We start from the raw sequence: 55,014 nt of genomic DNA, 5'->3' as shown, positions 1-55,014 counted from the left end.
CCCGGCGTAGACCTCGTCGCGGTATGCGAATATAACGACGAGCGCCGCGCGGAAGCGGAAAAGGAGTACGGCTGCCAGACCTATAAGAACTATAAGGACCTGCTCGAAAATCCGGAGATCGACGCGGTTTCGATCGTCCTGCCCGACAACATGCACCGCGAGGCGGTCGAGATTGCGGTCGCCAACAAAAAGCACATCCTGCTCGAAAAGCCGCTCGCCAAGGAGCTGGCCGACGGCGAGGCGATGTACGAGATCCTCAAGGATTACGACAAGGTGTTCTCGCTGGGCTTCCTGCTCCGCTTTGACCCGCGCTTCAACATGATTAAGCAGCGCCTGGACGCCGGCGAGCTGGGCGACATCATCCATATGTACTGCCGTCGCAACAGCCCGATCGTCGGCCCCCGCCGCTACATCGGCGCGTCCGACCTGTCCATGCACGTCATGATCCACGATATCGACTATGTCAACTGGTTCATGGGCTGCAAGCCGGTCAAGGTGTTCGCCAAGGCCCGCAGCGTGCTGCTCAAGGAATACGGCATGGACGACGTGATCTATGCGCTCGTCACCTATGAAAACGGCGCGGTCGCGTGCCTTGAGGCATGCTGGGTGCTGCCGGAGAATTCGCCCACGATCATCGACGACAAGGTCGAGCTGGTCGGCACCAAGGGCGTGGCCTATGTCGACGCGTGTGACAACGGCGTGCGCTTCGTGACCGGCAGCGGCGTCCTGTATCCGGATTCCCGCCACTGGTACAACTGCAATGGCGCACCGTCCGGCGACCTGTCCGAGGAGATCATGGCCTTTATCGGCAACATCCTGAGCGGCACCAAGTCCATCATCACGCCGGAGGACGCCCTGAACACGCTCCGCGTGGTCGACGCGATCGAGCGCTCGATCGCGGAGGGCAAGGAGGTTTCCCTGTAAGCATTTCCCCGCGCTTTTCCACATAAAGAGAAACGGTAGAGACTCACTTCACGGATTTTAAGGAGGGCAAAAGAATGTCAGTACGAGTAAAGGTGCAGAAATTTGGTAGCAAGCTCAGCAGCATGGTCATCCCGAACCTGGGCGCGTTCATTGCTTGGGGCCTTCTGACCGCGGTCGGCATCGCCATCGACAACGACATGCTCCGCGGCTTCATCACCCCGATGCTCAACTACCTGCTCCCGCTCCTGATCGCGTTTGCGGGCGGCAAGATGGTCTATGACTACCGCGGCGGCGTGATCGGCACGGTCGCCACCATCGGCGTCATCATCGGCTCCAGCGTGACCATGTTCATCGGCGCAATGATCCTCGGCCCGCTTTCCGCCTGGATTCTCAAGCAGTTTGACAAGCTGATCGACGGCAAGATTCCGATGGGCTTCGAGCTGATCGTCAACAACTATTCGGTCGGCATCATCGGCGCGATCATCGCCGTGATCGGCTGCGTATGGCTCGGGCCGGCGATCGCCTCCCTGACCGGCGTGTTCGCCGCGGGCGTGGATTTCCTGGTGCAGAACAACCTGCTGCCGCTGACCGCTATCCTGATTGAGCCGGCCAAGCCGCTCTTCCTCAACAACGCCATCGGCCAGGGCATCCTGACCCCGATGGGTACGCTGCAGCTGGAAAGCCTGGGCAAATCCGTCCTGTTCCTGCTGGAATCCAACCCCGGCCCCGGCCTGGGCGTGCTGCTCGCTTACATGTTCTTCGGCAAGGGTTCTTCCAAGTCCTCCGCGTGGGGCGCTTCCATCATCCACCTGTTCGGCGGCATCCATGAGATATACTTCCCGTTCGTGCTGATGAACCCGATCCTCATCCTCCCGCTGATCGTCGGCGGCGCGTGCGGCACCCTGGTATTCACCATGCTGAACGTCGGCCTGGTCGGCGTTGCCTCCCCCGGCAGCATCATCTCCATCATGCTGATGTCCTCGCCCGGCGACCAGCTCAAGATCTGCCTGGGCATCCTGGTGGCGTGCGCAATCACGTTCGTGCTGTCCATCCCGCTGATTAAGCGCGCGGGCGGCGGCGACGACGCTTCGCTCAAGGAAGCGGCGCAGACCATGAACGAGCTGAAGGGCAAGAAGAGCCGCATTTCCTCCGTATTCGAGAGCATCGAAGACTTTGACTTCTCCAAGGTTACCCGCATCGCCTACGCCTGCGACGCCGGCATCGGTTCCTCCGCCATGGGCGCGACCGTGCTGCAGAAAAAGTGCAAGGCCGCCGGTCTGGACGACGTTACGGTATTCCACATCGCAATCGAAAACCTGCCGACCGAATGCCAGGTCGTCGTCACCCAGGAGCTGCTGCTCGACCGTGTCAAGGACGTGCAGAAGGACGCCTACTGCATCGCAGTGACCGACTTCATCAACGCGCCCCAGTATGACGAGCTGATCGAAAAGATCAAGCAGGCCCGCGAAAACAAGCAGTAACAGCCTGTAAGGGCGGCGCCGCCGCTGGTCCAGCGGCGGCGCTTCCTTTACCCGTTTATCGAAAAGAGAGTCAGTATGCTGAAAACGATTATCATGGATTTCGACGGCCTGATCGTCGATACCGAGGTCGTATGGTACCAGATCTATGTCGAATGGTTCCGTGTACACAAGCAGTACGACCTGTCCGTGCAGGAATTCCTGACCTGTGTCGGCTCCAACGCGGAGGACCTGTTCCGCAAGATGGACGCCAAGGGCATCCATGTGGACCGAGACGCGTTTGCGCAGGACACGCTGGCGCGCTTCATTGAGGAGAGCGGCCGCCTGCCGGCAAAGCCCGGCGTGGAGGACTTCCTGAAAAGCGCCAGGGAAAACGGCCTGTCGGTCGCGCTGGCGACCTCCTCCGGCCGCAAAAAGCCGACCGTACACCTCGAACGCCTGCACCTGATGCAGTATTTCGACCTGTTGGTCACGGCCGAGGACGTCGAACGCATCAAGCCCAACCCCGACCTGTTCCTCAAGGCGGCCGAAAAGCTCGGCTGCACACCGGCCGAGTGCCTGGTGGTTGAGGATTCGCTCAACGGTCTGCTGGCCGGCCGCAACGCGGACATGCGCGTGCTGGTCGTACCCAACGACGTGACCAAGTATTGTACCTTTGAGGGGCAGTACCGCCTGTGCGACTCGCTCGCGGAAGTGGACGTACCCTCGCTGATCGCAGAGTTTTAGGAGGAATCATTACCATGCTGTTAGAAAAGATCACGGCAAAGGATGTGCAGATCGGCCTTGCGGCCGCGGACTGGGAGGATGCGATCCGCCAGGCGGCGGCCCCCCTGCGGGACGCGGGCGATATCGAGCAAAGCTATATCGAGGGCATGATCGAATCCGTACACAAGAACGGCCCGTATTTCGTGCTGGCGAAGGGCCTGGCGCTGGCGCATGCGCGTCCGGAATGCGGCGCCAACCGTCTGGCGCTCGCTTTTTCCACGCTCAACCCGCCGGTATCGTTCGGCGCGGGCGACAACGATCCGGTCCGCCTGATTATCACCCTGGCCGCGACCGACCCTGACAGCCACATCGACCTGCTCGGCGAGCTGGCCGAAGTCCTGATGGACGACGGCCGCATGGAGCAGCTTTTCTCGGCCAAAACGCCGGAGGAGTTCTGCGCCCTGCTCGCCTGAACCGGCCGCCGGAAGGATGGATACGCAATGGTTCTATGCTTTGATATTGGCGGCACCTCGATCAAATACGGCGCCGCGCACGACCCCGGCGGGGAGATCGTTTTCTCCTCGCGCTGGGAAACGCCGACCGACGCCAAAACCCTGGGCGGCGCGGGCGTGGAGCGCAAGCTGCTCGACCTGATCGGCGGGCTGGCGGGAAAGTACAACCCGTCCGGCATCGCGGTCTCGACCGCCGGCATGGTGGACCACCGGACGGGTGCGATCCTGTACGCCAATGAAAATATCCCCGGTTATACAGGGCGCAACCTCAAAACCGCGGTCGAGCAGGCGTTCCGCCTGCCCTGCGCGGTCGAAAACGACGTCAACTGCGCCGCGCTCGGAGAGGCCGCCTACGGCGCGGGGCGGGGCGCGGACAGCGTGCTCTGCCTGACCGTCGGCACGGGCATCGGCGGCGCGGTCGTGCTGGACGGAAAGGTTTGGCACGGGCATGCGGGCAGCGCGGGCGAGATCGGCTACATGCCGGTAAACGGCCGTGCGTTCGAGCAGCAGGCCTCGACCACCGCGCTCATCCGGCGCGTGGCAGAGCAGACCGGCGAAACGCTGGACGGGCGGCAGATCTTCGCCCGCGCGCAGGCGGGCGACACGGTCTGCGCGCAGGCGATCGACGCGCTGTGCGAGACGCTCGCGCAGGGCATCGCCGCGTGCATGTGCGTGGTGGACCCCGCGGCGGTCGTGCTCGGCGGCGGCATCATGGGGCAGAGCGCCTATCTGCGCCCGCTGCTCGAAGGCCATCTGCAGCGCTTCGCCAACCCGTTCATGCTGGCGCACACCCGTCTCGCCTTTGCCGAGCTGGGCAACAGCGCGGGCATGGCGGGCGCGTACCGCTGGCTGCAGCAGCAAGCCCTGTAACGCATCCGCCGTCCCCCCCGAGGGACGGCGATCCCCCCTCCTTGCCGCCCCGTACTGCGGCGCGGCAAAAAAGGCTCCTATCCTTTCGGGATAGGAGCCTTTCCTTTTTTCAGCGGAACCAGTCCGGCTCCACCTGTTCGCGCAGCGGCAAATCGCGGAACACCGCCGCCGCTGCCGCGAGGAAATCGTCCGGCCCTGCCGCCTTGCGCAGCCGCTTGCCGTATTTTTCGCTGTCCGCAAACAGGTTCAGGTGGTAAAACCAGACCTCTTTCATGCGCAGCATCGCAATCCGGCGGTCGCCGAACGCGGCGCAGTAGCGCTCGTACAGGGTATTGTGGAACGCCTCCAGCACGGTCTTATCCGCGCGCGGGCCGCCGCGCAGCCGTGTGACCAGCGAGGGGTCACCGACCAGGCCGCGGCCGATCATCACCGCCCGCACCGCGGGGTACCGCGCGCCGACCGCGGCGGCATCCGCTTCACTGACAACGTCTCCGTTATAGCAGACCGGCATGCGGCACTGCGGCAGGGCTGCGGCAAACGCCGCCTCGCGCACGCCGCCCCGATAAAAATCCTCCCGCACGCGCGGGTGGATGGTCAGCTCGGCAATCGGATAGCGGTTGTAAACCGCGAGCAGGCGGTCAAATTCCGCGGGGTCACGCACGCCCAGGCGCGTTTTGACCGACACCGCCACTCTGCACACGGAGAATACCGCGTCAAAAAACCGGTCCAGCTCGTCCGGATGGGCGAGGAAGCCCGCGCCCTTGCCCTTGGCCGTTACCGTACCCGAGGGGCATCCGAGGTTCAGGTTGACTTCCGGATAGCCCATCTCCGCCAGGGCGTTCGCCGCCCAGATGAAATCCGGAGCGGATCTGGTCAACAGCTGCGGCACCGCAGGCACGCCCGCGTTGACCTCGGCCGCGACGTCGCGCTTCTGGCGCGGGGTCAGACGGCCGTTCGCGGTCGGCGTGATAAACGGCATAAAATACTTGTCTATCCCCGGGAAATACGCATGATGCGCGCGGCGGTAGACCGCGCCGGTCACGCCCTCCATGGGGGCAAAATAATACTGCATGGGAAAACCCCTTTTTGTCGGTTGATTGTGTTTGTTCTATTATAACGGGATTTTCCCTTGCCTGCAAGCGGCTCAGCTTTTGGATTTCGGCTTTGCCAGCAGGGCGAACAGACAGCCGAACACGATCGCCGCCGCGATGCCGCCCGCCGCGCCGGTCACGCCGCCGGTGAACACGCCCAGCAGGCCGCTTTCCGCGACCGCCTTCGCCACACCCTTGGCCAGCGAATAGCCGAAGCCGAGCAGCGGCACGGTCGCGCCCGCGCCCGCGTAATCCACGAGCGGCTGATACACCCCGATCGCCTGCAGGAACACGCCGATCACCACCAGGCTGACCAGGATGCGCGCGGGCGTCAGCTTTGTTTTGTCAATGAACACCTGGCAGACCGCGCAGATCGCGCCGCCCACCCAAAAGGCATTGACATATTCCATCCAGTTCATGCGCCGCTCCTTTCGATCACAACCGCGTGGCAGATGCCCGCGATGGGCTGTCCCTGCTGCACCGAGGTCGGGCTCATCATTGCGCCCGTGCCGGCGAACACCAGACGCCGGAGCCGGCCGCCCTCCATATCCCGCAGCAGCGGGCCGCACAGCACCGCGGCCGAGCAGCCGCAGCCCGAGCCGCCCGCGTGCGCGTCCTGTTCGTCCCCGAACAGCAGGCTGCCGCAGTCCGAGTACACGGGCGACAGGTCGATCTTATCCTCCCGCAGCAGGGTGAGCAGGATATCCGCCCCCACATGGCCGAGGTCGCCGGTCACGATGCAGTCGAAATCGGCCGGCTGCGCGCCAAGGTCGGACAAAAGCGTGGAAAGCGTGTCGTAAGCGGCGGGCGCCATCGCCGCCCCCATGTTGTTCGCGTCCTTGACGCCCAGCTCCACCATCCTGCCGAACAGCGCATGCGTGACACGGATGCCAGAGGAGCCGCCCTGCGGGTCCGCGGCGGACAGCACGGCCGCGCCGGCCGCCGTGGCCGTCCATTGGGCGGTCGGCGTGCGCTGGCCGCCGTAGGCCAGCGGGAACCGGTACTGCCGCTCGGCCGAGCAGAAATGCGAGGACGCGGAGGCAAGCAGGCGCCGCGCGGCGCCCCCCTCCACCAGACACCCGCCGAGCGCCAGCCCCTGCGCCATGGTCGAGCAGGCGCCGTATTGCCCGAGATACGGCACATCCGACCCCACCGAGGCCAAAAACGAGCCGATGCACTGGTTGAGCAGGTCGCCCGCGAGGATCACATCCAGATCGCTCTTCTGCAGGCCCGCCTTTTTTACCGCGAGGTCGATCGCGGTCTTTTGCAGCTCGCTTTCCGCCAGCTCCCACGATTTCTGCCCCATGCGGTCGTCCTCGGTCACAAAGTCGAACTGCGCGCCCAGCGGGCCGTCACCCTCCTTTTTCCCGACCGCCGCCGCGTGCGACAGCAGGAACGGCCGCTCCGCAAACTGCAGCGTGCGCTTCCCTATCCTCCGGATCATCCTGCGCCGCCTCCCCCCATCAGCAGCAGCGCCAGCCCATAGAGCACGCTGGCCGAAATACCGTATACCAGCACAGGGCCGGCGATCACAAACAGCTTCGCCCCCACGCCCAGCACCAGCCCCTCGCTTTTGAATTCCATGGCCGGCGACACGATCGCGTTGGCAAAGCCCGTGATCGGCACGATCGTTCCCGCGCCCGCGTGTTTGGCCAGCTTTTCATACAGATGCAGGCAGGTCAGCAGCGCGCCGAGGAACACCATGGTGATGGCCGTCGCCGCCGCCGCGTCCGCTGTCTCCAGGCCGCGCGACTGCCAGAAATTGCTCACGCCCTCGCCGACCGTGCAGATCGCCCCGCCGAACAGGAACGCCTTCAAACAGTCCTTCCAAAGCGGCGAATTCGGGCTTTTCTGTTCCAGCATCTGCTGGTATTTCTGCTTATCCAGTTTCATGCGCATCTCTCCTCTTCGGGAGGCTACTCCCATGTTTCTGCTATTTTGCGCGGGTTTTTGCCGTTTATCCATCTGACCTTATAAAATAATCAAAATTTGGCTATTCAAAACAGGTCAAATATGCCGTATCCTATCCGAGGAAAGAAAAAGGGGGAAACCGTTATGGAAAACAACAAACGAAAGATCACGCTGTACGATATTGTGGCCGTGGGGCTGCTCGCGGCCTTTGTATTCATCGCCACATTCTTTTTCAAAATCAAGATCCCGACGCCCGGCGGCTCGACCATGGTCAAGCTGGGCAACGGCATCTGTCTGCTGGCAGGCACGCTGCTGGGCGGCTGGCGCGGCGGCCTGGCCGCCGGCATAGGCTGTGCGCTGTTCGACCTGACCGATCCGGAATACGCGCCCACCGCCTATGTCACGTTCCTCCGGTACTTTATCATGGCCGGTTTGTGCGGGCTGATCTCGCACTGGGGCGGGGCAAACGGACGCCGGACGGGCCGCAACCTTGTTGCGGCCATCGCGGGCGCGCTGACCTATTCGGCCCTGTATATCGGGAGCAAGATCATGGGCATGATGCTCGCCGGCTCGGCCTTTGTCCCTGCGGTGGCCGGCTGCGCGGCCAGCATCGCCTCCAGCCTGACCAACGCCGTGGTCGGCGTGATCGTCGCGATGCTGCTCACGCCCGCGCTGCAAAAAGCCCTCCAGTCCACCTCGTTCGCGCGCCATCTGGCGCACAGCTCGCAAAAACAGTAAAAAAAGCCGCCCGCCGGAAAGAATTCCGGCGGGCGGCCGCGTTTTTCCATCAGGGCCGCTCGTCACGGGAGCCTGCGTGCGCTTCGCCCCGCTCGCGCACGACCAGCAGCAGCGCCGAGCTGACAAACATGCCCGCGACCGCAAACGTAATGCTCATCATCCCCGCGTGGATGCCCCAGGCGGATGCGACCAGGCCCGTGATATACGGCATCAGGATCGCCCCGACGCCTGCCGCGGGCAGCATCACGCCCACGCCCGCGCTCGACAGCGATTTGCCCGCGCTCGCAACCGCGGTCGGGTTGACGCCCGCGATCGAGACGCCGAACACGAACAGCAGCGCCAGCGCGGAGACCGCCGTTTCCGCCTGCAGCAGAAGCAGGTACGCGCCGATGCAGCAGGCGGTCATCAGGGTCAGCGCGCGGAAGCCGTTGCGGATATGCAGCACCAGCGCGATCACCAGCCGCGCGGCCAGCATCGCGCCCCAGATGACCGTGACTGTGAGCTGGCCGGCCGTGCCGGACAGGATACCCGTATCCTTGAAATAAGTAACCATCCAGCCGGTGACCGCGATCTCGGTGCAGTTTTGGAAAAACAGCACCGCGGTCAGCAGCCAGAAGCGGCGGGAGTGGAAAAAGTCCCACTGTCCCCCGCCGTCCGCCGTCCGGCTCGCCCGACGCGGCAGGCGGCCGGCGTAATAGCTCAGCCACAGCAGGCAGCCGCACAGGCCCAGCCCGATCATCGGCGCGCGCCAGTGCAGCAGGCCGAGCGCCGCGATCAGCAGCGGGCATACCAGCGAGCCGAGCGCAAAGCGCGAATGCGCCAGGTTCATTCCCTGGGTGCGGTCCTCCGCCGATATCGCAACCAGCACGCTGTCCGTATTCAGCACGCAGCCCTTTGCCGCGCCGACCAGCCCGAACGCCAGCACCAGCAGCCAGGGGTTCCCTGTCAGCGCCATGGCGAAATAACCGGCCGCGCCGCCGGTCGACAGCAGCAGCGTCGTGTTGCGCATGCCGCGCCGCACGGTCAGCATACCCGTTGTAAAGCCGGACAGCAGATTGCCCACGCTCAACGCCGCGAGCAGCACGCCGCCCCATTCGTACCCCAGCGCGTAGCGGTCCTGCAGCAGGCTCATCACCACGCCGCTGCTCGACCCAAGCAGGCCGCCGAGCAGCATCGTCCGGTAAGCGCAGCGCATGAAGCGGCGCCGCATCAATGCTTGCATCCTGTTCTCCCCCATTTCCCATTGTCGCTCTTTCAGTTTACACCCGAAACCGCTCCCGCGCAAGAGCGAACAAGCCAAAGGCGCCGCTTTTTCAGCGGCGCCTTTTCGCTCCCCATCAGCCGAGGCGCTCCTTGCGTTCACGGCCGTCGCGCAGAAGCGCAGTCAGGGTTTCCCTGTCGTGCGCGCGGATGGCGCGGCGGTATTCGTCCAGATGGCCGATGATCTCGTCGATCTCGCGCGCAAGCGGCTCGGCGTTGCACAGGAACAGCTCGCTCCACATGGTTTCGTTCAGCTTGGCCACGCGCGTCAGGTCCTTATAGCTGCCCGCGGAATAGCCGTTATGCTTATCCGCCTCCGGACTTTTGATGTAGGCCGAGGACACGACATGCGCCAGCTGCGAGGTGAAGGCAATCATCCGGTCGTGCTGTTCGGCCGTGCAGCGCACGGTCTGCCCAAAGCCGAGCGCCATAAAATACGCTTCGAGCTGTTCCAGCACCCGCTCGGTGCTGCTTCTGGTGGGGACGAAGATCATGCTCGCCCCGTCGAACAGGGTCGGAAGCGCAAAATCCAGGCCGGAGAACTCCCGCCCCGCCATCGGATGCCCGCCGACGAAATGCACGCCCGCGTCGAGCGCGGCCTGCTCCAGCCGCTCGACCATGAACTGCTTGACGCCGACCATATCGACCACCACGCAGCCCTTTTTCATTTTCGGCATGTTTTCCAGCAGCCAGTCCACCGTCGCCTGCGGATACAGGCCGATGATGACCAGGTCGGCCTCCTTATACAGCGCCTCGGTTGCGACCGCGTCGATCGTGCCGTCCGCGCGCGCCTGCTCGGCGGTGGCGCGGGTGCGGTTCCAGCCCAGTACGCGGCTGAGCGTGCGCGCCTTGATGGTTTTCGCCATCGAGCCGCCCATCAGGCCGAGGCCGGCAATGAGTACGGTGTCAAACATGATAAAATACTGCCCCTTTCCTAAAAATACAGCGTCGGGACGACGCAGGCCGGCGCTTCGGATGCATCCAGCACAAATTCGTTGAGCCATTTGACAAAAGCCTCCGCCCCGTCATAGCGCAGCGCCGGTGTGCCGTCCGGCCCGATGTGCCGGTAGTTGTGACCGGCCTGCGGCGCGGTCAGCCATTTGTCAAATTGCATCTGGTACGCCTTGGCGTCCCGCGCAATATGGGCCGGCACGGAGAGCAGGCGGTATCCCCCTGTCCCCTGGTCAATCAGGATGAAGGCCGTGTCGTTTGGCATGCTGCGCTCTCCCTTCCGTCAATCCCTTGGGTTGACCCGACAGATATGCTTCCAGAGCGGCGTGATCCGGCAGAGGACGAACACGATCAGCGCGCCCGCGAGGTTCAGGATCAGATCGTCCACATCGCACGAGCCGGCGCCGGTATACACCTGCGCCACCTCGACCGCCGTGACGCCGAGCGTCAGCGTGGCGGTAAAGAAGAAAATGCTCCTCTGCCAGCGGAACAGCGCGGGCAGGAACACGCCCATAGGCGCGAACGCCGCCAGGTTTCCCAGCAGGTTGAGCACCACCAGCCGCAGCGAGATATTGCCGTAGCCGTAGGCGATCAGATAATTTTTAATCGTGCGCAGCGGTTCCAGGTTGACCGCGCCGAGGTCCGCGCCCGTGTGGAAGCCGCGGCCGAACGCATTGTCAAAAAACAGCACGTTCGCCAGCACCCACAGATAGTACCAGAACAGCAGCAGCATATAGTCGTGCCGCCGTTTGGCGCGCGCGCCGGCCGGCACACCGTAAAACAGCGCCGCGCCGAGCAGCAGCGCGAACGCCGCCGCGACCGCGAGCTTTTGCTCCGGCCCCACGATATAGCCGGGCGCCAGCTCATAATACAGGTTGAAGCAGAGCAGCACGGCGGCCAGGACCGCCGCCAGCCTGCGGACAAGGGTTTTCAAAGGGGGTTGCTCCTTTGTGTGGGGATTCGCGCGCCAGCGGCGCGGCGTTGATAGCGGGAGGCCTGCCGGCGCCCCGCGCCTGTTTACAGGCGCTCCGCCTCAGCCAGCCACAGCGCCGCGCATGCGTCCGAGGGCATGCGCCAGTCGCCGCGCGGGGAGAGCGTGACCGTGCCGACCTTGGGGCCGTCCGGCAGGCAGGAGCGCTTGAACTGTTGGGTGAAAAAGCGCCGGACAAAGGTCACGAGCCACTTTTTGACCGTCGCGTCGTCATACCGGCCCGCAAAGGTCTTGCGCGCGATGCGGTAGATCTTGCGCGGCGGGTAGCCAAAGCGCAGCATATAATACAGGAAAAAGTCGTGCAGCTCATACGGGCCGACCAGGTCCTCGGTTTTCTGGCTGATCTCCCCGTCCTTGGGCGGGAGCAGCTCGGGCGATACCGGCGTATCCAGCACATCCTGCAGCACGTCGGACAGCTCGCCGAGCGCGCGGTCGGCCTCATAAGCGACCAGATACCGCACCAGCGTTTTGGGGATGGAGGCGTTGACGCCGTACATCGACATATGATCGCCGTTATAGGTCGCCCAGCCGAGCGCCAGCTCGGACAGGTCGCCCGTGCCGACCACCATGCCGCCCAGCTTGTTGGCCAGGTTCATCAGCACCAGCGTGCGCATACGCGCCTGCGCATTCTCGAACGTGACCGAAAGGTCGTCCATGCTCTGGCCGATATCGCGGAAATGCTGGTCCACCGCGGCCTTGATATCCACGGTCTGCAGCGTCACGCCATAGGCGTCGGCCAGCTTTTCCGCGTTGCCGCGCGTGCGGGCGGTCGTGCCGAAGCAGGGCATGGTCACCGCCAGGATACCCTTGCGGTCCAGCCCGAGCAGGTCGAACGCATGCACCAGCACGATCAGCGCGAGCGTGGAATCCAGCCCGCCGGACAGCCCCACAACCGCGGCCCTGGCATGTGTGTGGCGCAGGCGGGTGGCAAGGCCGGTCGCCTGCAGCGTGAGGATCTCCTCGCAGCGCTCGTCGCGCAGCGCCTTATTGGCGGGAACGAACGGCGTGCGCGGGAACCGGCGGTCCGCGAGGTCGTTTTCGCCGGGCGTTATCTCCAGCGCGGCCGCAAAGCCGCCGCCCGATACCGTGAACGTGTTCATGCGGCGGCGCTCATGCACGAGCCGCTGCACGTCGATATCCGCGTAGATCACGCCGCTCTCGAACGGGCGGCTCTCGGCCAGCAGCGCGCCGTTTTCCGCAATCAGGTCGTGGCCGGAGAACACCAGGTCCTGCGTGGATTCCCCGAAGCCCGCGTCCGCATAGGCGTAGGCGCACAGCAGCCGCGCGGACTGCTGCCGCACCAGGTCGCGGCGATAGGCGGCCTTGCCGATGATCTCATCCGACGCGGACAGGTTGACGATCACGGTCGCGCCCGCCTGCGCCAGCCGCGTAGAGGGCGGTTCGGGTACCCACAGGTCCTCGCAGATCTCCACGCCGAACGCGAAATCCGACATCGCCGCGCTGGAGAACACCTGCACGCCGCCGAACATGGCGGTCTGGCCCAGCAGCTCGACCGGCTCCATATCCAGCCCCGCGCCCGACGTAAAGTGGCGCTGCTCGTAAAACTCGGAATAATTCGGGATGCTGTGCTTCGGCACCAGCCCTTCCACCACGCCGCGGCACAGCACCGCCGCCACGTTATACAGCTTGCACTGATGCACCAGGGGCAGGCCGACCACCACGGCGGCGTTCAGCGCCGCGGTCGCGTCCCGCACGGTGCGGAGCGCTTCCAGCGCCCCATCCAGCAGCGTTTGCTGCAAAAACAGGTCGCCGCAGGTATAGCCGGTCAGGCAAAGCTCCGGAAACACGATCAGGCGCGCGCCCTTATCCGCGGCCTGCTTCGCCAGCCTGACGATCTCGGAAGCGTTATAGGCGCAGTCCGCGACCCGCAGCGCGGGCGTCGCGGCGGCAATTTTGACAAATCCATCCTGCATTCCAGTATTCCTCCAGACAGTTCAGATATGGTTAGTATACCCTTTTTCCGGCGCGGGCGCAAGTTTTTTGCGCCCGCGCGCGGGACATCCGCTCGGAAAAAGGAGGAAGACCGCGGTCTTCCTCCCTTGTGCCGTATTGCGCCGTTATTTTTCCCTGACCGCGCCGTCCTTGATCAGGTCCCAGTTTTTGCGCAGGTAGTCGATGCCGGCGTACAGCGTGACCAGCGTGACCACCCAGGCGACAATCTCTGGCAGCGCCATGCCGCCGGAGAACGTAATGGTGGTCGGACCGTCCGCGCCGCCGATAACGCCGATGACGGCCGTCATGCTGCCGCTGGTCGTACCCACGCAGATGAGGAACAGGAAGTCGAGGATGATACCCGCAATCTGCACGCAGGTCTTGACCTTGCCCGTCCAGGTGGCGGCCAGCACGCGGCCTTTCGCAGCCGCGACATTGCGCAGCGAGGTAATGATGAATTCGCGCGCAAGCACAATGAACACCATCCACGCCGGAAAAATGCCCTTTTCAATAAAAATCAGCAGCGCTGCGGTAACGAGCAGCTTATCCGCCAGCGGATCGACAAATTTGCCGAAGTCGGTCACCTGGTTATACTTGCGGGCGACATAGCCGTCCAGAAAGTCCGTAAAGCTCGCCACGCAGAACAGAACAAGCGCCGCAATCAGGCTGGCCGCATCGTTTTGCAGCGCAAACCAGATAAAAAACGGGATCATCGCAATACGGGTCAGCGTGATCTTGTTTGCTGTGGTCATTTTTATTCCCCCTTTTGCCGGACGCCGAGCAGGTCGGGTCCCAGGCTGTCTGTGATGCGGACGGGGACAAACCCGCCTACCGCGGGCGCGTCCTCCGCCTCAAAGTACACATGGCCGTCCACCTCGACCGAGTCCGCGTAGGTGCGGCCGTACCAAAGCTGCTGCTCCTCGTCAAAGCCCTCGCACAGCACCTCCATCACCTCACCGTGGCGGGAGGTGTTGTAATCGTCCAGTACGCCCGACTGCAGCTCCTCCACGATCAGGCGGCGGTTGGCCTTGACCGCCGCGTCGATCTGGTCGGGTAGTTCCGCAGCCTCGGTACCCTCCTCGGGCGAAAACTCGAACACGCCCACGCGCTCGATCTGTACGTCCTGCAAAAACGCGCACAGCGCGGCAAATTCGTCCTCAGTCTCGCCCGGCAGGCCGACGATCAGGCTGGTGCGCAGCACAAGGCCCGGGATGCGGCCGCGCAGGCTTTGGATCAGCGCGGCAAATTCCTCCCCATCGCCCGGGCGGTGCATCGCGCGCAGGATGCGCCTTGATACATGCTGGAGCGGGATGTCCAGGTACTTGACGATCTTGGGTTCGGACGCGATGACCTCCACCAGCTCGTCCGTGATCTGGTCGGGGTACAGGTAGTGCAGGCGCACCCAATGGAAATCCATTTCGCACAGGCGGCGCAGCAGCTCGGGCAGCAGGCGCTGATGCCCGGGCAGGTCCATGCCGTATTTGGTGATGTCCTGCGCAATGACGATCAGCTCCTTCACCCCGGCGTCGGCCAGCGCTCGCGCTTCGGCGAGCAGCGCGTCCATCCCGCGCGAGCGGTACGGCCCGCGAAGCTTGGGGATGATGCAGTAGCCGCAGCGGTTGGAGCAGCCCTCCGCAATCTTGAAATAGGCCGTATACGGCGGGGTCAGGCGGTCGCGGCCGCCCTCGAGCGCGGCGCTGGCCATATCCGCCAGATACGCGGCCTTATGCCCGCCGAACGCGGCGTTGGCCGCGTCCACGATGCTCTCATAGCTGCCCGTGCCGCAGATTGCGTCGATCTCGGGCAGCTCCGCGCGCATCTCCTCCGCGTAGCGCTGCACCAGGCAGCCGGTCACGACCAGGCCTTTCATTTTGCCGTTCTGCTTGTACTGCGCGGTTTCGAGAATGGTTTCGATCGCCTCGGTCTTGGCGGCTTCAATAAACCCGCAGGTGTTGACCACGCCCACGTCCGCCTCGGCCATATCCGCGGCGACCTCCCAGCCCGCCGCGCGCAGCAGGGCGAGCATATGCTCGCTGTCCACCAGGTTTTTGGCGCAGCCGAGCGAAATCAGTCCTATTTTCGGCATGGAATCCTCCTTTTTTGTCCCACTATTGTCCAATGATATTATACATCACAAACCCGCCTTTGTCATCTGTTGTGTTGCGTCCGCGCGCGCAAAAAAAGAGGGAAGCCGGACGGCTTCCCTCTTCCCCGCCGCTTTACAGCAGCCGCTCCATTTCCGTAATCAGCTCGTCGAACAGGCGGGTCGCGTCCTCGATGGGCGCGGGGCTTGCCATATCCACGCCCGCGCCGCGCAGCAGCGTGATCGGGTCGGCCGAGCAGCCGCCGGACAGGAAGCCCAGGTAATCCCTGACCGCGCCTTCACCCTCGCGCAGGATGCGGCGCGACAGCGCGATCGCCGCCGCGTAGCCGGTGGCGTACTGGTACACATAGTAATCATAATAGAAATGCGGGATGCGCGCCCATTCGAGCGCGATCTCCTCGTCCACGACCATATCGGGGCCGAAATACTGCTCGTTGAGCCGCCGGTACAGCGCGCAGAGCGCTTCGGCGGTCGTACCCTCGCCGCGCTGGGTCATCTCGTTCACCGCCAGCTCGAATTCCGCGAACATGGTCTGGCGGTACAGCGTGCCGCGGAACTGTTCGAGGAAATGGTTGATGAGATACGCGCGCTGCTTCCGGTCCTCCGTGACCGACAGCAGGTATTCCATCAGCAGCGCTTCGTTGCAGGTGGAGGCGACCTCGGCCACGAAAATCACATAATCCTGATACGCGGTGGGCTGGGTGCGGTTGGACAGGTAGGAATGGATGGCGTGGCCCATTTCGTGTACAAGCGTGAACACATCGTCCAGCGTCCCCTTGAAATTGAGCAGCACATACGGATGCACGCGCGCGCCCGCGGAATACGCGCCCGAACGCTTGCCCTCGTTCTCATATACGTCGATCCAGCCGCCCGCGAAGCCCTGGCGCAGCAGGTCCAGGTATGCCTCGCCCAGAGGGGCGAGCGCCTTGAGCGCGGTTTCCTTGGCCTGCTCAAAGGTGAACTTCATCTCCACCCCCTCGACCACCGGAACATAGAGGTCGTACATATGCAGCTCTTCCAGCCCGAGCAGGCGGCGGCGCAGGCCGATATACCGGTGCATGGGCGCCAGCGAGCGGCGCACCGCGTCGATCAGGTTGTGGTAAATGGCGGTCGGCACCTCGGTCCCGTCGAGCGCCGCGTCCAGCGTGGAGGGATATTTGCGCGCGTTGGCAAAGAACAGCAGCTGCTTCATCTGCGCGGACAGCGTCGCCGCCGCGGTATTGCGGAACTGGCCGTACACCGAATACAGCGAATCGAACGCGGACCGGCGCAGCGTGCGGTCATAGGACTGCATCAGCGGGATAAAGGTGCCGTGCGTGACCGGATGCCTGTTCCCGTCCTGACCGGCCGCGTCCGGAAAGCGGAGGTCGGCGTCATTGAGCATGGAGTAGATATCGTCCGGACCGGCCGCCATCTCGCCCGCGGCCGCGAGCAGCGCCTCCTCCTTATCCGAAAGCACATGATCGCGGCGGCGGCGCACGCGGTCCATCGCCAGCCGGTAGTTTTCAAGCGCGGGCGTTTCGCGGTAAAAGCGGGCGAGCGTCTGATCGTCGATGGCGAGCAGCTCGGGCGTTTCAAATGCCGCCGCTGCCTGCAGCTCCACCGCGAGCCGCGTCGCCTGGCTCACCATCTCCTGATACGCGGCGACGCGGGTATCCTCATCGCTGCGGCGCTGGGCATAATGGACGAGCGCGTCGAACGCCAGGCTGATCTCGTCGTCCAGACGGAAAAATTCCAGCAGCGTCTCCCCGCTTTCGGACAGGCGGCCGCGGTACGCCGCGACGCGCGGAACAAACGCCTTGGCCGCGTGATAGGCGGCGCGCCAGTCCGCGTCGCTCGCGAACAGATCTCGGACCGCCCACTTGTCACTGTCCGGCACCTCCGCGCGTGCCGGTATCCTGGTCATTTCCATGGAAATCCTTCCTTTCCGGTATGGTTTACTGTATGTTATTATGATACCGCAACCGGACAGAACATGCAAGAAAAAGCCCTCTGTTTACCAACAGAGGGCGAAAAACCGGTTCATTGCCTGACAGAACGGTGTATGCGGACCATAATGAGATTGATTAGGACGGTCAGCGCCAAAAGGAAAACGCTTGCCATCTCCGCCAGACCCTCCGTATCGGCAAGGCCGGCCCAGTCGCCAATGGAAACCTGATGCATACGGTAAAGCGCCTGCAGGCCGATGGCGGCCGCGCACGCCGCCGCGCTGACCGCGAGACGCGGCTTCCATTTCTTCTCGGCTGCAATGCCGCGGAACGACACCGCCAGCGCGATGATTCCCAGCAGAATGCTGCCTAAGTTAAGCCATCCATAACCCATATTCATGCTCCTCCTTTTATTTGCTTGTCTGTTTGATTGCAAAAATACCTGTTTACTCCTGTTCCTGCGCCTTATTTTCCAGAAAGCGCATGCCGGCGGAAACCAGATTGAGGAAGATCACAACACCGACCAGGCCCGCGGAATAATACGCGACGCCCCATGTGGTATCCAGCAGCGCGCCCCAATCCTCGATCTCGATCAGATGGTTGGTGTAGAACGGCTGCAGGCACAGCGCAACCATGCAGCACATCAGGCTGCCCACCGTCCAGACAGGCCATCTGCGCCGTATCGCGTCGCCGCGGCCCGCCAGATAAACCAGCGGCAAGGCGATCGCCGTCAGTCCCAGCACAATGCTTCCCAGATTCAGCAAACCATAATCCATATCGTCCTCCTCCTTTTATTGTCGGTTATTGGGGAAACCGCGCGCGGCTTCTCTTTAGGGAAAGGATAGCACGGAAAAACCTGATTGTCAAGAAAGGGGCGGAAAAATCTGCTTTCCCGCCCCCTTTTTTGCTCTTTTATGCACTTTTAGAAGGTGTCGGGCAGGTCCTGTCCGTACTCGGCCAGCGCCGCCCGAATATCCGGCCAGGAAAACCCCCGGCGCTGCAGCGCCGCGACCGCCTTTTCGACCTCCCGCCGGTCGGACACATCGCCGTGCAGCCGCTTGTCAAGCAGCGCGCGCAGCTTCGCCCTGTCCGGAGAAAACGGCTGCAGCGCCGCTTCCGCCGTCTCGCGCGCCACGCCCCGACGGGCCAGCTCCTGCCGGATGCGCAGCTCGCCGTACCCCTTGCGCGCGCAGGAACGCACCACGCTTTCCGCGTAGGCCGCGTCGTCCAGCAGGCCGCGTTCCAGCAGCCACGCGACCGCGTACTCCGCCGCCTGTTCGTCGTGGCCCTTGTCGAGCAGCTTGTCCCGCAGCATACTGACGCTCAGCGCGCGGCAGGAGAGCAGCCGCGCCGCCGCGTCCAGCGCCGCGCGGTATTTATCCCCGTTCATTCTTCATCCAGGTCGTCAAAATCGTCCGCGTCGATGGACAAGGCCCGCGAAGCGCCGGCCTTGGGCGCGGCGGGCTTGGCCGCAGGCGCCGCTACGGACGCCGGACGGGCCGCCGCGGTCTGGTGCGCCTTCTGCCGCTCCTCCTCGACCTTTTCCATGATCTGCTTCTGCACATCGTCCGCAAGCTCGGGATGGTCCTTGAAATACTGCTTGGCCGCGTCGCGCCCCTGTCCCAGACGCATGTCGCCCAGCGAGAACCACGCGCCCGACTTGCCCACAATGCCGTATTTGACGCCCAGATCGACCAGCTCGCTCGTGCGCGAGATGCCCTCGCCGTACATGATGTCGAACTCGGCCTCCTTGAACGGCGGCGCGACCTTGTTCTTGACCACCTTGCAGCGGGTGTGGCTGCCGATATTCTCCGCGCCGGACTTGATATGCTCGGTACGGCGCACGTCGATGCGCACGGAGGCGTAGAATTTGAGCGCGCGGCCGCCGGTCGTGACCTCCGGACTGCCGTAGATCACGCCCACCTTTTCACGAAGCTGGTTGATGAAAATGGCCACGCACTGGCTCTTGGCGATCGAGCCGGCCAGCTTGCGCATGGCCTGGCTCATCATGCGGGCGTGCAGGCCGACGAACGAATCGCCCATTTCGCCCTCGATCTCGGCGCGCGGGGTGAGCGCGGCGACCGAGTCGATGACCACAATATCAATCGCGCCCGAACGCACGAGCGCTTCCGCAATATCAAGCCCCTGCTCGCCGGTATCCGGCTGGGAGACCAGCAGGCTGTCGATATCCACGCCCAGCGCCTTGGCGTATACAGGGTCGAGCGCATGCTCCGCGTCGATGAACGCGGCGGTGCCGCCCAGCTTCTGCGCCTCGGCCACGCAGTGCAGCGCAACCGTGGTCTTGCCGGAGGATTCCGGCCCGTAGATCTCCACAATGCGGCCGCGCGGCAGGCCGCCGATGCCCAGCGCGAGGTCCAGCCCGATCGAGCCGGTCGGGATATGGTCTACCTGCATGCCGGCGTTCTCGCCGAGACGCATGACCGAGCCCTTGCCGAACTGCTTTTCGATCTGACCGAGCGCCGCGGCGAGCGCTTTCTTTTTATCGGCCGCGGGCGCGACCGGTTCAAGCTGTTTTTTGGTAGCCATAAAGAGCCTCCTGCATGTTTGTTGATTCCTGCATCCATTATACCAGTGGCAAAAAATAAAAGCAAGAAAAATCGAAAATTTGTTCGATATTTTCCTGCTTTTTATTTTTCACTTTTCGTCTGCGGACGGCGCGGCGGCCTGCGCGCCGCGTTCGATCTGTTCGCTGAGCGGGATATATTCCGGAGGCTTTTCCCCGCGTATTTCACGGCGCAACGCGTCGATCTCCTGCATAACCAGCGTGGTGCAGGCCACACATACGCCGACCGGCAGGAATACAAACACAAAAATAACCGCTTCCTGCAGCAGTGCTGCCAAAAGAAAGGTCACTACAAAACAGGCAAACATGGCGATCAGGGCATTGCGGATCATGCGCTTTCCCTCCTTATGCTTCCAGCAGGGTGTTGTACCCATACACAATGCGCGGCACGCCGGAAAGGTCCTCCGTGATGCCGATGCCGGCAAAACGGTTATCCTCCAGGATGGCGGCGACCTGCGTCGCCTGCCGGTAGCCGCACTCAAACAGGATGACGCCGCCCGGCACGAGCAGCTCCCCCCATTTGGCGCAGATCGAACGGTAAAAATCCAGCCCGTCCTCCCCGCCGAACAGCGCTTCGTGCGGCTCGTAATCCGCGACGCTCGGCTCGAGCGCGCGCATCTCCGCGCGGGTGACGTAGGGCGGATTGGAAACCAGGATGTCAAACTGCCCCATATTGTTCGGCGGGCGGAAGCGCACGTCCGCCTTGAGCGCGACATACCGGCTCTGCACCCCCAGCCGGCGGGCGTTTTCCCGTGTAACGCGCAGCGCGCCCTCGGAAATATCCACGCCCGCGACGCGCGCGTCCTCCACCTCATGCGCGGCGGCGATGCCGATGCAGCCCGAACCGCAGCACAGGTCGAGGATGCGCGGCGAAACCCGCTGCCGCGCCTGTCCGATGACCAGCTCGCACAGGCGCTCGGTATCCGAGCGCGGGATCAGCACCGAGCGGTCGATCTGGAACGTCAGCCCGTAAAAATCCCATTCGCCGAGTATGTATGCAAGCGGTTCGCCGTCCAGGCAGCGGTCGCAAAGCAGGTGCGCATAGTCCACCGTCGCGTCGTCCAGATAGACATGGCCCCAGTCGGCTGTTTTGTTTTTATCCGCCTTGCAGGCGTATGCCGTTATCTCGCGCGCGGAAAGAGAAGGCTGCGGGTCGTCCGCCTCCTTCAAGCGCTTGAACAGCTCCATATATACGTCGTTGATGGTCTTGGTCAAGGCTTGGCCCACCCCCTAAATGTGTTTTACGCATGCCGCAGGGCGCGCGGCGGCTTTCCATACAGCGATATGGACGCCTATTCACCAGTTGTCCGAGCCGTCCTCCGGAATGACCGCCTTCATGCCGGTGATCGCCACCTCGATCATGGAGTCGTCCGGCTCGAACACGGTCAGGTGCTGGATCATCAGGCCCGGCCAGCGCAGCGCGCGGGAGACCACGCTCTCCGAACGGCCGGCGTAACGGTTGAACTCATAGCTGATGCCCACCACGAGCGGCAGCAGGACCAGATGCGCCAGCATGCGCAGGAACGGGTTGGTGATATCCACGATGGAAAACACGATGGATGAAACGATCGTCGCAATAATAATCAGCACGAACATAAAGCTGGTGCCGCAGCGCGGATGGTATTTGTTCTGGCGGCGGACGTTCTCCACGGTCAGCTCCTCGCCCGCCTCGTAGCAGAAAATGGTCTTGTGCTCCGCGCCGTGGTATTCGAACGTGCGGCGGATGTCCTTCATGTGCGACACCGACCACATGAACAGCAGGAAGATCACCACGCGCACCGCGCCCTCCAATACGTTGCGGGCGAGCACGCCCCAGCCCTCCGGCACAAAGCCGCCGAGGAAGCTCGGCAGCAGCAGGAACAGCGCGACCGGCAGCGCGATGCCGATTACGGTCGAAATACCGAGGATCAGCCGGTTCAGCCCCTCGGAGCCGAAGCGATTCTCCAGCCAGATCTCGAATTTGGAGGGCGGCGCGTCCACCTCCTCGTCCTCAAAGAACGAGGCCGAATAGTTGATCGCCTGGATGCCGTCCTTCATGGCCATGAACAGGCCGTAGGCGCCGCGCAACACCGGCAGCTTCCAGAACGCGGAGGGCTGGTGCGCGTCCTCCTCCTTTACGACCAGCTCGCCGTTTGCCTTGCGGACGACCGTGCAAACCCGTCTGGGACCTTTCATCACGATGCCCTCAATGATCGCCTGGCCGCCGATCGTGGTTTTCTTTTGCGTTGGCATTAGTTATCTCCTTTGGGTTCAGGGGTATAAGGGGTTTCCGGCACCTTGGGGATGGCCCCCGTGATGCCGAGCGCTTCCTCCGCCTCCGCGGCGGGCAGGGTGACGGTGACTGTCGTACCCGCGCCGAGCGTGGACGCGATATCCAGCGTGCCGCCGTGCAGGGCGACAATCTCGTCGGTCACGGCCAGACCGATGCCGCTGCCGCGCTGCTTGGAGGAGCCTTTATAAAATTTCTCCTTGACGAAGGGCAGCTCGGCCTCCGGTATGCCCTGGCCGTAGTCGCGCACCGAGGCGACGATTTTGCCGCCCTCCCGCCGCAGGGAAATATCGATCTTTTTCCCGTCCGCGCCGTATTTGGCGGCGTTGTCCAGGATATTGAGGAACACCTGCTTCATGCGGTGGCGGTCGCCGTTGATATAGTAGTTGGCATCCACGTCCTCGTCGTAGCTCAGCCGGATGCCGCTTTTCTGCAGCAGGTTTTCATACATATACACGGCCTCATACAGCTCGATCGACAGGTCGAACAGCTCGACCTCGAGCTTCATGCGGCCGGACTCGATGCGCGCGAAATCCAGCAGCTCCTCAACCATGCGGGTCAGGCGGCCGGCCTCCTTCTGGATGATGGTCAGGCCCTGCATGACCTCCTCGGGGTCCTCTCCCCCGCCCGCGAGCAGCGTTTCGCTCCAGCCGCCGATGGCGGTGAGCGGGGTGCGCAGCTCGTGCGAAACCGAGGAGATAAAGTCGTTCTTCATGCGCTCGGCGCGGCTGATCTCGTCCGACATATAGTTGATCGTGTCGCACAGCTCGCCGATCTCGTCGTCATAGGTCTTTTGCAGGCGCACCCCGTAGCGGCCGGCCGCGATCTCCTTGGCGATCGTGTTGATCTTGAGGACCGGATCCACGATGGACTTGACAAAATAGCTGTTGGAGGCGACGACCAGCATCAGGAACACCAGACAGGCCAGGATGACGATGCCGATGATGATCCAGATCTGCCGCTCGACGATGCGCAGCGAGGTGATGAAGCGCACGCCGCCGATCAGCTCCCCGCGGGAGGACAGGAGCGGGGTGGTCACGCTCATGACCCGCTCGTCCGTAAGCGGGTCGCGGCCGGGGAACACCGCGGTCTTCTGGGTGGACAGCGCCTGCGCGGCGTCCTCGGTGGAGGCCATGCCGCCGCCCGTCAGCGCCGAGGTGGACAGCAGGATACGGCCATTGCGGTCAAGAAACTGCATCTCGAGCTTTTCCTGCTCGCTGAAAGTGGAGACGTCGGATTCCGCCTGCGCGTAAAACTGGTCGTAGGTTTCGGTGAAATACTTGTGATAGGTTTCGGCCTTGAGTGTGGCGCGCGAGGTCAGGTTGTCCCGCACCGAGGCGTAATAGTAGCCGGACACGCCAACCGTGACCAGAATAACCACGGCCGCGAGGATGACCAGCACGAACGAAAGCGAGTTCATCATCCAGCGGCCCTTGATGCCGCCCGGCGAGTGCAGCACCTTGGGCGCGGCCGGCTGGGGCGACGCCTTGGGCTGTTTTTTGGATCTGCGATAAATCATAGGTAAGCTGCCTTTCTCATTTCAGGCTGTTGCGGCAAACGCACAGGGGGCGGCAGCGCGCCCCCTGCGTGCGGCGGTCAGCCCTCCCACATATAGCCGTAGCCGCGCACGGTCACGATATGCGATGGCTCCGCCGGATCATCCTCGATTTTGATGCGCAGGCGGCGGATGTTCACATCCACGATCTTGAGCTCGCCCACATAGTGATGGCCCCAGACCATCTCCAGCAGCTCGTCGCGGGAGAGCGCCTTGCCGATGTTCTCCATAAACGCTTTCAGCAGCCCGTACTCGATCTGCGTCAGCTCGATCTTGATGCCGTTCTTGAGCACCTCGCGCGCGCGCAGGTTGAGCTTGAACGGGCCGGACTTGATCACGTCCTCCTCCGAGAAAGGCGAGCCGGACACGCGCCGGTACAGCGCGTCCACGCGCGCGGCCAGCTCGATCACGGAAAACGGCTTGGTCACATAATCGTCCGCGCCGTTCATCAGGCCGGTCACCTTGTCCGCCTCCTGGGTGCGCGCGGTCAGCATGATAACGCCCGCCTGATAGCCCGCGGCGCGCATGGCGCGGCAGACCTCGTACCCGTCGATGCCGGGCAGCATCACGTCCAGCACCGCGACCGCGATATCCTGGTTGGCATGGTATTTTTCCAGCGCCGCTTCGCCTGTTTCGGCCTCTATCACCTCGTAACCGCTCCGCTTCAGGTTGAGGACCAGAAAGGAGCGGATATTTTCTTCATCTTCCAAAACCAGTATTTTGCGTTTCATGGATGTTCCTCCTTTGATTTACCATTCATTGCTCCAGGCCTGGGTGAGGAGCGAGAAGCGCTCTTTTACGCCGTTGGCGTCGATCTGGATTGCACTCTGCTGCGCGTCCTCCGAAAAGCGCGCGAAGTAGACCGCCTGCGAGGTTTGGCCGAGCTGAAGTAGATCGGTGCGGCCGATATAATAATCCCGCAGCGTTCCGGTGGCGCAATAGATGGTGAACAGCGGTATCCGGCCGCCGCCGGTATCCTGTGCGAATTCGACCGCGCTGATCCCGCTTTCGTTCGTCTTGACCGCCGTGATCTGGTCGTGCCAGGCGGGGTCGATATCCAGCGACCAGCCATCGGACACGTTCTGATAGGTGGTCTTGACCAGCTCGGGCGCGGCATCCGCGCTGTAGGCGTACCAGTCGAGCATGAAAAGCGCGTCCGTCGCGGCGGCTTCGTCGTAGCCCGCCATGAGTACGGCGCGCGGCAGCTCGGTCACGCCGTCGCCGTTGATATCGGCCGCGTAGACCGACACCGGCCGGTAGGTCCCCCGATTGATGGAATCCTCGCTGTCCAGCGCGAGGTTCTGCAGCGTCCCGTCCGCATAGACGAAAATATCGGTCGTCAGGCCGACGCCGCCGGCGGTTTTCTGTTCCGCGAACACGGCGGGCAGGCTGTCCCGCACGCGGCCGCTTGTCATCCGTTCGACCGAAACCGCCTCGGTGCTGGTAGCCGCCTCGCCCACCAGGTCCAGCCCGATATGGTACTGATACAGCCGCGCCACACGCTGGCCGGCGGGGTTGTTCGTAATGAGCAGCAGGTCCTTGGCGCCGTCGCCCGTCAGGTCGGCCAGCTCCATAGCCGAGTATTCGGTTTCAAGCAGCACACCCGGCGCGCAGTTTTTATCAAAATCGCACATGGTCAGCGCTCCCACGCCGTCTCCCGGCAGCTTCCAGGCGATCAACATGCCGCGCCGGCCGGCCGGTGTGATTGTGGGGTAATCGACCGACAGGATCGCGGTGCCTTTGCCCTCGATCGCGCCCGTGCAGACATACTGCTGGTCCTGTTTTTTATAAACATAGACCTTGAACGCGTTGCTCGTCACCGAGCTGGAGCCGCGGAAAAACGCGATCGCTTCATCCGCCCCGTCCCCGTCCAGATCGACAAGCTGGATGGGCGAGCGGTTTTCCCCGCCGGTCGGCGCGGTATAGGTAACGCCCGACGAGAGCAGGTTTTCCAGCTCGACCTGCAGGGTCTGGTAGTTGGCGGATGGCTTGGGCGCGGCGAGCAGGTCGTCGCCCGATGGGAACGTGCAGCCGGACAGCGCAAACAGCAGCACGGCCAGCACGGGGATGGTTCGGATCAATTTCATGAAGCTCTCCCGTTCGCAATCAATGCAGACACTTATACAGATTTAGTATAGCACAAAGCCCACCCGTTTGGTACTGGAAATTGCATAATTTTTATCCGGTTTTCCGGCGCGCGGGCGCGCCTTGATTGACAAATCCGCTTTTTGCGGGTATACTGGAAGCGTATCCGCACCCGTGGCGAAATTGGCATACGCGCCAGATTTAGGTTCTGGTCTCGCAGGAGGTAGGGGTTCAACTCCCCTCGGGTGCACCAAAACAATATAATCCGAACCTATTTCCAATCGGTGATGGGTTCGGATTATTTGTTTTCTTTGACCGTTACGAAAGCATTTATTTTCGCAACGGGGTGCGGCGCAAGCCCACCTCCAAGCCGAGAGGCCCACGGAAGAAGAAAGCAACCCCATAAACGCAAAAAGGGCGGGCGCAGCCGTTTGCACGGTGCGCCCGCCCTTTTCGTCACTTCTTCATTTCAGCCTCCTGCCTCTCCGCCTCCCGCTGCTTCTTCCATTCGGCAAATTCCCGCTGTCCCTCCTCGCTCTCATAGAAAGCGAGAATGTCCGGCATGATACAGCGGGCGATTGCTTCAATCTGGTGCTGGGGAATGTCGGAGTTGTTGATGAGCTTTTTTCTTCTTCCCAAATGTACCTCCGTGTTTCTAAAGATTTACCGCTGGCGGTCTTTGCCCCGCCGCTGGCCCTGTTGCTGTTCTTTGAGCGCCTGCCTGACCTCCGGGGGTATGCGCTGGACAAACCGCCGGAGCTGTTCGTTTTCCTTTTTCAGCATGAGGACTTCCATCTGCTTCTGTATGCTCTTTTCGCTGTTGACCTTCTCCTTCAAGCCCTCGTTCTCCTGCGTCAGATAGTCAATGGTGGCCTGATACTTCTTCATCTGCCCCAAGTGCTTTTCCAGCCGGGAGAAGTACGGCCCCACCATCTCCAAAATTTCGTCCCGCTTCTTCCCGGCGTTCAGCACCCCGATTTCCGACACCGCCTTTTCTATGGCCTGCTGCTGGCGGGTGAGGTCTACGGACTGCTTGAACAGCCATGTGGGAATGTGCTTGCGCCGGGTGACAAGGGCGCTCTCGCCCCGCTTGAGGACGGGGAACGCCTTTTTCATGTGGGCGTGAAATTCGTCCTGCCACTGGGAGAGCTGCGCCCGGTTGCCCAAAATCTCCTTTGCCGACAGCCGCCCGTCCTCCGTGATAGGGGTGAAGCACAGATGGAGGTGGGGCGTTTTCTCGTCCATGTGTACCACGGCGGAAAAGATGTTCCCCCGGCCCACCTTCTTCTCCATAAAGGCCACGGCCTCGGTGAAGTAGGCTTGTACCTCCTGTCTGCTCCGGCCCGTGAAAAACTCCGGGCTGGCGGTTATCAGCGTATCAACGAACATGGTGCTGTCCTTCCGGGTGCGGCACCCCGCCGCCCTGATACGGCTGTCGATCTCCCGCCGGTACTTTTGCGTTGGCTGGATGATGTGGAAGTTGTCCTTGCTGCTGCTGGTGTCAATGTCCGGGTTGCTGGCGTACTGCTCTTTGGTGCGCTCGTGGTGAGCCTCCAGCGCCCCGGCCGGCCCCGCCTTGTGTTTGGCGAAGCGTAGGATTGCGTGCTGTGCCTTTTGTGCCATTTTACCTCCTTGTTGACAGCGTTTCCCCGTTTCCGGGGGTGGGAATGATAGGATACAGGCCCCCTCTGTTCCGAGGCCGGAAAGCCTTGAAAACAGGGCGTTTTCAACCCCTAAATGGTAACGCTGGCCTGTTCGCATTTAGGGTACAGAAAAGCCACGCCTGCCGTTTCCCGGCTTGCGTGGCTTTACCGCCCTGTTTCGTTCTCGTACTGGATAAACCGCTTTTTGATGGCCTCCATGCGCTTGACCACGGCGCTGTGGGTCTTATACCCCAGCTTGTCCGCTATCTCCCCGAATGTGTACCCCTCCACCCGCAGTTCCAAAATCGCCATGTCCTTTTGGGACAAGGTTTCCTTGAACCGCTGGCAGAAGTCCTCCCCCTCCACCTGCCCCGTGAAGTCCCCCTCCGGGGCGGGGAGGGAATGGATCTTGTTGTCCTCGTCCTCCATACATTCCTCCAGCGAAACGGTCTGCACCCGCTTGGAGCGGGTGTGATACCACTTGCGGAGGAAGTCCTTGCGGACATTGGTGTCCCACTTCTCGAAGTCCTCGTCGCAGGGCATTTCCCGTATGACCTCCAGCATTGGCCCCCAGCCCTGTTCCTGGATGGTCTGCTCCACCACCAGCTTCATCAGCCCCCTGACCTTCTCCGGGTCTGGAAACGGGATGATATAGTCAGCGGGCAGACTGAACAGCGTTTGCGCACCCCATTTTCCCACCTGCTCCACCCCCTTGGCCCACAGGGGCAGGGCGTAGGACAAGCGCCACACCGGGGAATAGCCCGTGTAATGCTCCTTCCAGCCGCCGAAGCCGAAGTGGGGGAACACCAGCGAGGCCACGGCGTCCATGACCTCGTTGAGAAACTGCTGGCTCAAAATGACCTCGCCCCATTCCGGGGAGGCGTTCAGCGCCCCCATGCTCCGGGGCAGGCGGCGGAGGGTGGGAAACCGGGAAATCAAGTCACAGGGGAGCAGGTAGACCAGCGGCAGGTAGCGGACGGGGCTGTCATAGGGGAAACGGTAGATAGTGGACACGAAAGAAACCTCCTTTCCGAGCAGATTATTCTATCTCTATATTTATTTACGGCATAAGTATATACCTTTTGTTCCACAATCTCAAAAAGAATTTTGGAGAAAGTTTGTCCGGCGGGGCGGGGCCTTGCCCCAGCCCGCTGGACAGGGGAAAACTTTTTGACAGGGATGGGCGGCAAATCCCACCCCTGCCCTTGTCTTTTGGGGCGGCAGCCGGTATAATGAACTTGACTAAAATTCTGCGCCGTTCTGGCGCGACAAGGGGGCTTGTATCGTGGGACTGTTTGACGATGATGATTTGGAATTAGACGCTTTGCTTGACGCTGTAAAGAAATATCCGTCTTGCGTTGCAGAACTCAACGAGGGCAATGTCCAGGCCATCTTCAATCGGTGCTTGGCGACGGACCATACACCGAAAGAACAAGTATCCCGCAGCATTTTATTCTCCAGAACGATGGGATATAAACCGGAAGATGAAATCGTGTTCTACTTTGATAAAGACAAACTACTGGGCAACAAGAAGAATATTGAATATCTTTTTGGACAGTTGAAAAACGCCCATGAGAAAAACGAATATATGCGTATGGAGAATGCTGTCTACCAGTATCAGGGAAGAAAGTGGACAGACAATAGAGCCCATATGCTGGAATTGTTATACTTAGGCTGTACGATGGAAACTGTCCTGATCTCACCATTTAATGCAAAAACTGACGCTACTTCTTTAGGAGTTGAACGATTGAAGTCCACCCTCTCCCCGAAAGACCCGGCGTTCCCGGCATGGTGGGAGGCCCACAAGGGCGAGTGGGAGGACTGACAGCGGCGGGGCAGCAATCCCAGCCGGGGCCGTCAATGGTCAAGATGAACGGCGCACAAGTGCGCCGCCATTGACCGCCCCGCCCGGTCTTGCTTTAGGGTAATCAAGGCGGGCAAGCCCCTTTTGGATTTTGGGAGGGAACGGCCCCAAGCTGAAAGAGGCGGCGGACAAGCGCCGACAAGGGGCTTGTCCGCCCTTGCCCACCTGCAAGCGGAGGGACGGGCGGCGGTCAAGGCCGGGCGCAAGCCCGCTTGTTTCAGCCTTGACGGACGCCCGGCGCTCCGCTACTTCGGGACACTTTGTCCCACCAGCGGGGGACGAAAGACGGGGGACGGGGGCTTATATACCTGCCGCCGCTCTCTGAAAACGAACGGGCTTTTTGTTCCCTCCCGGTCACAAAAACCCCGCCCGTTTCCCTGCCGGTGCAAGCGGGGCGCAAACAGCACCGCCCCCCCGCTTCCCCCGTCAGCCACGCCAGCAGGTATAACACACTACACCTTGCAAGCAAGGTCGTGTGCCAAGGGGGTGCCGTTGCCCCCCTTTGGAAACCCCCGGTTTTGTCGGAGTGTGGCCACAGTCCGCAATCCTGCGCCCGTGTCCCCACCCCTCCAAAACGCAAAGAAGCGGCGCAGACCAGCCCAACCCCACGGGCTGATCTGCGCCGCTTCTTTGTTCGGCCTGCGGGCCGGGACGGGAGTTTTACGTGGACTGTTGAAGTGCAAAATTTGCGTTTTAATTATGGCGTTTTGCTGTTGCGTGTTATGTCGTATTGTGGTATAATCATAGTAACAGATAGGGGGCGATTTTTTGAAAATAGTTGCGGAACGAATACGGAGCCTGCGGGAGAGTGCGAAGCTGTCACAGGTGAAAATGGGTGAAATCGTAGGGGCGAAGCAGTCCAGCCTAAACCGCTATGAGCAAGACCAGACTTCCCCCAGCTATGAAACCCTTGTGCGCTATGCGGATTATTTTGATGTGTCGCTGGACTATATTCTGGGCCGTACCGATGACCCACGGGGCAAGCTGTACGGGTGCAAGCCCAAGTTTGCCGACAGCGACCCGGAGCTGGAAAAGTTTGTGGAGATGTGCTTTGACCCCAAGTCCCCCATGAACAGCCGCTTGAAAGAAACCCTGTTGACCATGCTGCGGGAGGGGAAGAAATGAAAGCTGTGATTTACGCCCGCTATTCCTCCGATAACCAGCGGGAAGAAAGCATAGAAGGACAAATCCGGGAGTGTACCGCCTTTGCCGAGAAGAACGGTATTACCATCCTGCGCCACTACATTGACCGGGCCTTTTCCGCCAAGACCGACAACCGCCCGGAATTTCAGAACATGATTAAGGACAGCGGCAAGCGCCTGTTCGATATGATTATCGTTTGGAAGCTGGACAGGTTTGCCCGCAACCGCTACGACAGCGCCCGCTACAAGGCCGCTTTGAAAAAGAACGGGGTCAAGGTGGTGTCTGCCACCGAGGTCATTTCAGACGGGGCCGAGGGTATCATTCTGGAAAGCGTGCTGGAGGGCTACGCTGAATACTACTCCGCCGACCTGTCCGAAAAGGTTGTCCGGGGCATGACGGAGAACGCCTTGAAATCCAAGTACAACGGCGGCACCCTGCCCATCGGCTATCAGATCGACAGTGACCAGTGTTTCCAGCTTGACCCGCTCACCGCCCCTTTTGTCCGGGAGGCGTTCCAGCGGTATGACGAGGGGGCCACCATGACCCAAATCCGGGACTGGCTCAATGAGCAGGGCGTAAAGAACACACGAGGCCAGAAAATGACCTATAACAGCGTCCAGCACCTTCTGAACAACCGCCGCTATATTGGGGAATACACCTACCGGGACATTGTAGTGCCGGACGGTATTCCCGCCATCGTCCCCCAAGACCTCTTTGACCGGGTGCAGGAGAAGCTGGCGAAGAACAAGAAAGCCCCGGCCCGCCACAAGGCCGAGGACGATTACTTACTAACGACCAAGCTGTTCTGCGGCTATTGCGGGGCCTATCTCTGCGGCGAGAGCGGCACCAGCCACACGGGGAATGTCCACCACTACTACAAGTGCGTGTCGGTGAAGAAGAAGCGCACCGAGTGCCACAAGAAGTCCGTCAGGAAAGAATGGATTGAAGATTTGGTGGTCAGCGAAACCATGAAGATGGTGATGGACGATACCGCCATTGAAGCCATTGTGTCCATGCTGATGGATTTGCAGGAAAGGGAGAATGTCAACCTGCCCCTCTATGAACAGCAGCTGCGGGAGGCGGATACAGCCATTCAAAACCTGCTGAACGCCATCCAGCAGGGTATCTTGACCAAGTCCACGAAAGGGCGGCTGGAAGAACTGGAAGCCACGAAAGAGGAACTGGAAACCAAGATTGCCTGTGAGAAGCTGGCGAAGCCCAAAGTCAGCGCCGAGTTTATGACCTTTTGGCTCCACCGTTTCCGCAAGCTGGATGTGCGGCAGAAGTCCCACAGGAAGATGTTGATTGATACCTTTGTCAACGCCATTTTCCTGTATGATGACAAGATGGTGATAACCTTCAACTACAAGGACGGGACGGACACCATCTCTTTTGATGACCTGAAAGCGGCGCTGGATAAGGAAAAAACAGGTTCGGATTTGGATTGCTCAACTGCACCATACGGCGAAAACCGGCCTGGAGGGGCCGGTTTTCCGCTTTACTGATTCCGAGCTGGTTACGGAGGGCTTCCGCCATGTCTGTCGAGCAATATCTTCCCTTCTGGCCGAAACTGACCGACGCGCGCTTTGCGGCGGGCGGCAGCCTGCGCTGACCGGACGCTACGCTGTCCGCATCAAAAAACGGCCGCTTATGCGGCCGTTTTTGTCCGCTCCCTGCCGGAGCGTTATGTGATGCTGTTGAGGTACTCCTCCGCGAAATGCGCGGCGACCGCACCGTCTGACGCGGCGGTGACGATCTGCCGCACCGCCTTAGTGCGCACGTCGCCCACCGCGAACACGCCCGCGACGCTGGTGCGCGTCGTCTCGTCCGCGATCAGGTAGCCCTGTTCGTCCAGCGCGGTCTGACCGGCCAGCAGCGCGGTATCCGGCACGCGGCCAACCGCCGCGAACACGCCGTCGCACGCGATCGAGCGGACCGCGCCGGTTTTGACGTTTTCCACCTGTACGCCGGTGACGCGCTCGGCATGGAGCAGCTTTGTCACGCGGCTGTCCCAGACGATTTCCAGGTTTTCCGCGGCCTGCAGGGATTTTTCATATACCTTGGAGGCGCGCAGCGTATCGCGGCGGTGGATCAGGTACACCTTTTCGCACAGCTTGGCAAGCAGCAGCGCGTCCCCGACTGCGGTGTTGCCGCCGCCGACCACGCAGACCGTCCGGCCCTTATAGAACATCCCGTCACACGCCGCGCAGTAGGCCATGCCGCGGCCGACCAGCGCCTGCTCCTCCGGCACACCGAGCGGACGCGGCGACGCGCCTGTGGCAAGCACCACCGTCCGCCCCTCGACCACGCCCTCGTCGGTCGTGACCCGCTTGACCGGCCCTTCCAGGCTGACCTCTGTCACGGTCGCCAGCAGCGATTCCGCGCCGAACCGCTCCGCGCCGCGCTGCATGCGCTCGCCCAGCTCAAAGCCGTCGATCGGCTCGTCAAAGCCCGGGTAATTCTCCACCTGCTCGGTGGTGGCCATCTGCCCGCCCGCGGACAGCTTTTCGATCACCAGCACGCTCAGTCCGGCGCGGGCGCCGTACAGCGCCGCGGTATAGCCGCCCGGCCCGCCGCCAATGACCAGCATATCATATAGTTTTCCCATAGGCCTGCCTCGCTTTCCTGTTTATACGGACTGCGCCTGCATCCAGGCGTCGATATCCGCCTTGGAGCCCGGCGCGACCAGCTTCTCGCCCGCCGCCCCATTCTTCACAAGAATGAGCGAGGGGATGGTGTCGACCGAGAACCGCTGCGCCAGCTCGGGCTGCTCGTCAATGTTGACCTGGGCGACCGCCGCGCGCCCCGCGTAAGCCTCGGGCAGCTTGGCGACCACACCCGCAATCCGGCGGCAGTAGGTACACCACGGCGCCCAGAATTCCAGCAGCACCGGCTGCGCGGACTGTTCCACGAGTTCCTGATAGTTTTCCTTGGTAATCTGCAGCATTGCCATTATCAACAGCTCCTTTTCTATCTGTATTTCTGGTATACTTTTATTATACCCGTTTTTCCGTCGATTACTGTGAGTTTGTCACCAACAGCTTTTGAGGAGGGGTCCGGTTTGTCTAAAACGATCGTCTGTCTGGGGGATTCCAACACCTGGGGCTACGACCCGCGCGGCTTCGGCGGCGGGCGCTGGCCGGACGGTGTGCGCTGGACCGCGCGGCTGAACGCGCGGCCGGAATGGATCATCCACAACCTTGGGGAAAACGGCCGCGCCATCCCGCATACCCCGTTCGAGCTGCGGACGCTGTGCGGCCAGCTCGCGGCGCTGCGGCCGTTCGACGGGCTTTGCGTGATGCTCGGCTCGAACGACCTGCTGCTCGGCGTACCGCCCGCGGGCGCGGCCGCGCGGATGGAGCGCCTGCTTGGATGCCTGTCTGACTTCGGCGTCCCCCTCCTGTTGATCGCCCCGCCCTGTTTCCAGTCCGGCGACTGGGTGCGGGAGGAGGCGCTGCTCGCCGCCTCCGCGCGCCTCGCGGGGTATTACCGGACGCTGGCCGGTGAAAGCGGCGCGGCCTTTGCCGACGCGGGCCGCTGGGATATCCCCCTGTGCTTCGACGGGGTGCATTTCACGGCCGAGGGCCATGCGTGCTTTGCCGCGCAGGCCGGCGGGGCGTTCGCCGCGGCATTTTGCGGAGCAAAATGATTTCCGAAAAAAGTTCTAAAATATTATAAAAACACCCTTGAAAAGCATTTTAAATCGGGTTATCCTGTTCCCAGACCGGTCAATCCACTGAAAGGAACATTCTGTTATGAAACTGATCGAACTGCCCGCCCTGCCGATTGCTTTCCTGCGCCGCACCGGCCCCTATGGACCGGAAAACCGTGCGCTGGTGGAACGGCTCAAACGTCTGGCACGGGACGCCGACCTGCTGGATGCGGGGTCAGTCATTTTCTGCGCCGCCTGGGACGACCCCGCCTGCACGCCGCCCGAAGTCTGCCGGTATGACGCCTGCCTTGTCCTCCGGCTGGCGGCGCGGCTGCCGGATACCTGTTCAGGCTACCTGCCGGACGGGCGTTACGTCTGTTTTACTGTGCCGCACACGCCGGAGGCGCTTTCCGAAATATACGGCACGGCTGTCCGCACCGTCGGTTGCTGTGGATTATCCGCCGACCCATCCCGCCCGATGCTGGAAGCCTATCCGCTTTCCCTCGTGCAGCGGGGAAGGTGCCAATTTTATGTCCCTGTTCTCTGAAAAACAGCAGAAAAGCGCCGCAATGCGGCGCTTTTTCCTTATCCCTTTTTCGCCTGCGCCTTGGCTTCAAAGCGCGCCTTGTCCACAATGGCGCGCTGGTGCGTACCCTCGCCGATCAGGCCGGCCTCGTCATAGGCCGCGACATGGAAGGTTAAGATCTTTCCGTTCGGTGCGATCTCGGTCAGTTCGGTCTCAATGCGGACCTCCATGCCCTCGGGCGTCGCCGCGACATGGCTGACGTTGACCAGTGTGCCGACCGTGGTCTTGCCCGCTTCCAGGTGTGCCTCCACGCTGGACGCGGCGGTATTCTCAATCGCGGCGACCATCATCGGCGTTGCGAACACGGCCACCAGGCCGCTGCCGACGTTGGATGCGAGCTTGTCCGCGGTGACGGTGAGCTTCTGCTCGCCCTTGATGCCAATTTCCATATCCTTATTCTCCCTTTCTGCGGATCTCGGTCTTGCCGCCCATATACGGCTGAAGCGGCTGCGGGATGGCCACCGAGCCGTCCGCGCGCAGGTTGTTCTCCAGGAATGCGATCAGCATGCGCGGCGGTGCGACGACCGTGTTGTTGAGCGTATGCGCGAAGTACAGCTCCTTGGAATCCTTGCCGCGCACACGGATGCCCAGACGGCGCGCCTGCGCGTCGCCCAGGTTGGAGCAGGAGCCGACCTCGAAATACTTCTTCTGGCGCGGCGACCATGCCTCCACGTCGCACGACTTGACCTTGAGGTCGGCCAGGTCGCCCGAGCAGCACTCCAGCGTGCGCACCGGAATATCCAGCGAGCGGAAGAAGTCCACCGTGTTCTGCCACAGCTTGTCGTACCACATCGGGGATTCCTCCGGCTTGCAGACCACGACCATTTCCTGCTTTTCAAACTGGTGGATGCGGTAAACGCCGCGCTCCTCGATGCCGTGCGCGCCGACCTCCTTGCGGAAGCAGGGCGAATAGCTGGTAAGCGTCTGCGGCAGGGTATCCTCGTCGTTGATCGAATCGATGAACTTGCCGATCATGGAATGCTCGGAGGTGCCGATCAGGTACAGGTCCTCGCCCTCGATCTTGTACATCATGTTCTCCATTTCCTTGAAGGACATGACGCCCTTGACCACGTCGCCGTGGATCATAAACGGCGGGATATAATAGGTGAAGCCGCGGTCGATCATAAAGTCGCGCGCATAGGACAGGATGGACGAATGCAGACGCGCGATGTCCCCTCTCAGGTAATAGAAGCCGTTGCCCGAGGTCTTGCGGGCGGCGTCCAGGTCGATGCCGTCAAAGGATTCCATGATATCGACGTGATACGGTATTTCATAATCCGGAACAACGGGGTCGCCGAACTTTTCAAGCTCCACATTTTCCGAGTCGTCCTTACCGATCGGCACGGACGGGTCAATGATGTTCGGAATGACCATCATGCGGTTTTTGACTTCCTCGGCAAAGGTCTTTTCCTCCTCTTCCAGCCTTGCCATCTCGTCTGCCATGGCCTTGACCTCGGCCTTGACCTGCTCGGCCTCGTCCTTCTGGCCCTTTGCCATCAGGCCGCCGATCTCCTTGGACTTTTTGTTGCGCAGGGCGCGCAGCTCGTCGCAGCGGGTCTTGGCGGCGCGGAATTTGGCGTCGAATTCAATGACCTCGTCAACGAGCGGCAGCTTTTCGTCCTGGAACTTCTTTTTGATGTTCTCTTTCACCGCGTCCGGATTCTGTCGGACAAATTTGATATCCAGCATTTTACGTTTCTCCTTTTTATTCTTCTGTTGTTAAATCCTCTATCTGTTTTTGCACGGCTTCAAATAACTTGTTGATATCCGAGCCGAACGAATTTTCCGCGGCGCTGCCGAGCAGGCGTTCCGCACCGTATTTTTCCACCAACGCGTCGTATTCCCGCACCGCATCCGCCGTGTTTTCCGACAGAAGCTGTGCGCTGATGCGCGCCAAGCCGGCATATACGTCGCGCTCCTCCATGCGCAGCGTGGCGGCGGCGACCACATCGGTCTGCGCCAGCTCGCTGTCGAGCGCGCTGCGCACGCCGTCCAGCGCCTTGCTCTGCGCGTCGAACTGCTTTTGCAGGTCTTCCATTTTCTGTGTCGCGCCCTGCGCGACCGTTTGCTGCTCGGTCAACTGGTTGGTCAGCGTGTCAAGCTGCCTGTCCGCGCGAGCCTGCGCGATATAGCTGATTAAAATCAGCGCGAGCGCCACGGTGAACAGGCCGATAATATAAAAGGTAAGCGTCGTGCGGCTGAGCTTTTTTTCCGGCTTGGACCCGTCCGGCGTTTTTTTCTGCTCGTCCATGTTTTCCTCCTTATACGCGCAGGCTGCGCAGCGCTTCGATCAGGCGTTCCAGATCGTCCGAACCATAATATTCCAGCGTCAGGGTGCCGCTTGTTTTCCCCTGCTGGATGCCGACCTTGCGGCCGAGCGCGCTTTCCAGCTCCCGCGCGGCTTCGGACAGGTAATCCACGGAAAAACCGGCGCTTTCGGGCTTCTGCACCGGCTTTTTGTTCAGCTTTTTCGCCAACGCCTCGGCCTGCCGCACGGTCATGCCGGCCATCTGTCTGGCCGCTTCCACACGTTTGTCCGCTTCGGACACCGCCAGCACGGCGCGCGCATGCCCGCCGGACAGCTTGCCCTCGCTGACCATGACGCGCACCTCGTCGGGCAGCGCCAGCAGGCGCAGCGCGTTCGCTACCGCCGGCCGCGATTTGACCACGCGGCGCGCGACCTCCTCCTGCGTCAGCCCGAACTGCCGCATCAGCAGGTCATAGCCCTCGGCCTCCTCAATGGGATTGAGGTCCTGCCGCTGCAGGTTTTCGATCAGGGCCAGCTCCATGATCTCGCTTTCCCGCGCTTCCAGTACCATGGCTGGTATCTCCTTGAGCCCCGCCATCCGCGCCGCGCGCCAGCGCCGCTCGCCGGCTATGATTTGGTAGTAGCCGCTCTTCTCCCCCGCGCGCACGGTAATCGGTGTGATTACGCCGTGCAGGCGGATACTCTCCGCCAGTTCTTCCAGCGCGGTTGGGTCAAAGACCTTGCGCGGCTGGTTGGGGTTTGGCTCGATCTTGGAAAGGGAAAGCTGGGTGACGCCGCCCGACGCCGCGCCCGCGGCGCTCAGGTCTGCGACATCGCCGCCGAACAGATTGGACAGACCGCCTCCCAGTCCCCTTTTGTTCGATGACATCAGACTCTCCCCTTTTCCTGCTTATTCTTTTTCAGTATTTCATCCGCGAGGGAAAGATATGCTTCCGCGCCGCGGCACATCCGGTCGTAATCCGTGATCGGCTTGCCGTGGCTGGGCGCTTCGCTCAGGCGCACGTTGCGCGGCACGACTGACGAGAATACCTCGCCCGGAAAGTGTTTTTTCACCTCTTCGACCACCTGGATGGACAGGTTGGTACGTCCGTCAAACATGGTCAGCAGCACGCCTTCCAGCGCGAGCGACGGATTCATGCTCTTTTTGACCATACGGACGGTCGTCATCAGCTGGCTCAGGCCCTCCAGCGCGTAATATTCGCACTGCAGCGGCACCAGGAAGCTGTCCGCCGCACAGAGGCAGTTGAGCGTGAGCAGTCCCAGCGAGGGCGGGCAGTCGATGAAAATATAATCGTATTCTTCCCTGACGCGGTCGAGCACGCCCTTGAGACGGTTTTCCCGTCCCTCCATCATGATGAGGTCCAGCTCCGCGCCTGCCAGGTTAACGTTCGCGCCGATCAGATCGACCCATTTGGTCGATACAATGGCGCTTTTCACATCCGGCTCGTCCGCGACGATCAGATCATAGATCGAGGTCTTCAAAGAGCGCGGATCAACGCCAAAGCCGGACGTTGCGTTGCCCTGCGGGTCAAAGTCGCACAGCAGCACGCGCTTGCCGCGCTCGAACAACGCGGCCGCAAGATTGATGGCCGTGGTTGTTTTGCCGACGCCGCCCTTTTGATTGGCGAACGCGATGATTTTACCCATAAGCGTTTTTCTCCTCGGCTTTCCCTTATTTTCTTACGGGTTTTATTATAGCACAACGCCAGTCAAAAGCAAAGAAAAAACAGCAATGTTTCACATGAAACAACCCAAGATTTTTGTTTCACGTGAAACACTGCCGTATCAATATCAAAATCAGTTGCAGCGGGCATGCGGAATGCAGATGGTAAGCGTCAGCCCGTCGTCGCTTTCCTGCTGCTCGACGGTCGCGCCGATGCCCGCGTCCACCATAACGCCGACCGCGCGGTTAAGCGTATTCAGGAAAAAGCGGACATCCTTAATCAGCCGGATCACCTTGCGCTCCTGTCCCGACGGCGTTTCCTTTTCCTTTAGCAGGGTATCGATATACTGTTCCGCGCGGCTGACGTTCAAATCATGCTCGATGATAAACTTGGTCGCGTTGATGCGGTCCTCCTCCTGCTCCAGACGGAGCAGGCAGCGGGCGTGCCGTTCGGTCAGGTTCGCGCTGCGGATCATCTCCATATTCTGCGGCGAAAGGCGGAGCAGACGGAGCTTGTTCGCCACCGCCGACTGTGTTTTGCCGACCTTGCGCGCGGCTTCCTCCTGTGTCAAGCCGTACTGGTCGATCAGCCGCTTAAAACCGTTCGCTTCCTCGAAAAAGTCCAGGTCGCGCCGCTGCAGGTTTTCCACCAGCGCTATCGCGGAGGAATCCTGCGAATCCGCGGCAATCACCAGGCAGGGTACTTCATTCAGTCCCGCCACGCGGGCCGCGCGCAGCCGGCGCTCCCCCGCGACCAGCTCATAGCCGCCGTTCGGCGCGCGCCGCACGGTCAGCGGATTGAGCACCCCATATTGACGGATGCTCTCCGCAAGCTGGGCAATCGCCTCGGGGTCAAAATATTTACGCGGCTGATTAGGGTTGCGCGCAATATCGCTCACGCGGATGCGGCGTAATGTACGGTCCTCTTTTCCTGTCACAAGTGTCAAAACCGACATCAAATTCATTACCTCCTTATGTCCTTTGGTAATAGATTACCATATTATTACATTTTGGCAAGGAAAATCGACCGCAAAACTTTGCTTTTTCGACCGTTACCAGTCATTTCCTATCAGAAAACACACATTTCCGTGCATTTTCGGACAAAAAATAACCCTCTGTTATTTCTCAACAGAGGGTTTACATTTTGTAATTACAGGGGGTCGGTCTGTATTTTTTTGAAGCGGCGGGGATAACGGTCGGGCGTATCCTCGCGCTTCTGCAGGCGGACCAGCGTGCGCTCTACTCCGGCATGCGGCACGGTATAGTGCAGCAGCTCGGCGGCGGGCGCGCCGAGTACAGCGAACGCATGCGCGGCCGAACCGACCTCGTCCATGCAGTCCGCGGCTTTCATGGCATAGAACGCGCCGCCCACCCTGACCATCGGCAGGACCAGCTCGCACAACACGCGCAGCTCGGCAACCGCGCGCGCGACCGCAACGTCGAACGCGGCGCGATGCGCTTTGGCGAACTCCTCCGCACGCGCGTGAACAGCGGTGCAGTTGGACAGGCCGAGCGTCGCGATCGTCTCCTGCAGGAAGTCGACGCGCTTGCGCTGCGCGTCCAACAGGGTAAACGCGGTATCCGGACAGAGGATGGCGAGCGGCACGCCCGGGAAGCCCGCGCCCGTACCGACATCCAGCACGGTCCGGCCAGCCGACAGATGGGGCGCGAGCACCGCACAGTCAAGGAAGTGCCGCGTCACGACCTCCGTGGGATCGGTCACCGCGGTCAGGTTCATCACCCGATTCTTCTCCAGCAGAAGATCGGAAAAGCGCAGCAATTTTTCCACAGCCTGTGGAGAAAAAGAAAGGGAAAGCTGCTTTAGTCCGTCCTCCAACAGCATGCGCTCGTTCATGCGTTTCCTCCTTTCCACCGTGTTTCCATGTAGATCATCAGCGCCGTAATATCCGCGGGCGAAACACCCGATATCCGCGCGGCCTGTCCGAAGTTGAGCGGCTTGACCGCGTTCAGCTTTTGCCGCGCCTCCAGGCGGATTGAATCAATCGCGCTGTAATCCAGCTCGGGCGGCAGCGGACGGCTCTGCAGCTTACGGTACTGCTCCACGTCGCGTTCCTGACGGTCGATATAGCCCGCGTATTTGATGCGGATCTCGACCTGCTCCCGAATGACCGCCGGCAGCGCCGGCCGGTCGGGGTCGAACGGCGCCAGGTCTGCATAACTCAGCTCGGGGCGGCGCAGCAGGTCGATCAGCTTGCAGCCCGCCTTGAGCGGCGCACTGTTCTTCCCCGCGAGGAAGCCGTTGACCGCATCCGTCACCGGCACGCCCACCGACGCCACACGGCTGATCTCCTGCTGTACCTGCTCATATTTGCGCTGCACGCGCGCGCCGCGTTCCGGCGGGTTCAGCCCCACGCGCACGCCGATGGGTACCAGGCGTTCGTCCGCGTTGTCCTGCCGCAGCAGCAAGCGGTATTCCGAGCGCGAGGTCATCATCCGGTACGGCTCGTTCGTGCCGCGCGTCACCAGGTCGTCGATCAGCGTGCCGATATAACCGTCCGCGCGGTCGAGGATGAGCGGTTCCTCCCCCTTGAGGCGCAGCGCGGCGTTGATGCCCGCGACCAAACCCTGCGCGGCGGCCTCCTCATAGCCGGAGGAACCGCAGAACTGCCCTGCGCCATACAAGCCTCTGATTTTTTTCGTTTCCAGCGTGGGGCGCAGCTCCAACGGGTCAACGCAGTCATATTCAATGGCATAAGCCGGCCGCATGATCTCGGCGTGCTCTAGACCCTTGACCGTATGCAGCATATCGCGCTGCACGTCGAACGGCATGGAGGAGGAAAAGCCCTGCACATAGATCTCCTCTGTCTCAAGCCCCATCGGCTCTAAAAAAAGCTGGTGGCGCGGCTTATCCGCGAAGCGGACGACCTTGTCCTCGATCGACGGGCAGTAACGCGGGCCGACCCCCTCGATCCTGCCGCCGTACAGCGGCGAGCGGTCCAGGTTCGCGCGGATGATCTCATGCGTCCTGCCGGTCGTATAGGTCAGGTAACAGACCGCCCGATTTTCCGGCGGCCGTTCGGTATCGAACGAAAAGGGGATGATCTCCTCCTCCCCCCTCTGCAGCTCCAAGCCGGAAAGGTCGATCGAACGGCGGTGGATGCGCGGCGGCGTGCCGGTCTTGAAGCGCTGCAGCCGCAGGCCGAGCGCGCGCAGCGACTCGGTCAGCGGGCCTGCCGCCGCCATCCCGTCCGGTCCGCTTTCCCGCGTGTAGTCCCCGATAATGATACGGCCGCCCAGAAAGGTGCCGGTTGCGATAATGACCGCCCTGACCGGATGGCGCGCGCCGATCGCGGTCGTGACCGCGCTGACCGCGCCGTTTTCGGTTTCCACCGAAACGACTTCGTCCTGCATGAGCTGCAGGCCCTCCTGCTGTTCGAGCGCATGCTTCATATACGTTCTGTATTGTACGCGGTCGGCCTGCGCGCGCAGCGAATGCACCGCCGGCCCTTTCCCGCGGTTGAGCATGCGGTACTGGATGCAGGCCGCGTCGGCCGCGCGCGCCATCTCGCCGCCCAGCGCGTCGATCTCGCGCACCAGATGTCCCTTTGCCGTGCCGCCGATCGCCGGATTGCAGGGCATATTGCCGACCGCGTCCAGGTTGATCGTAAAGCAGGCGGTCTTCATGCCAAGGCGCGCCGCCGCCAGCGCGGCTTCGATCCCCGCATGCCCCGCCCCGACCACGGCAACGTCGAACGGCTCAGACAAAAAAAGCATGACGCACAATCCTCCTTTTCTGACCGGATGGTCCTATAATATACAGCAAAGTGTCCGTATTTCTGTGTTTTATTTTGTGCATAGCTGTTGATAACTCTGTGTAAACTTGGGATAACTTCTGCCAAATGTGGATTCTGTTAAATACATAATATTATTTTTATATTATAATATACAGATCGTATTCTCTTATAGAAAGCGGCAAACGCAAACAGGGCCGCTGCCGAAGCAGCGGCCCTGCATTTCCATCGGGCGGCCGGTTTATTTACCGACACAAAAATCGCTGAAGATGCGCGAGACGACAGCCTCGGTCACGGTTTCGCCGGTGATCTCACCCAGCGCGGCAATCGCGCCCTCCGCGTCCATCACAACGGCGTCGGGCGTCATTCCGGACTGGGCGGCGTACAACGCGGCCTCGCACCGCTCCGCGGCGCGGGCCAGCGCGGCGGCCTGGCGGGAATTGGTAATCAGTGCGCCGTCAAACGCGCCGTCGCCAAAGCCGACCGTTCTGGGGATCAGGTCGAGCAGCCGCTGCAGGCCCTCCCCCGTCTTGGCGGACAGGGGTACGATATGCAGGAAATGCTTTTTCAGCAGCTTTTCCTCCAGCCGGCGCGGCAAGTCGTCCTTATTGACCACCGCGATCGCCCGATGCCCCGCGGAACGCGCGAGCACCAGCATATCCTCGTCCCCCAGCGGGCGGGAGCCGTCGAACACCGCAAGGATCAGAGCGGACGCCGAAGCCTCCGCCATCGCGCGGTCGATGCCCGCCTGCTCGATGGGATCGTTCGTATCCCGCAGGCCGGCCGTATCGGTCACGCGCAGCAAAAGCTGGCCCACCTTGACGTTCTCCTCGATCAGGTCGCGCGTTGTGCCGGGGATATCGGTCACGATCGCGCGCTCCCGTCCCAGCAGCGCGTTGAGCAGCGTGGACTTGCCCGCGTTCGGCCGCCCCAGGATCACACAGGGGATGCCCTCCCGCAGGATACGCCCGCGCTCATAGCTTTCCGCCATGCTGTACAGGCGGCTGGTCGTGCGGTGGAGCAGCGCGGCCGCGTCCTCGAACAGCACGGGGTCGATATCCTCATCCGGAAAATCCACCACCGCGTGGAAATGCGCGACCATGCCGATCAGCTCGCCCCGCATCTCCTGCACCGGCGAGCCGACCGCGCCCATGACCTGCGCGGCCGCATTCTGCGCAGCCTCGGCCGTGCGCGCGGTAATCAGGTCGTGAACCGCCTCGGCCTCGGAAAGACCCATCTTGCCGTTGAGGAAGGCCCGTCGGGTGAACTCGCCCGCCTCCGCTTGGCGGACGCCCTGCGCGAACAGGGCATCCAGCCCAAGCTGGAGCACCGCGGTCGAACCGTGGCACTGTAATTCGGCCATAGGCTCGCCGGTATAGGTGTGCGGCGCGTGCAGCGCAACCGCAAAGCAGCAGTCGACGACCTTGCCATTCTTATCCCGCAGCGTGCCGTAAACCAGCTTCTGCGAGGGCGCTGTGGTCAGGCTTTTCCCGTTTTTCGCATCAAAAACCGCGGCGACCGCTTCAATCGCCCGTTCGCCCGATACCCGAATCAATCCGATCGGACCGCCTGCGGATGAAATGGCGGCAATGGTATCGTTCATCAATGCTATCCCCCACGAAAATCAGTGATGCGGGCGATAGCTGCTGTCAGGCGCGATCACCACGCGGCGGCCGGGCTCGGTGCCGGTCGAATAGGTCGTCACGCCGTTGAAATCCTGCAGCGCGGCATGGATAATGCGGCGCTCGTAGGGGTTCATCGGCTCGAGCGTCATCGAACGATGGGACTTGACGACCTTCATCGCCATTTTGCGCGCCAGGCGTTCCAGGCTTTCCATCCGCTTGACGCGGTAATTCTCGGTATCCACGGACAGGCGGACATGCTCGTCCAGCGCGTTGTTCAGCACCAGCGAGCCAAGGTACTGGATCGCGTCCAGCGTATCCCCGCGGCGGCCGATGACCGGACCCATATCCGGTCCGGAAATCTCAATGCGGAGCTGGTCGCACTCGACCTGCGGCAGGATGGTGACCTTGCCCTCCACGCCCATTTTTTCCAGCAGTCCGGTGACGAAATCCGTCGCCAGGACCTCGGCCTTTTTCATGCATTCCTCGGAAACCGGAATCAGCTCGCGCTCTTTGGGAACGGACGGCGTGATGGGCCGCTCCTCGCGCGGGCGGCGCTCCCGACGCTCGCGGCGCGGACGGTCCCCGCGCTCGCGGCGTTCGCGGCGCGGCGGGCGCTCCACCTCCAGCTTTTCCGGCACGAAGTCCGCGGGCGCGGCCTTGACCAGACGGGGCGTATCGTCATCCGTGGTGATGGAGAGCTTTTTCGGCTTTTCCGGCTTCTCTTCCTTTTTCTTTTCCACAGGGGTGTGGACAGGTTCGGCCGACTTTACCGGCTCGTCCGGCACCTCATAGGTCACGCGGACGCGGGCCGGCGTCGCGCCGATGCCCAAAAAGCCCTTTTTGCCGTTATCCAGCACTTCTACCGAAACGTCGTCCCGATCCAGGCCGAGCTGCTTCAAAGCGGCCTGGATCGCAGCGTCGCGGGTCTCCCCGGTCGTTTCAATGAATTTCTGCATGGTTTATTTGTCCCCCTTTTTCTTTTTGGCTTCCAGGGACTGCTGCCGCTGCGCTTCCCGATTGGCGATGCGCTTGGCTTCCTTGGCGGCCTCGATGCGCGCGGCTTCCTCCGCCTCTTTCTTTTCGCGCTTGCCGCGCAGGTACTTGGTCAGGATAATCTCCTGCACGCAGGAGAACACGTTGTTGAAAATCCAGTAGATGCCGATGGCGCCCGGCAGGATAAAGCCGAAATACAGCGACATCAGCGGCATCAGCAGGTTGAGCATCTTCATCTGGCCGGCGGCGGCGCTGCTCGGCATGCTCTGCATCTTCTGCATGACATAGCTGGACAGGAACGCGGTCGCGCCCGACAGGATCGGGATGATCCAGATAAAGCCGGGATGGGTGATGGACGGCGTCTGCGCCAGGTTCAGGCCGAGGAAATGGAAATCGATATTGAGCAGCTCGCCCATACCGTCCGTAATTTTGGTGATGGCCTCGGGCCAGACGTTGCCCGCGCTCTGGAACATATCGCCCAGCTTCTCGGCAATCGTGATCTGGCCGTAATAGCCGGCGGTCGCAATATCCACGCCAACCTCATTGGCCAGTTTCGCGATAACCTCGTCGCTGAAGCCCATCATGAACTTAAGCGGCTGCTGCACCGCGTAGTACAGGCCCATCATGATCGGCAGCGGGATGAACTGCGGCAGACAGCCCGACATGGGATTGACGCCGTGCTTGTCATACAGCTTCTGCATCTCGTCGTTGAGCTTGACGCGGTTGTTGGCGTACTTTTTCTGAAGCTGCTGCAGCTCCGCGTTGAGCGCGCTCATTGCGAGCATACTCTTTTTGCCCTTAACGGCAAGCGGTATGCAGATCAGCTTGACGAGCAGCGCGAACAGGATAACGGCAAGGCCGTACGACCCGACCGCCTTGAAGATTGCCAGCAGGATCAGGCCGAGTGGCCTGACGATAATAAGACCGAATGCTTCTCCCATTATAATCCTCCCGTAATCCGGCGGGGACGGCCGCCACCGCCGGAAGGAAATTCAATTTTTCTCGCGCGCCGCAGCGCGCGGAGGATGGAAAACGGCCGCGCCGCCCCCCTTTCCCCCTTTACGGCACCGGATCGTATGGACCCCGTTTGGAAAACGGATGGCACCGCATAATCCGCTTGAAAGCCAGCCAGCCGCCTTTGAGCGCGCCGTATTTTTCAATCGCCTCGATCGCATACTGCGAGCAGGTCGGGATATAACGGCAGCAGGGCGGTCTGGCGGGCGAAATATGCCGGCGGTAAAAGCGGATCGCCGCCAGCATAAAGCGTTTCAAGACCGTGCTGCGGCGGACGGGTTCTCGCGGAGCGCCCGCAGCAGCGATTTTTCGATTTCCAAATAGGTCGCGCCCACCGCGCGGCTGCGCGCGACAAGCACGATGTCGATTCCCCTTGCAAATTCATTTTCATGCAAGCGGTAGGCCTCCCGAAACAGCCGCTTGACGCGGTTGCGCTGCACGGCCTTGCCCAGCTTTGCGCTGACGGTCAGGCCGAGCCGGTTACAGCCCAGCTTGTTTTTGCGACAGTACAGCACCAGATGCCTGCCCGCGGACGATGCGCCGCGGTGGTACAGCCGCCGGAATTCATGGTTTTCCTTTAAGGATATCGTATTTTTCATTTTTGAAACCCCTCGTTTTTCCGATGCCCCTGAAAAACGAATCTCTTTGCATCTAAGTACACTGCAAAGCTGGCGGACGCCTCTTTTCCGCTCCGGCGGGCGCCGCCCAAACGATCTGCGCCGGTTTTCCGCTAAGAAAAAACGAACCGCTTACAGCATAAGCGGCTCGTTACGAACACTTCCGCGCCGCAGGCGCGATGAAAATAGAAAAGCAGGCTTTTCATCAAAACCCGCATGGAAGCTGCAGCTTCCAGTCAAGCTTACGCAGTGAGCTTGGCGCGGCCCTTCGCGCGGCGGCGGGCCAGCACCTTGCGGCCGTTCGACGTGCGCATGCGCTTGCGGAAACCATGCTCCTTGGAGCGCTGACGCTTCTTGGGCTGATACGTTCTCTTCATACTTCGAGCACCTCCCTGTTTGATGGATTTACGGATGGGCACCGGCATAGGTCCGGCGCATGACGCGGGCGTATGCCGCTGCCTGTCCGCAGAATATGAGACAATAATTATTATCTTATAAAAAGCGCCGAATGTCAAGGTTTTTTTATGTTTTCAGCCGCTTATCAACATCTTGGGGATTGGTAAAAAAACAGCACAATAATTGGGGTGGCAACAACGGCGGGAAGTTTGTTTTATCAACAATTTGCGTTGAATCCGCCGCCCGATTATGCTATTATAGAATTGTATTTATATCGACAGGAGGCGCCCCATGGCCAACAATATACTGGAAATGGCGCTCGAACGGCTGGAGCCTAATTTTTCACCGTCCACCATTTCCGCCTGGTTTGACGATGTCACGGTTGTTTCTTTTGCGGACAACCGTTTGATTTTGCATTCCCCTGTACAATTCAAAAAGGAGATCATCGAGCAGCGGTTCATCGACCCGCTGCAGAACGTCCTGCAGGAGCTTCTCGGCGACCCGATCTCGGTTGTGGTCGTAACCGGCGAATACACCGCGCCGACCGCCAGCTCCTCCCCTTACGACGATTATACCTTCGAGCGGTTCATCGTCGGCTCGTCGAACAAGTTCGCGCACGCGGCCGCGCTGTCGGTATCCCAGCATCCCGCGGCGGAAAACAACCCGCTTTTCATCTACGGCAACTCCGGCCTGGGCAAGACCCACCTGATGTACGCGATTGCAAACGTCATCCGCAAAACCCATCCGGAATTTCGCATCATCTATGTCAAGGGCGAGGACTTCACCAACGAGCTGATCACCGCCATACAGGAGGGCAACGTGCAGGCCTTCCGCAACAAATACCGCGTGGTAGACCTGCTGCTGCTGGACGACGTGCAGTTCATCGCCGGCAAGGAGCGCACGCAGGAGGAGTTTTTCCATACCTTCAACGCGCTGTACGAGGCGAAAAAGCAGATCGTCCTGACCTCCGACCGCCCTCCTAAGGAGATCAACACCCTGGAGGACCGCATGAAGACCCGATTCGAGTGGGGCCTGCTGGCCGATATCCAGCCGCCCGACTTTGAAACGCGCATCGCCATCATCCGCGACAAGGCCGGCAAAATGGGCGTGGCCCTGCCGGACAATGTTTCCACCTACATCGCGGAAAACATCCAGGCAAACATCCGGCAGCTTGAGGGCGCGGTCAAAAAAATCAAGGCCATGCACGAGCTGATGGACGAGGCGATCACCATTGAGCTGGCGGAAAACGCGATCGACGCGCTGCGCACGGAAAACCCCGGCCTCAACCCCACGCCCGAGCGCATCATGGAAGCGGTCGCCAATTATTTTTACATACCGGTCGAGCAGATGATCTCGCAGAACCGCTCCAAGGACGTCGCCTATCCCCGCCAGATGGCCATGTACATGATCCGGCAGGAGCTGGAATATTCCTTCCCCGATATCGCCAAAATATTCAAACGCGACCATACCACGGTCATGCACGCGTGCAACAAAATCGAGGAGGAACGCAAAAATTCCCGCGAAACCGAGGACGTCATCAAAAAGCTGCACAACAACATCCGCGGGGAATAGGATTTTCCACAATTCCCTGTGGATTGCACAGCCCAAACCCTGTGGAAAAAAATACGGCACCCGCCGACTGTGGACGACAAAAAAACAATCCACAGCCCGCTGTGTACGTCATTTCCCGCAGAAAATCTCGCTGTACACCGTTTTTCCCCAATTTCCCCAGCCTCTACTACGACGATAAAAACCTTTCCTGTTTTTTTGTCAGATTTCCGAAAGAAAGAAGAATGCCCAATGAAATTTTCCTGTGAAAAAGAAACCCTGCTCAGCCTGATCGGCACCGCCTCCCGCGCGGTCACGGGAAAGAGCGCCATGCCGCTGCTGGAAGGACTGCTGATCGACGCCGCGCCCAATTCGCTCACCCTGACCGGCTACGACCTGTCCATGGGAATCCGCACCACGGCCGAGGCCGACGTGATCGAATCCGGAAGTATCGTCCTCAACGCGCGCCTGTTTTACGATATCGTGCGCAAGCTGCCGCAGGACACGGTTTACCTGGAAACCGACGACAAGCTGCTGACCACCATCAAATGCGGCCGCGCGGTGTTTAACCTGATCGCGACCGAGGCGGACGAATATCCCGCGCTGGCCGAGGTGTCGAGCGAAACCGGCTTCTCTCTGCCCCAGTCCATGCTCAAAAGCATGATCGCGCAGACCATCTTTTCGGTTTCGGATAACGAATCCAAGCCCATCCATACCGGCTGCCTGTTCGAGCTGGAGGGCAATCGCCTGAACGTGGTCGCGGTGGACGGGTACCGCCTTTCCGTGCGCCGCGAAACCGTGGAGGGCATTTCCGGGGACATGAAATTCGTCGTACCCGGCTCCTCCCTGCGCGAAATCGAGCGCATCCTCACCGAGGAGGAGGGGGACGTCGAAATCTTTCCGGACCGGAAAAACATCCTGTTCCGCATCGGCGGCACCACGCTCATCACCCGCCTGATCGACGGCGAGTTCCTCAACTACCGCGCCGCGATACCGGCCGAGTTCGAGCATGTGGTAAAGGCCGACCGGCATGAGCTGATTACCTGCATCGAGCGCGTGTCGCTGATTGTTTCCGAAAAGCTGAAAAATCCGGTGCGCTTCCACTTTGACGGCTCGTATGTACAGATGTCGTGCATCACCGCGGTCGGCAAGAGCTATGACGAATGCGCGTTCGACGGGACGATCGACGATCTGGAAATCGGCTTTAATAACCGCTATGTGCTGGACGCGCTGCGCGCCGCGGGAGACGATACCGTGCTGCTGCAGCTCAAAGGCCCGCTCAATCCGGTCGTCGTTTCCCCGCTGGAGGGGGACAAATACACCTATCTTGTGCTGCCGGTGAGGCTGAAAGCCAATGACTGAAATCAGGATTGACACGGAATACATCAAGCTGGACGCGCTGCTCAAATTCGCGAACCTGACCGCCTCCGGCGGGGAGGCAAAGCTCCGCATCGCGGCCGGCGAGGTACAGGTGAACGGGCAGCCCTGCGCCATGCGCGGGAAAAAGCTGCGATCGGGCGACACGGTGACGCTGGACGGCGAAACCGTTGTGATACGGACCGAACAGGAGGGAACAGGCAATGGAGATCAACTATAACCAGGATGAAGCGCTGCTCCGCCGGTTCTATGAAAAGATTTATCCGTCGCTGCCGCTTTACCGGACGCGCAGCCGGTCCTCGCTGCTCAAAGCGGGGATTATGGTGCTGGCGCTGGTGCTCGCCTATCTGCCGACCCGATTCGTGCTGTTCCTTGTTGGAATTGCGGCCGTGCTGTTCTGGTGGCTGCGCAACACGTTCGGCGGCATGAACGGCAGGAGGGTGGATAAGATCCTCAAATACTATCGGGAAGAATTCGGCAAGGAAAGCGTCCCCTGCACGGTCTGCTGCAGCGATAAGGAGGTCACGGTCGGCAACGACGGCCTGGTCCGCGACTATTTCCTGCCTTATGACGAGATCACGGGCGCGGTATACGACAGCGAGATCTTCTGCTTTACGACTAAGGACAACGCCTATTATTTCCCGCTTTCCGCCATTCCGGACGGCAAGGACGCGCTGCTCGATCTGCTGCAGAGGAAAAACCCCTCCATCCAGGTGAGCGCGCTTTGAACGTTCACACGCTTGCGCTGGAAAATTTCCGCAATTATGAAAAGGCGCGTTTTGCTTTCGACCCGTCGGTCAACCTGGTCTGCGGCGAGAACGGGCAGGGCAAGACCAACCTGCTCGAAGCGGTGGCGGCCTGCTCGACCATGCGCCTGTTCCGCACGGCGCAGAAAAAAGAAGGCCTGCGCTTTGAGGCCGACCATGCGTTCATCCGCGCGGATTTTGCGGCGCACGATCGGGATTTTACCGTAGAGCTGCGCCTTTCGCGCGCCAAAAGCATGGAAATTTACAAAAACGGGGTGCGGCAGAAGCGCCAGGCGGATATGCAGGGGCTTTTGAAAACCGTTTTATTTTGTCCGGAGGATTTGATGCTGGTGCGCGCGGGCGCGGGCGCGCGGCGGCGCTTCCTGGATGTGGCGCTGTGCCAGCTTCGGCCCAATTACGCGCGCTATCTGGAGGAATACAACCGCCTGCACGACCACAAGACGCGCATCCTGCGCGACAGCGAGGAAAAACCCTCTCTGCTGAACCTGTGGGAGGATTTCTCGCTCCGCATGGCGTACTTCGGCGCACGGATCATCCGTTACCGCGCGTATTACTGCCGCAGGCTGCTGGAAGCGGCGGCGGCCGTCTACGCCGATATCGCGCCGCAGGAGGCGCTTTCCGGCGCGTATCAGACGGTTTCCTCGGTCACCGACCCGTTCGCGGACGCAAAGCAGATCGAGCAGCAGCTTGCCGCGCATGTTTACGCCCACCGCTCCGCGGAGCTGGCGGCGAAAAGCTGCCTGTCCGGCCCGCATAAGGACGACCTGACGCTCCTGCTGAACGGCCGCAGCGCGGCCGCGTTCGGCTCGCAGGGGCAGGTGCGGACGTGTACGCTTTCCCTCAAGCTCGCCGAGCGCGAGCTGTTCTTTCAGGAGGACGGGGAGTACCCCGTGCTCCTGCTCGACGACGTGCTTTCCGAGCTGGACCGCCGGCGGCAGGATTTTGTCCTCAACCGCATCGCGGACGGGCAGGTGATGATTACCTGCTGCGAGGACGGGATATCGGACAAGCTGCGCGCCGGCGCGGTTTTCCATATAAAAAACGGTAAAATTATTTGACCTTTTCGCGCTTTTCAGTACACAAATGAAGAAAAAAGTGGTATAATCTATAATAGAATGCCACGTTGGGGCAGGGCCGGTGGCGCATGCCCGGCACGGCGGGAGAAAACGCCGGCCGACGCATGCTCCATTGTGTTTTCTTCTGCCCATTTTTCGTGAAAACAGGGGTTTTTCTATGTATCTGCATTTGGGACAGGATTATATCGTTCCCCTGCAGACCGTGGTGGCGGTGTTCGATATGGATACGGCGACCGCGTCCAAACGGACGCGCGGGCTGCTCTCCCGTATGCAGGAAGAGGGGCGCATCATCGAGCTGTACGAGGACCTGCCGCGCGCGGCCGTGCTGTGCGAGAACGCGCTGGGCGAAACGCTTTACCTGACCCAGCTTTCGCCGCAGGCGCTGCAGAGGCGCGCGGAAAAGGGGTACGCCGTATAGCGCCGCGCATGAAGGAAGTATGTTACCGCAATTTCTCGAAAGGAAATCTGGAAATATGAGTGAAGAATTGGAAATTAAGGACGAGGTGCTCGACCTGAAGGTGACCGACACCTATGACGAGAGCCAGATCCAGGTGCTCGAGGGGCTGGAAGCGGTCCGCAAGCGGCCGGGCATGTACATCGGCTCGACCTCCGCGCGCGGCCTGCACCATCTGGTGTATGAGATCGTGGACAACTCGATCGACGAGGCGCTGGCGGGCTACTGCACCCATATCGAGGTCACGATCGAAAAGGGCGACGTCATCCGCGTGGCGGATAACGGCCGCGGCATCCCCTGCGGCATCCATCCGCAGATGGGCATTCCCACGCTTGAGGTCGTGCTGACCGTGCTGCACGCGGGCGGCAAGTTCGACGGTTCGGGCTATAAGGTGTCCGGCGGCCTGCACGGCGTGGGCTCGTCGGTCGTCAACGCGCTGTCCGACTGGATGGAGGCCGAGGTGCGCGACGGGCATACCAGGCACTATATGCGCTTTGAGCGCGGCGTGACGGCCGTTAAAATGCGCGATACGCCCTGCGAGAGCGAAACCGGCACCACCATCCGTTTCCATGCCGATCCGGAGATCTTCGAGACGACCGAATTTGATTACGACGTGCTGGAAAAGCGCCTGCGCGAGCAGGCGTTCCTCAACGCGGGCCTCAAGATCACCCTGCGGGACGAGCGCGACGACGAGCCGGTGGAGGATGTGATGCACTACGAGGGCGGCATCCGCCAGTTTGTCGAGCATCTCAACCGCACCAAGACCCCGCTGCACGAGCAGGTCATTTACATGGAGGGCAGCCGCGATACCTCGATGGCCGAGGTCGCGATGCAGTATACGGACAGCTATAACGAGCTGATCCTTTCCTTTGCCAACAACATCAACACCACCGAGGGCGGCACGCACGAAACCGGCTTCAAGGCCGCGCTCACCCGCGTGCTCAACGACTACGGCAGGAAATACAAGCTGCTCAAGGACGACGAATCCTTCAAGGGCGAGGACGCGCGCGAGGGCCTGACCGCGATTATCTCGGTCAAGCTGCAGGAGGCGCAGTTCGAGGGCCAGACCAAGACCAAGCTGGGCAACAGCGATATGCGCGCGCTGGTGGATACCATGGTGTCCGACAAGCTGATGACCTTTTTCGAGGAGAACCCGCAGGTCGCGCGCACCATCATCGAAAAGGCGCAGACCGCCGCGCGCGCCCGCGAGGCGGCCAAAAAGGCGCGCGAGCTGACGCGCCGCAAATCCGCGCTGGACTCGGCCTCCCTGCCGGGCAAGCTGGCGGACTGCATCGAAAAGGACCCCACCTATACCGAAATCTACATCGTGGAGGGCGACTCCGCGGGCGGCTCGGCCAAGGAGGGCCGCGACCGCCGGCACCAGGCCATCCTGCCGCTGTGGGGCAAGATGCTCAACGTGGAAAAGGCGCGCCTGGACCGCGTATACGGCAACGACAAGCTCACCCCGATGATCACCGCGTTCGGCGCGGGCTTTGGCGACGATTTCGACCTGTCCAAGCTGCGCTATGGCAAGATTATTCTCATGGCCGACGCCGACGTGGACGGCTCGCACATCCGCACCCTGCTGCTGACCTTCTTCTTCCGCTTCATGCGGCCGCTGATCGAGCACGGGCATGTGTATATCGCCCAGCCGCCGCTGTTCAAGAACGAAAAGGGTAAGGACGTGCGTTATACCTATACGGAGGAGCAGCAGCGCGCCTGCATCGCCGAAATGGGCGACAATGTGCGCGTGCAGCGCTATAAGGGCCTGGGCGAGATGGACCCCGAGCAGCTTTGGGAAACCACCATGGATCCGGCAAACCGCACGCTGCTGCAGGTGACGATGGACGACGCGGCCGCCGCGGACGAGACGTTTGCGCTTCTGATGGGCGAAAAGGTCGAACCGCGCCGCGAGTTTATCGAGAAAAACGCGAAATATGTAATGAATCTGGACGTATGATGCGGTTTTCGGCAGGCTGTAGCCGCATCAGGCCGGCCGGTCAATAACGCCAACATTTTCGGAGGCATAGAATGAGTCAAGAATACGAACAGCAGAAAATTTTACAGGTCGACCTGGAAAAGGAGATGCGCAAGAGCTATATCGATTACGCGATGAGCGTGATCGTCGGCCGCGCGCTGCCCGATGTGCGCGACGGCCTCAAGCCGGTCCACCGCCGCATCCTGTACGCGATGTATGAGGACGGCCTGACCTCGGACAAGCCCTACCGCAAGTCCGCGACCACGGTCGGTAACGTGCTCGGCCGCTACCATCCGCACGGCGACGCTTCGGTATACGATGCGCTCGTGCGCCTGGCGCAGCCATTTTCTCTGCACTATCCGCTGATCGACGGCCACGGCAACTTCGGCTCAGTGGACGGCGACCCCCCGGCGGCCTACCGTTACACCGAGGCCCGTATGGCCAAAATCGCCAACCATATGCTGGCGGATATCAAGAAAAACACGGTGGATTTCGGCCCGAACTTCGACGAGGAGCGGCAGGAGCCGCTCGTGCTCCCCTCCCGTTTTCCCAACCTGCTGGTCAACGGCTCGTCGGGCATCGCGGTCGGCATGGCGACCAATATCCCGCCGCATAACCTGACCGAGGTGATCGACGGCATCTGCTATGTGATCGACCATCCGGAGGCCGAGTTGGACGAGATCTGTCA

At 61.3% G+C, this 55,014-nt stretch carries 60 protein-coding genes and 1 tRNA gene (2 of these 61 running past the window's edge); 20 read left to right on the top strand and 41 right to left on the bottom strand.

The annotated features are described in order from the left end of the window. From ACYQ3S_RS05885 to ACYQ3S_RS05865, 5 genes are all read left to right on the top strand, one after another. On the top strand, positions 1 to 924 hold the 3' portion of the coding sequence (locus ACYQ3S_RS05885) for a Gfo/Idh/MocA family protein (RefSeq protein WP_459687756.1). Its footprint begins 78 nt before the window's first position; only the last 924 of its 1,002 coding nucleotides appear in the window; the start codon falls outside the window, past its left edge; it ends in the stop codon at positions 922 to 924. A 74-nt stretch (positions 925 to 998) separates the two neighbouring features. Beyond that, positions 999 to 2,405, top strand: a complete 1,407-nt coding sequence (locus ACYQ3S_RS05880; protein ID WP_459687755.1) for a PTS mannitol transporter subunit IICB — start codon at positions 999 to 1,001, stop codon at positions 2,403 to 2,405. Positions 2,406 to 2,480: 75 nt separating this feature from the next. Beyond that, positions 2,481 to 3,128 carry an HAD family hydrolase gene (locus ACYQ3S_RS05875; RefSeq protein ID WP_459687754.1) on the top strand — a complete coding sequence of 216 codons (648 nt, stop codon included), beginning with the start codon at positions 2,481 to 2,483 and terminating at the stop codon, positions 3,126 to 3,128. A gap of 14 nt (positions 3,129 to 3,142) precedes the next feature. After that, a complete protein-coding gene (locus ACYQ3S_RS05870; RefSeq protein ID WP_054326556.1) occupies positions 3,143 to 3,580 on the top strand; it encodes a PTS sugar transporter subunit IIA in 438 nt (145 codons plus the stop codon). Positions 3,581 to 3,607: 27 nt separating this feature from the next. Beyond that, positions 3,608 to 4,489 carry an ROK family protein gene (locus ACYQ3S_RS05865; protein ID WP_459687753.1) on the top strand — a complete coding sequence of 294 codons (882 nt, stop codon included), beginning with the start codon at positions 3,608 to 3,610 and terminating at the stop codon, positions 4,487 to 4,489. A gap of 109 nt (positions 4,490 to 4,598) precedes the next feature. Here ACYQ3S_RS05865 and ACYQ3S_RS05860 read toward each other — a convergent pair whose 3' ends face one another. The 4 genes from ACYQ3S_RS05860 to spoVAC all read right to left on the bottom strand — a co-directional run bounded on the left by ACYQ3S_RS05860 (position 4,599) and on the right by spoVAC (position 7,473). Next, a complete protein-coding gene (locus tag ACYQ3S_RS05860) occupies positions 4,599 to 5,561 on the bottom strand; it encodes a tRNA dihydrouridine synthase (protein WP_459687752.1) in 963 nt (320 codons plus the stop codon). 72 nt (positions 5,562 to 5,633) lie between these two features. After that, complete coding sequence (gene spoVAE / locus ACYQ3S_RS05855) at positions 5,634 to 5,990, bottom strand: stage V sporulation protein AE (RefSeq protein WP_107632161.1); 357 nt, start codon at positions 5,988 to 5,990, stop codon at positions 5,634 to 5,636. A gap of 5 nt (positions 5,991 to 5,995) precedes the next feature. Continuing rightward, on the bottom strand, positions 5,996 to 7,024 hold the full coding sequence (locus tag ACYQ3S_RS05850) for a stage V sporulation protein AD (protein ID WP_459687751.1): 1,029 nt from the start codon (positions 7,022 to 7,024) through the stop codon (positions 5,996 to 5,998). Further along, complete coding sequence (gene spoVAC, locus ACYQ3S_RS05845) at positions 7,021 to 7,473, bottom strand: stage V sporulation protein AC (RefSeq protein WP_082396864.1); 453 nt, start codon at positions 7,471 to 7,473, stop codon at positions 7,021 to 7,023. Before spoVAC ends, ACYQ3S_RS05850 begins: the two co-directional genes overlap by 4 nt. 162 nt (positions 7,474 to 7,635) lie before the next feature. On the opposite strand from spoVAC, the gene ACYQ3S_RS05840 reads away from it, so the two are divergent. Further along, positions 7,636 to 8,229 carry an ECF transporter S component gene (locus tag ACYQ3S_RS05840; RefSeq protein WP_459687750.1) on the top strand — a complete coding sequence of 198 codons (594 nt, stop codon included), beginning with the start codon at positions 7,636 to 7,638 and terminating at the stop codon, positions 8,227 to 8,229. A gap of 49 nt (positions 8,230 to 8,278) precedes the next feature. Here the strand turns inward: ACYQ3S_RS05840 and ACYQ3S_RS05835 are convergent, their stop codons facing one another. The 18 genes from ACYQ3S_RS05835 to ACYQ3S_RS05750 form a co-directional block, all read right to left on the bottom strand. Further along, on the bottom strand, positions 8,279 to 9,451 hold the full coding sequence (locus tag ACYQ3S_RS05835; protein ID WP_459687749.1) for an MFS transporter: 1,173 nt from the start codon (positions 9,449 to 9,451) through the stop codon (positions 8,279 to 8,281). A gap of 115 nt (positions 9,452 to 9,566) precedes the next feature. Continuing rightward, positions 9,567 to 10,403: a prephenate dehydrogenase gene (locus ACYQ3S_RS05830; protein WP_459687748.1), complete on the bottom strand. Its 837-nt coding sequence runs from the start codon at positions 10,401 to 10,403 to the stop codon at positions 9,567 to 9,569. Positions 10,404 to 10,423: 20 nt separating this feature from the next. After that, positions 10,424 to 10,705 carry a hypothetical protein gene (locus ACYQ3S_RS05825; RefSeq protein WP_459687747.1) on the bottom strand — a complete coding sequence of 94 codons (282 nt, stop codon included), beginning with the start codon at positions 10,703 to 10,705 and terminating at the stop codon, positions 10,424 to 10,426. Positions 10,706 to 10,723: 18 nt separating this feature from the next. Further along, positions 10,724 to 11,374, bottom strand: a complete 651-nt coding sequence (locus ACYQ3S_RS05820; RefSeq protein ID WP_459687746.1) for a VanZ family protein — start codon at positions 11,372 to 11,374, stop codon at positions 10,724 to 10,726. Positions 11,375 to 11,457: 83 nt separating this feature from the next. Next, entirely contained in the window at positions 11,458 to 13,365 is a 1,908-nt protein-coding gene (locus ACYQ3S_RS05815) for an NAD(+) synthase (protein WP_459687745.1), read from the bottom strand. A gap of 144 nt (positions 13,366 to 13,509) precedes the next feature. After that, on the bottom strand, positions 13,510 to 14,136 hold the full coding sequence (gene pgsA, locus ACYQ3S_RS05810) for a CDP-diacylglycerol--glycerol-3-phosphate 3-phosphatidyltransferase (RefSeq protein WP_459687744.1): 627 nt from the start codon (positions 14,134 to 14,136) through the stop codon (positions 13,510 to 13,512). 2 nt (positions 14,137 to 14,138) lie between these two features. Beyond that, the gene (gene rimO, locus ACYQ3S_RS05805) at positions 14,139 to 15,470 is read right to left on the bottom strand and encodes a 30S ribosomal protein S12 methylthiotransferase RimO (RefSeq protein ID WP_459687743.1); all 1,332 of its coding nucleotides are present in this window, start codon (positions 15,468 to 15,470) and stop codon (positions 14,139 to 14,141) included. A gap of 133 nt (positions 15,471 to 15,603) precedes the next feature. Further along, complete coding sequence (gene pepF / locus ACYQ3S_RS05800; RefSeq protein ID WP_459687742.1) at positions 15,604 to 17,400, bottom strand: oligoendopeptidase F; 1,797 nt, start codon at positions 17,398 to 17,400, stop codon at positions 15,604 to 15,606. Between the two features lie 110 nt (positions 17,401 to 17,510). Next, complete coding sequence (locus ACYQ3S_RS05795) at positions 17,511 to 17,810, bottom strand: hypothetical protein (RefSeq protein ID WP_459687741.1); 300 nt, start codon at positions 17,808 to 17,810, stop codon at positions 17,511 to 17,513. Positions 17,811 to 17,862: 52 nt separating this feature from the next. Further along, positions 17,863 to 18,192: a hypothetical protein gene (locus ACYQ3S_RS05790; RefSeq protein WP_459687740.1), complete on the bottom strand. Its 330-nt coding sequence runs from the start codon at positions 18,190 to 18,192 to the stop codon at positions 17,863 to 17,865. Positions 18,193 to 18,338: 146 nt separating this feature from the next. Beyond that, entirely contained in the window at positions 18,339 to 18,806 is a 468-nt protein-coding gene (locus ACYQ3S_RS05785) for a regulatory protein RecX (RefSeq protein ID WP_459687739.1), read from the bottom strand. Continuing rightward, the gene (recA, locus tag ACYQ3S_RS05780; protein ID WP_459687738.1) at positions 18,803 to 19,963 is read right to left on the bottom strand and encodes a recombinase RecA; all 1,161 of its coding nucleotides are present in this window, start codon (positions 19,961 to 19,963) and stop codon (positions 18,803 to 18,805) included. Before recA ends, ACYQ3S_RS05785 begins: the two co-directional genes overlap by 4 nt. Before the next feature lie 108 nt (positions 19,964 to 20,071). Further along, positions 20,072 to 20,332, bottom strand: coding sequence for a hypothetical protein (locus tag ACYQ3S_RS05775; protein ID WP_459687737.1), 261 nt, complete (start codon positions 20,330 to 20,332; stop codon positions 20,072 to 20,074). A 13-nt stretch (positions 20,333 to 20,345) separates the two neighbouring features. Then, positions 20,346 to 21,215, bottom strand: a complete 870-nt coding sequence (gene prmC, locus ACYQ3S_RS05770) for a peptide chain release factor N(5)-glutamine methyltransferase (RefSeq protein ID WP_459687736.1) — start codon at positions 21,213 to 21,215, stop codon at positions 20,346 to 20,348. A gap of 81 nt (positions 21,216 to 21,296) precedes the next feature. Continuing rightward, positions 21,297 to 22,232, bottom strand: a complete 936-nt coding sequence (locus ACYQ3S_RS05765) for a DUF1385 domain-containing protein (RefSeq protein WP_459687735.1) — start codon at positions 22,230 to 22,232, stop codon at positions 21,297 to 21,299. After that, positions 22,232 to 23,788 (bottom strand): sensor histidine kinase, encoded by a 1,557-nt coding sequence (locus tag ACYQ3S_RS05760; protein WP_459687734.1) that lies wholly within the window; start codon positions 23,786 to 23,788, stop codon positions 22,232 to 22,234. Before ACYQ3S_RS05760 ends, ACYQ3S_RS05765 begins: the two co-directional genes overlap by 1 nt. 77 nt (positions 23,789 to 23,865) lie before the next feature. After that, positions 23,866 to 24,555, bottom strand: a complete 690-nt coding sequence (locus ACYQ3S_RS05755) for a response regulator transcription factor (protein ID WP_054326573.1) — start codon at positions 24,553 to 24,555, stop codon at positions 23,866 to 23,868. A gap of 18 nt (positions 24,556 to 24,573) precedes the next feature. After that, positions 24,574 to 25,911 (bottom strand): hypothetical protein, encoded by a 1,338-nt coding sequence (locus ACYQ3S_RS05750; RefSeq protein WP_459687733.1) that lies wholly within the window; start codon positions 25,909 to 25,911, stop codon positions 24,574 to 24,576. 166 nt (positions 25,912 to 26,077) lie between these two features. Between ACYQ3S_RS05750 and ACYQ3S_RS05745 the strand changes: the two genes are divergently transcribed. After that, positions 26,078 to 26,162 (top strand) — tRNA-Leu (locus ACYQ3S_RS05745). A gap of 203 nt (positions 26,163 to 26,365) precedes the next feature. Here ACYQ3S_RS05745 and ACYQ3S_RS05740 read toward each other — a convergent pair. The 3 genes from ACYQ3S_RS05740 to ACYQ3S_RS05730 form a co-directional block, all read right to left on the bottom strand. Further along, positions 26,366 to 26,548, bottom strand: coding sequence for a hypothetical protein (locus ACYQ3S_RS05740; protein WP_087180338.1), 183 nt, complete (start codon positions 26,546 to 26,548; stop codon positions 26,366 to 26,368). 24 nt (positions 26,549 to 26,572) lie between these two features. Continuing rightward, positions 26,573 to 27,532: a MobV family relaxase gene (gene mobV / locus ACYQ3S_RS05735; protein WP_459687732.1), complete on the bottom strand. Its 960-nt coding sequence runs from the start codon at positions 27,530 to 27,532 to the stop codon at positions 26,573 to 26,575. A gap of 185 nt (positions 27,533 to 27,717) precedes the next feature. Beyond that, entirely contained in the window at positions 27,718 to 28,566 is an 849-nt protein-coding gene (locus ACYQ3S_RS05730; protein ID WP_087180336.1) for an RNA polymerase sigma factor, read from the bottom strand. Positions 28,567 to 28,837: 271 nt separating this feature from the next. On the opposite strand from ACYQ3S_RS05730, the gene ACYQ3S_RS05725 reads away from it, so the two are divergent. The 3 genes from ACYQ3S_RS05725 to ACYQ3S_RS05715 all read left to right on the top strand — a co-directional run bounded on the left by ACYQ3S_RS05725 (position 28,838) and on the right by ACYQ3S_RS05715 (position 32,064). Then, positions 28,838 to 29,377 carry a hypothetical protein gene (locus ACYQ3S_RS05725; protein ID WP_087180335.1) on the top strand — a complete coding sequence of 180 codons (540 nt, stop codon included), beginning with the start codon at positions 28,838 to 28,840 and terminating at the stop codon, positions 29,375 to 29,377. Between the two features lie 807 nt (positions 29,378 to 30,184). After that, complete coding sequence (locus ACYQ3S_RS05720) at positions 30,185 to 30,541, top strand: helix-turn-helix domain-containing protein (protein ID WP_087180334.1); 357 nt, start codon at positions 30,185 to 30,187, stop codon at positions 30,539 to 30,541. Next, entirely contained in the window at positions 30,538 to 32,064 is a 1,527-nt protein-coding gene (locus ACYQ3S_RS05715; protein ID WP_459687731.1) for a recombinase family protein, read from the top strand. The genes ACYQ3S_RS05720 and ACYQ3S_RS05715 overlap by 4 nt, the downstream gene beginning before the upstream one ends. 179 nt (positions 32,065 to 32,243) lie before the next feature. Here the strand turns inward: ACYQ3S_RS05715 and trxB are convergent, their stop codons facing one another. Further along, positions 32,244 to 33,167 carry a thioredoxin-disulfide reductase gene (gene trxB, locus ACYQ3S_RS05710; protein ID WP_459687730.1) on the bottom strand — a complete coding sequence of 308 codons (924 nt, stop codon included), beginning with the start codon at positions 33,165 to 33,167 and terminating at the stop codon, positions 32,244 to 32,246. A 21-nt stretch (positions 33,168 to 33,188) separates the two neighbouring features. Beyond that, complete coding sequence (locus tag ACYQ3S_RS05705; protein ID WP_459687729.1) at positions 33,189 to 33,512, bottom strand: thioredoxin family protein; 324 nt, start codon at positions 33,510 to 33,512, stop codon at positions 33,189 to 33,191. 108 nt (positions 33,513 to 33,620) lie between these two features. On the opposite strand from ACYQ3S_RS05705, the gene ACYQ3S_RS05700 reads away from it, so the two are divergent. Both ACYQ3S_RS05700 and ACYQ3S_RS05695 read left to right on the top strand, forming a co-directional pair. Further along, positions 33,621 to 34,208 carry a GDSL-type esterase/lipase family protein gene (locus tag ACYQ3S_RS05700; protein WP_459687728.1) on the top strand — a complete coding sequence of 196 codons (588 nt, stop codon included), beginning with the start codon at positions 33,621 to 33,623 and terminating at the stop codon, positions 34,206 to 34,208. 106 nt (positions 34,209 to 34,314) lie between these two features. Beyond that, complete coding sequence (locus ACYQ3S_RS05695; protein WP_459687727.1) at positions 34,315 to 34,758, top strand: GyrI-like domain-containing protein; 444 nt, start codon at positions 34,315 to 34,317, stop codon at positions 34,756 to 34,758. A gap of 38 nt (positions 34,759 to 34,796) precedes the next feature. Here ACYQ3S_RS05695 and ACYQ3S_RS05690 read toward each other — a convergent pair whose 3' ends face one another. The 14 genes from ACYQ3S_RS05690 to rpmH form a co-directional block, all read right to left on the bottom strand. Next, the gene (locus ACYQ3S_RS05690; RefSeq protein ID WP_459687726.1) at positions 34,797 to 35,186 is read right to left on the bottom strand and encodes a thioesterase family protein; all 390 of its coding nucleotides are present in this window, start codon (positions 35,184 to 35,186) and stop codon (positions 34,797 to 34,799) included. 4 nt (positions 35,187 to 35,190) lie between these two features. Next, a complete protein-coding gene (gene serS / locus ACYQ3S_RS05685; RefSeq protein ID WP_459687725.1) occupies positions 35,191 to 36,486 on the bottom strand; it encodes a serine--tRNA ligase in 1,296 nt (431 codons plus the stop codon). A gap of 16 nt (positions 36,487 to 36,502) precedes the next feature. Further along, complete coding sequence (locus ACYQ3S_RS05680; RefSeq protein ID WP_459687724.1) at positions 36,503 to 37,048, bottom strand: hypothetical protein; 546 nt, start codon at positions 37,046 to 37,048, stop codon at positions 36,503 to 36,505. Positions 37,049 to 37,058: 10 nt separating this feature from the next. Continuing rightward, entirely contained in the window at positions 37,059 to 37,934 is an 876-nt protein-coding gene (locus tag ACYQ3S_RS05675; protein WP_459687723.1) for a ParB/RepB/Spo0J family partition protein, read from the bottom strand. Beyond that, positions 37,934 to 38,713 (bottom strand): ParA family protein, encoded by a 780-nt coding sequence (locus ACYQ3S_RS05670; RefSeq protein ID WP_054326585.1) that lies wholly within the window; start codon positions 38,711 to 38,713, stop codon positions 37,934 to 37,936. The genes ACYQ3S_RS05675 and ACYQ3S_RS05670 overlap by 1 nt, the downstream gene beginning before the upstream one ends. Positions 38,714 to 38,863: 150 nt before the next feature. Next, a complete protein-coding gene (locus tag ACYQ3S_RS05665; protein ID WP_054326586.1) occupies positions 38,864 to 39,685 on the bottom strand; it encodes a ParB/RepB/Spo0J family partition protein in 822 nt (273 codons plus the stop codon). A gap of 194 nt (positions 39,686 to 39,879) precedes the next feature. Further along, a complete protein-coding gene (gene rsmG / locus ACYQ3S_RS05660; protein WP_459687722.1) occupies positions 39,880 to 40,584 on the bottom strand; it encodes a 16S rRNA (guanine(527)-N(7))-methyltransferase RsmG in 705 nt (234 codons plus the stop codon). After that, entirely contained in the window at positions 40,581 to 42,464 is a 1,884-nt protein-coding gene (gene mnmG / locus ACYQ3S_RS05655; protein ID WP_459687721.1) for a tRNA uridine-5-carboxymethylaminomethyl(34) synthesis enzyme MnmG, read from the bottom strand. Before mnmG ends, rsmG begins: the two co-directional genes overlap by 4 nt. A 258-nt stretch (positions 42,465 to 42,722) precedes the next feature. Then, complete coding sequence (gene mnmE, locus ACYQ3S_RS05650) at positions 42,723 to 44,084, bottom strand: tRNA uridine-5-carboxymethylaminomethyl(34) synthesis GTPase MnmE (protein ID WP_459687720.1); 1,362 nt, start codon at positions 44,082 to 44,084, stop codon at positions 42,723 to 42,725. 21 nt (positions 44,085 to 44,105) lie between these two features. Continuing rightward, on the bottom strand, positions 44,106 to 45,062 hold the full coding sequence (jag, locus tag ACYQ3S_RS05645; protein WP_459687719.1) for an RNA-binding cell elongation regulator Jag/EloR: 957 nt from the start codon (positions 45,060 to 45,062) through the stop codon (positions 44,106 to 44,108). A gap of 3 nt (positions 45,063 to 45,065) precedes the next feature. After that, positions 45,066 to 46,040: a YidC/Oxa1 family membrane protein insertase gene (locus ACYQ3S_RS05640; RefSeq protein WP_459687718.1), complete on the bottom strand. Its 975-nt coding sequence runs from the start codon at positions 46,038 to 46,040 to the stop codon at positions 45,066 to 45,068. Between the two features lie 118 nt (positions 46,041 to 46,158). Next, positions 46,159 to 46,371 (bottom strand): membrane protein insertion efficiency factor YidD, encoded by a 213-nt coding sequence (gene yidD, locus ACYQ3S_RS05635; protein WP_054326591.1) that lies wholly within the window; start codon positions 46,369 to 46,371, stop codon positions 46,159 to 46,161. Continuing rightward, positions 46,368 to 46,712: a ribonuclease P protein component gene (rnpA, locus tag ACYQ3S_RS05630; RefSeq protein WP_459687717.1), complete on the bottom strand. Its 345-nt coding sequence runs from the start codon at positions 46,710 to 46,712 to the stop codon at positions 46,368 to 46,370. Before rnpA ends, yidD begins: the two co-directional genes overlap by 4 nt. Before the next feature lie 260 nt (positions 46,713 to 46,972). After that, the gene (rpmH, locus tag ACYQ3S_RS05625; RefSeq protein WP_054326593.1) at positions 46,973 to 47,107 is read right to left on the bottom strand and encodes a 50S ribosomal protein L34; all 135 of its coding nucleotides are present in this window, start codon (positions 47,105 to 47,107) and stop codon (positions 46,973 to 46,975) included. A gap of 310 nt (positions 47,108 to 47,417) precedes the next feature. Here rpmH and dnaA point away from each other — a divergent pair, with 310 nt between their 5' ends. The 8 genes from dnaA to gyrA all read left to right on the top strand — a co-directional run. Further along, positions 47,418 to 48,698, top strand: a complete 1,281-nt coding sequence (gene dnaA / locus ACYQ3S_RS05620; protein ID WP_459687716.1) for a chromosomal replication initiator protein DnaA — start codon at positions 47,418 to 47,420, stop codon at positions 48,696 to 48,698. A gap of 228 nt (positions 48,699 to 48,926) precedes the next feature. Continuing rightward, positions 48,927 to 50,036: a DNA polymerase III subunit beta gene (gene dnaN / locus ACYQ3S_RS05615; protein WP_459687715.1), complete on the top strand. Its 1,110-nt coding sequence runs from the start codon at positions 48,927 to 48,929 to the stop codon at positions 50,034 to 50,036. Next, positions 50,029 to 50,271: an RNA-binding S4 domain-containing protein gene (locus ACYQ3S_RS05610; protein WP_459687714.1), complete on the top strand. Its 243-nt coding sequence runs from the start codon at positions 50,029 to 50,031 to the stop codon at positions 50,269 to 50,271. Before dnaN ends, ACYQ3S_RS05610 begins: the two co-directional genes overlap by 8 nt. Further along, positions 50,255 to 50,779, top strand: coding sequence for a hypothetical protein (locus ACYQ3S_RS05605; RefSeq protein ID WP_459687713.1), 525 nt, complete (start codon positions 50,255 to 50,257; stop codon positions 50,777 to 50,779). Before ACYQ3S_RS05610 ends, ACYQ3S_RS05605 begins: the two co-directional genes overlap by 17 nt. Further along, the gene (gene recF / locus ACYQ3S_RS05600; protein WP_459687712.1) at positions 50,776 to 51,876 is read left to right on the top strand and encodes a DNA replication/repair protein RecF; all 1,101 of its coding nucleotides are present in this window, start codon (positions 50,776 to 50,778) and stop codon (positions 51,874 to 51,876) included. Before ACYQ3S_RS05605 ends, recF begins: the two co-directional genes overlap by 4 nt. A gap of 175 nt (positions 51,877 to 52,051) precedes the next feature. Then, on the top strand, positions 52,052 to 52,312 hold the full coding sequence (remB, locus tag ACYQ3S_RS05595) for an extracellular matrix regulator RemB (protein WP_054326598.1): 261 nt from the start codon (positions 52,052 to 52,054) through the stop codon (positions 52,310 to 52,312). 55 nt (positions 52,313 to 52,367) lie between these two features. Beyond that, positions 52,368 to 54,308: a DNA topoisomerase (ATP-hydrolyzing) subunit B gene (gyrB, locus tag ACYQ3S_RS05590; protein ID WP_459687710.1), complete on the top strand. Its 1,941-nt coding sequence runs from the start codon at positions 52,368 to 52,370 to the stop codon at positions 54,306 to 54,308. A 71-nt stretch (positions 54,309 to 54,379) separates the two neighbouring features. Then, positions 54,380 to 55,014, top strand: partial view of a DNA gyrase subunit A gene (gene gyrA / locus ACYQ3S_RS05585; protein WP_459687709.1) — the start only. 1,906 nt of this gene lie beyond the right edge of the window; the window shows 635 of its 2,541 coding nt (coding positions 1-635); the start codon lies at positions 54,380 to 54,382; the stop codon falls past the right edge of the window.

Source organism: Agathobaculum sp. TL06 (assembly GCF_054658635.1).
This window is presented reverse-complemented; position numbering and strand designations above follow the sequence as displayed.

Excerpts from the sequence above, each read along its gene's own strand:
- ACYQ3S_RS05880 (WP_459687755.1), top strand. The coding sequence starts at position 999 with ATGTCAGTACGAGTAAAGGTGCAGAAATTTGGTAGCAAGCTCAGCAGC.
- ACYQ3S_RS05875 (WP_459687754.1), top strand. The coding sequence starts at position 2,481 with ATGCTGAAAACGATTATCATGGATTTCGACGGCCTGATCGTCGATACC.
- ACYQ3S_RS05870 (WP_054326556.1), top strand. The coding sequence starts at position 3,143 with ATGCTGTTAGAAAAGATCACGGCAAAGGATGTGCAGATCGGCCTTGCG.
- ACYQ3S_RS05865 (WP_459687753.1), top strand. The coding sequence starts at position 3,608 with ATGGTTCTATGCTTTGATATTGGCGGCACCTCGATCAAATACGGCGCC.
- ACYQ3S_RS05860 (WP_459687752.1), bottom strand. The coding sequence starts at position 5,561 with ATGCAGTATTATTTTGCCCCCATGGAGGGCGTGACCGGCGCGGTCTAC.
- spoVAE (WP_107632161.1), bottom strand. The coding sequence starts at position 5,990 with ATGGAATATGTCAATGCCTTTTGGGTGGGCGGCGCGATCTGCGCGGTC.
- ACYQ3S_RS05850 (WP_459687751.1), bottom strand. The coding sequence starts at position 7,024 with ATGATCCGGAGGATAGGGAAGCGCACGCTGCAGTTTGCGGAGCGGCCG.
- spoVAC (WP_082396864.1), bottom strand. The coding sequence starts at position 7,473 with ATGAAACTGGATAAGCAGAAATACCAGCAGATGCTGGAACAGAAAAGC.
- ACYQ3S_RS05840 (WP_459687750.1), top strand. The coding sequence starts at position 7,636 with ATGGAAAACAACAAACGAAAGATCACGCTGTACGATATTGTGGCCGTG.
- ACYQ3S_RS05835 (WP_459687749.1), bottom strand. The coding sequence starts at position 9,451 with ATGCAAGCATTGATGCGGCGCCGCTTCATGCGCTGCGCTTACCGGACG.
- ACYQ3S_RS05830 (WP_459687748.1), bottom strand. The coding sequence starts at position 10,403 with ATGTTTGACACCGTACTCATTGCCGGCCTCGGCCTGATGGGCGGCTCG.
- ACYQ3S_RS05825 (WP_459687747.1), bottom strand. The coding sequence starts at position 10,705 with ATGCCAAACGACACGGCCTTCATCCTGATTGACCAGGGGACAGGGGGA.
- ACYQ3S_RS05815 (WP_459687745.1), bottom strand. The coding sequence starts at position 13,365 with ATGCAGGATGGATTTGTCAAAATTGCCGCCGCGACGCCCGCGCTGCGG.
- pgsA (WP_459687744.1), bottom strand. The coding sequence starts at position 14,136 with ATGACCACAGCAAACAAGATCACGCTGACCCGTATTGCGATGATCCCG.
- rimO (WP_459687743.1), bottom strand. The coding sequence starts at position 15,470 with ATGCCGAAAATAGGACTGATTTCGCTCGGCTGCGCCAAAAACCTGGTG.
- pepF (WP_459687742.1), bottom strand. The coding sequence starts at position 17,400 with ATGGAAATGACCAGGATACCGGCACGCGCGGAGGTGCCGGACAGTGAC.
- ACYQ3S_RS05795 (WP_459687741.1), bottom strand. The coding sequence starts at position 17,810 with ATGGGTTATGGATGGCTTAACTTAGGCAGCATTCTGCTGGGAATCATC.
- ACYQ3S_RS05790 (WP_459687740.1), bottom strand. The coding sequence starts at position 18,192 with ATGGATTATGGTTTGCTGAATCTGGGAAGCATTGTGCTGGGACTGACG.
- ACYQ3S_RS05785 (WP_459687739.1), bottom strand. The coding sequence starts at position 18,806 with ATGAACGGGGATAAATACCGCGCGGCGCTGGACGCGGCGGCGCGGCTG.
- recA (WP_459687738.1), bottom strand. The coding sequence starts at position 19,963 with ATGGCTACCAAAAAACAGCTTGAACCGGTCGCGCCCGCGGCCGATAAA.
- ACYQ3S_RS05775 (WP_459687737.1), bottom strand. The coding sequence starts at position 20,332 with ATGATCCGCAATGCCCTGATCGCCATGTTTGCCTGTTTTGTAGTGACC.
- ACYQ3S_RS05765 (WP_459687735.1), bottom strand. The coding sequence starts at position 22,232 with ATGCCAACGCAAAAGAAAACCACGATCGGCGGCCAGGCGATCATTGAG.
- ACYQ3S_RS05760 (WP_459687734.1), bottom strand. The coding sequence starts at position 23,788 with ATGATTTATCGCAGATCCAAAAAACAGCCCAAGGCGTCGCCCCAGCCG.
- ACYQ3S_RS05755 (WP_054326573.1), bottom strand. The coding sequence starts at position 24,555 with ATGAAACGCAAAATACTGGTTTTGGAAGATGAAGAAAATATCCGCTCC.
- ACYQ3S_RS05750 (WP_459687733.1), bottom strand. The coding sequence starts at position 25,911 with ATGAAATTGATCCGAACCATCCCCGTGCTGGCCGTGCTGCTGTTTGCG.
- mobV (WP_459687732.1), bottom strand. The coding sequence starts at position 27,532 with ATGGCACAAAAGGCACAGCACGCAATCCTACGCTTCGCCAAACACAAG.
- ACYQ3S_RS05715 (WP_459687731.1), top strand. The coding sequence starts at position 30,538 with ATGAAAGCTGTGATTTACGCCCGCTATTCCTCCGATAACCAGCGGGAA.
- trxB (WP_459687730.1), bottom strand. The coding sequence starts at position 33,167 with ATGGGAAAACTATATGATATGCTGGTCATTGGCGGCGGGCCGGGCGGC.
- ACYQ3S_RS05705 (WP_459687729.1), bottom strand. The coding sequence starts at position 33,512 with ATGGCAATGCTGCAGATTACCAAGGAAAACTATCAGGAACTCGTGGAA.
- ACYQ3S_RS05695 (WP_459687727.1), top strand. The coding sequence starts at position 34,315 with ATGAAACTGATCGAACTGCCCGCCCTGCCGATTGCTTTCCTGCGCCGC.
- ACYQ3S_RS05690 (WP_459687726.1), bottom strand. The coding sequence starts at position 35,186 with ATGGAAATTGGCATCAAGGGCGAGCAGAAGCTCACCGTCACCGCGGAC.
- serS (WP_459687725.1), bottom strand. The coding sequence starts at position 36,486 with ATGCTGGATATCAAATTTGTCCGACAGAATCCGGACGCGGTGAAAGAG.
- ACYQ3S_RS05680 (WP_459687724.1), bottom strand. The coding sequence starts at position 37,048 with ATGGACGAGCAGAAAAAAACGCCGGACGGGTCCAAGCCGGAAAAAAAG.
- ACYQ3S_RS05675 (WP_459687723.1), bottom strand. The coding sequence starts at position 37,934 with ATGTCATCGAACAAAAGGGGACTGGGAGGCGGTCTGTCCAATCTGTTC.
- ACYQ3S_RS05670 (WP_054326585.1), bottom strand. The coding sequence starts at position 38,713 with ATGGGTAAAATCATCGCGTTCGCCAATCAAAAGGGCGGCGTCGGCAAA.
- ACYQ3S_RS05665 (WP_054326586.1), bottom strand. The coding sequence starts at position 39,685 with ATGTCGGTTTTGACACTTGTGACAGGAAAAGAGGACCGTACATTACGC.
- rsmG (WP_459687722.1), bottom strand. The coding sequence starts at position 40,584 with ATGAACGAGCGCATGCTGTTGGAGGACGGACTAAAGCAGCTTTCCCTT.
- mnmG (WP_459687721.1), bottom strand. The coding sequence starts at position 42,464 with ATGCTTTTTTTGTCTGAGCCGTTCGACGTTGCCGTGGTCGGGGCGGGG.
- mnmE (WP_459687720.1), bottom strand. The coding sequence starts at position 44,084 with ATGAACGATACCATTGCCGCCATTTCATCCGCAGGCGGTCCGATCGGA.
- jag (WP_459687719.1), bottom strand. The coding sequence starts at position 45,062 with ATGCAGAAATTCATTGAAACGACCGGGGAGACCCGCGACGCTGCGATC.
- ACYQ3S_RS05640 (WP_459687718.1), bottom strand. The coding sequence starts at position 46,040 with ATGGGAGAAGCATTCGGTCTTATTATCGTCAGGCCACTCGGCCTGATC.
- rnpA (WP_459687717.1), bottom strand. The coding sequence starts at position 46,712 with ATGAAAAATACGATATCCTTAAAGGAAAACCATGAATTCCGGCGGCTG.
- rpmH (WP_054326593.1), bottom strand. The coding sequence starts at position 47,107 with ATGAAGAGAACGTATCAGCCCAAGAAGCGTCAGCGCTCCAAGGAGCAT.
- dnaA (WP_459687716.1), top strand. The coding sequence starts at position 47,418 with ATGGCCAACAATATACTGGAAATGGCGCTCGAACGGCTGGAGCCTAAT.
- dnaN (WP_459687715.1), top strand. The coding sequence starts at position 48,927 with ATGAAATTTTCCTGTGAAAAAGAAACCCTGCTCAGCCTGATCGGCACC.
- ACYQ3S_RS05610 (WP_459687714.1), top strand. The coding sequence starts at position 50,029 with ATGACTGAAATCAGGATTGACACGGAATACATCAAGCTGGACGCGCTG.
- ACYQ3S_RS05605 (WP_459687713.1), top strand. The coding sequence starts at position 50,255 with ATGGAGATCAACTATAACCAGGATGAAGCGCTGCTCCGCCGGTTCTAT.
- remB (WP_054326598.1), top strand. The coding sequence starts at position 52,052 with ATGTATCTGCATTTGGGACAGGATTATATCGTTCCCCTGCAGACCGTG.
- gyrB (WP_459687710.1), top strand. The coding sequence starts at position 52,368 with ATGAGTGAAGAATTGGAAATTAAGGACGAGGTGCTCGACCTGAAGGTG.